Raw genomic sequence first — 53,856 nt, forward strand, 5'->3', positions numbered from 1 at the left:
GCGATGGGACGCCCCGGAGCGGTAGCTACTTGCCCCCGGCGGCGATAGCGCCACCTATGACCACGGAGTGGAAACTGTTCGCCGACCTCGCCGAACACGCGGGAGACAGACACGTGACGGTCGACGCCTCCTCGGGCGACACCGTCGAGGACGCCCTCGAGCAACTCCTCGAGGGCCGGCCGGATCTCGAGGATCGGGTTCTCGAGGACGGAGCGCTCCGCTCACAGATCAACGTGCTTCGCAACGGGACGAACGTCCTGGTCGAGGAGGAGGGCCTCGAGACGGAACTCGACGACGGAGACGAACTGGCCCTGTTCCCGCCGGTCAGCGGAGGGTAGGGCCGACCCCGATGTCCGGTTCGATCAGCGGCCGTCGGCGGTCAGATCGATCTCGAGGACGAACTCCGGTTCGTCGGCGAGGCCGGCACCCGTGGCCGCCGCGTCGGTGACGAACCCGGCCGTCTCCGGAATCGCGACGCGGGTTCGGTCCGCACCGGTCGCCGCGGCGTCCCGTGAAATCGCTGCGAACAACGCTCGAGCCGCGCCGACGTCGTCCCAGGCACCGACGCCGTACTCGGCCCACGTTTCCTCGACACCGTCGTCGTTCCGACGGTCGTACGTTCGCGATCGGTAGGCGACGCCGGAGAGCCCGTCCGGCCCCTCGACGACGATCACCGACGTCTCCCCGGCGAAGCGCTCGAGGTCGGCGGCCGTAAGTTCCCGAAGCGCCCACGACTCCTCGGACGCGAGACCGAGTCCGCGGAGATGATCGCGTGCGTCGCTGTGTGTCCAGTAGCGCCACGCGGCCGTCGGATCGGTCGAGATGGTCCGAGACGCCGGCCCTGTCGCGTCGGGATCGGGGTCGGGGTAGGCGAATCGAAACTCGGTGCTCGGATCGAAGCCGATCGCCCGCGCACTCGCGAGCGACGCGGCGTTCCAGGAGAAGACCATGATCCGGCCGACCGTCGCCCCGCGGTTGCGTGCCCACTCGAAACAAGCCTCGTTCAGCCGGCGGCTCACCCCCTGTCGACGGTAGTCCGAGGCGACTCGCAGGCTCTGAAACCAGGCCTCGTCCGGCGAGAGCATCACCGCCTGAACGATCCCGACCGCGGTCCCGTCGACGGTCGCCAGAAACGTCTTCCGATCAGTTTCGTCCTCGTCCTCGAGCCACTCGTGGTAAATGTCGGGGAGGTAGTCGCCGCCGCGGTCGGCCCAGATGTCGCTCGTGAAGTCGACGACCCCCTCGTAATCGTCGTGGGTCGCTCGGCGAATCTCGAGGGGGCCCTCCGCGTCGCTTTCGTCGTCGGTCGGGGTCTCGGTGTCGTCGGCCGAGATTTCGATGTCGCCACCCATCGGGTTCACTCCCAGGGGACGGACCGTTCCTGAATCTCGCCAGCAAGCGACGTTTCCATCGCCTCGGGGACGTCCTCGGCGTTTGCGATCGCCCACATCAGCTTGACTTTCGCGGTCCCGGGCAGGGTATCGCCGGCCTCGATAACCCCTGCCTCGAGCAGGTCGCGACCGGTGTCGTACACCCGATCGCAGACCCGTCCCTCGAGACACTGGCTGGTCATCACGACCGTCGTCCCGTCCGCGATCAGTTCTTCGATACGCGGGATGAGGTCGGTGTGGACGTGTCCGAGTCCAGTCCCCTCGAGAACAAGTCCCGCCGACCCGTCGACGACCTCGAGGAACGCGGGATCCATCCCCGGCGTGAATTTGAGGAGTTCGACGTCGTCCTCGAGGTCGGGTTCGATCGTCAGGTCGGTGGCGGCACGCGCCCGGTACTCGCGTCGGAACTCGATCGCGTCGGCTCCGTCGTCCTCGAGGGCGTCGTAGTCGACCTCGCCGAGGGGCTCCGCGCCGACGGTTTCGAAGGCGTCCCGTCGGGAGGTGTGGTTCTTCCGGACGCGGGTCCCGCGGTGGAGCGCGCAGACGTCGTCGCTCTCGGAGGCGTGCATACAGACCAGTACCTCCGCGCAGTCGCTTTTGGCCGCTTCGACTGCACAGACGGCGTTCATCACGTTGTCCGACGAGGGTCGGTCGGCCGAACGCTGACTTCCCGTAAAGACGATCGGAACCGGCGTCTCGAGCATGAACGCGAGCGCCGAGGCGGAGTACTGCATCGTGTCGGTGCCGTGCATGACGACGACGCCGTCGGCTCCGGCCTCGATCTCTTCTGTGACCGCCCGGGCCAGGTCCCGCCAGATCGGCGGCTCCATGTTCTCCGAGAGGATGTTTGCGACGACCCGCCCGCGGTAATTCGCCCGGCCGGCGAGATCGGGGACCGCCCGCAGGACGTCTTCCGCGTCGAACTGTGCGGTAACCGCACCCGTCCGGTAGTCGACCGTCGAGGCGATCGTTCCGCCGGTCGAGATCAGCGATATCGTCGGCAGGTCGTCGTCGAACTCGATCGTCGAATCCGTGCCGTCGGCGTCCGCGGCGTCCGCGCCGTCGATTTCGTAGACGTCCTCGGCGAGCACCTCGACGTCGGCCTCTCCGCGGTCGACGCCGACGTTGTATCCGCCCTCGAGTTTCACCACGAGGTGATCGTCCGTACTGGAGGGGAGCAACACGCCTTCGTACGTCCGGTCCGCGCGGTCGACGCGGACGCGATCGCCTGCATTCATGGATGGGCGTTGCGCGTCGGCGGACTTGAAGCCACGCTTTCGACGCGGCGGCTCGAGCGATAGGTCCCGCCGTCGCGGGCGAAGCTACGCGAGAATCCCGACGATGACCAGCCCGATCCCCGTCAGAACGAGTACGCCGACGATCAGCGCGGTCAGCAGCCGAACCGATGCGAGTGCGTCGTCGGTGAGATCGAGCCGGGGATAGAGGTGGCGTGCAGCGTAGAGAAGTCCGAACCCGGCGACGATCGAGAAAGCTCCGAACACGACCAGTTCGACGTTCACTCGTTTCCCTTCCAGCCGACCGGTCAAAAAACGCACTCACTTCTTCACACGGGGCAACCGGACGGCTCGTACGGTCTGCTGTGAATGGGAAAGGTCCATCATACTCGGCCGACAGTAAGAACGTATGGGAGAGCGCTCGGACGAACTGACCGAGAGCCGGGAGACGGACGGCCCCTCCACGGAGGACCTCCTCGCGGAAACCGACCGACTGATCTCCGGTTCGGAAGCCGACGGCGGATCGGCAGGGAGAGTGGATCAGACTGACCGATCCGCGAGGCGTTCAGACTCCGCCGCCGACGAAACGAGCGACGAGTCTGGATCGTGGTGGCCGTTCTCGAGGGGCGACGAGACCGACGCGGACCACACCGCCGAACCCGATTCCGGTCGCCTCGCTCGGCTCCGTCCGAATCGATCGGCTCGCGAATACTTCTCACCGAAGGCGTTTCTCGCGGTACTCGTCCTCGCGGGCACGGGATTGTTCGTCGGCAGTGCGGTCCTCCCGCTCGGCGGTCTTGGTCGGATCGTCGGCCTGCTCGCCGTCACCTTCCTCCTGGGACTCCTGACGTCGAAACGGCGATACCTCGAGACGAGCGTCGCTGGGGCGTCGGCAGGAGCCATCTCTATGGTGTTTTTCAGCTTACCGCTTCTGATCGTCGGCTCCGGGCGGACGGGTCTCGCGGTCGGCGCGGCCCTCGGACTCGTCGTATCGGTCTTCGGGTACTACTTCGGTCGCGACCTTCGGAACGGCCTGGTTCGCGACATCGAATAGCCGGTGGCAGGCATCTGCCGGCGAGGGACACGACCTCGGTAGCGGGCCAACCCGGCGATCGAGTTCGGTGTGGGCTGTCTCGGAACCGACTGCGGTCTGGTTCGATTTCGCTCGGTAGTCGCCGGTTGAAACGGTACTACACGATTATTGTGTGGCACTGCGTAACATGGGCATGGATGCAACCCTCGATGACATCGAGTTCCTCGTCAGTTCGACCCATCGCGTCGGAGTGCTCGACGCACTAACCAGCGGTCCGTGCGATCGGACCGACTTGCGTACCACAACGGGGGCATCCGCTCCGACCATGGGTCGAATCCTCTCGGACTTTCAGGAGCGCCACTGGGTCGAACGAGACGGGAATGTGTACCGGCTGACCGGATTGGGTGAGTTCGTGGCCGCTCAGTTCCAGGAGTTCGTAGCGGCGATGGCGCATCAGCGTCGGCTCCGCGAGGTCTGGCCGTGGCTCCCGACCGAAATCGACGGGTTCAGTATCGAGTTGTTCACCGACGTCGTGGTCTCTCAGCCCGGGCCCGGCTATCCTTACAGACCCGTCGAACGCCTCACGGAACTTCTCACAGCAGCGGATACGATGCGCGGATTCGGCATGGCACTGCTCAAATCGGGGAATCTGGAGCCGTTTTTCGAGCACGTCCGGGAGGACCTGACGTGTGAATACGTCTATCCGCCCGCCGTTTTCGAGGAACTCCTCTCGTGGGACGAAACGACAGTCCTGGAGACGACGAGACACGCCAACTACACCGTCTTGCTCCACGATGACCTTCCGCTCGAGGACCGGTGTGGGATCTGCCTCTTCGATGATCGGGTCTGCATCTGCTGTTACGACCCAGGGACGGGGGCGTTGCAGTCGCTCGTCGATACCGGAAGCGCCGAAATGCGTACGTGGGCGGAGTCGTACTACGAGCAGTTTCGAGACCAGGCCCGACCGCTCACCGACGCCACTGACCTGTCCTCGGTCGAATCGATCCACTGATCGAGAGTATCTGTCGCGGGCCAGCCCCGACCACGGTGCTTTCACGGCGTGAAACTTTTCACTAGACAGTTACACGTCCACTCGCGTCGTACCCGGTTTCGTGGTGAGTGTGTATGGACGATCACGCACGTCAAGCGGCCGGCTGGCAGGTCGAACAGAACGCCTCCGAGGCCTACGAACAGTATCTCGTGCCGTCGATTTTCGAGTCATGGGCCGACCGACTGATCGAGACTGGCGAGGTACACGAGGGCGATCGAGTACTGGACGTCGCCTGCGGGACCGGTATCGTGGCGCGTCGCGTCGCTCCCCGGGTCGGTACGAGTGGGTCCGCCGTGGGGGTCGATATCAACGAGGGAATGCTTGCAGTGGCGGCGGAAACTGCTGGTGACGTCCAGCCCTCGATCGAGTGGCGACGGGGCGATGCGACCGACCTTCCATTCGCGGACGACGGGTTCGACGTCGTCTGCTGTCAACAGGCGCTCCAGTTCTTCGACGATCCCGTCGCTGCACTCGAGGAGATGCGCCGGGTTCGTACACCGGGTGGGCGTGTGACGCTGAGCGTCTGGCGACCGCTCGAGTACCAGCCCGCATACGTCGTGCTGGCCGACGCCTTGGAGCGATACATCGGTGCCGAGGCCGGGGAGATGATGCGTTCTCCGTTCCCCGCATGGGACGGGGAGGATCTCCGAACGCTCCTCCGAGATGCGGGATTCGACGGCGTCACGGTCACGATCGAAATCGGGTCCGTACGCTATCCGTCGGTTCCGGAGTTCGTTCGCCGCGAGGCGGCTAGTTCGCCGCTCGCCGAACCGATTGCGGCCATCGAGCGAGCGGTGCGAGACGAACTGATCCGAGCGCTCGAGGATCGGTTAGAGACGTACATCGACGACGACGGTATCGTCTCCCCGATGGAATCGTACGTCGTCACCGCAGACTGATTGGTGTTTTCACACCCCGAGCGGTCGACACGGCAGGCTTCTGGGATCATCTCCTCATTTGGACTCCGTGTGGATCGTCAGCGGGGTTCTCTTGTGTCCCGTGACGTGGTCGTATTACCGACGGGTTCTCGAGTCACTCCTCTTCGACGGTCACTTCTCCTCGACGTGGCGAATCTCGCACGCGATTCCGCGCGTGCTCTCTTCCATCTCCCGGCCGAACATCTCGGCACGGCCGACGCCGAACGCCCGCGGCCCCTCGACGACGACCTCGTCTCCGATGCGAATCTCGTCGTCGGCGTCGACGATCCCCGGCGCGAGGACGCTGCCGTGGGGGACGAAGCCGTCGATCTGGACTCGCTTCGTCGGTGCGTCGCTCTCGACCCACCGCTTTGCGCCCTCGAGGGTAAACGAGAGGGTGCCGTACTGGGGAACCATCGTCGCGAGCTGGGTTTCCTCGCTGTCGCGGACCTGTATCTTCGGGTAGCGACTCGTCGTCTGCATGTCCTCGAAGAGGTCGTCGCCCGCGCCGTCGCCGAGCAGGTAGTCGGCGAGGGCGCGGACAGTGTTGTGTTCGCGCTCTCGCTTCGAGTACTTGAGTTCGCCCGACAGCGCCTCCGAAAGGTTCGACAGCGACTCCTCGTCGGTCGGATGGCCGCCTTCCGGGACGGTGTAGGTGAGCTCGAGGTCGTCGCCCTCCCACGACTCCTCGACGCGCTCGACGATGTCGCGGTAGCCGTCGTCGGGAACGTGGGCGACGATTTTCGGGTACGCGTTCCGCTCGAGGTACCGCTCCAGTACCTTCGCGACGAACTCTCTCTCGTCCTCGGACCACCGTCCCGTGACGACGGTATCGTAGTGCTGGGCCGGGTAGGTCGTCTCGAGTTCCTGTGGAACGACACCGATCGGACTCGTCATCGAGACGAGGTGGGCCCGCCACTGGACGGCGTCGTGGAACTGGCGGTGGCTCTGTGACTCGCTGTAGGGCTTTGCGGCGGAGCAGGGGACCAGCACGAGCGGGTTCTTGAACCGGTTGCGATAGCGCGTCGTCACCCGGTCGGCGAAGCGCTGGATCTCCACCCGACGGAGGGTGTCCTCGGTCGCCGCCGAAATCTGGGCGTCCCGGAGGATGGGTGTTCGCTCCTCGAGGTAGCCCCACTGCGAATCGAGTTCGCGCATCGCCGCGGTGAGCCACTGGTCCTGGCGGGCTTGCCCCTCGACGTAATCGCGGAGTCGACCGTCGCGGATGCGCCGGCGGACGATCCCGAGTTCGGCCTCGAGGGCGTTGACGTTGTGTTCGGCGCAGTCCTCGCGAGTGAACTCCTGGCGGGGTTTTCCACAGGCGGGACACGAACAGGGCAGTTCCTCGAGGTCCTCGAGGAAGTACGCCTCGTCGGTCGTCAGGTACCGCCCTTCGGTTCCCTTCACGACCGCCGCGGTTTCGTCGAAGAGATCGATCCCGGCGTAGGCCAGCAGGGCGACGTTTCGGGGCGTTGCGACGCCCGAGAAGAGGACGGCGGTGTCCGCCGGAACGGACTCGCGAACGCTCACGACGGCCTCGACGAGCGCCGCGCCGTGGCCCACGATCGACTGCACGTCCGAGACCGCGTAGGCGTCCGTTCCGTGATCGTCGACTCCCACACTCGAGACGACCGCGACGCTCGGATAGTCGACGTCGGGGTACTCGACAGCGAACGACTCCTGGACCTCGTCGGCGGTCCCACCCGGAAACGCCCGGTGGGGCAAAACGGTGAGTTGCGAGTCGTCGCTTTCGGGCACTTCGCGGTCCCCACTCCACAGCGATCCCGCGTCCGTGAGAACGTCGTCGACGAGTGCGGGCGTCGTCCGCGAAGACTCGAGGCGAAGTTCGCCCACTCGCGCGGCCCCGTCGCGCTCGTGGACCTCGAAGTAATCGGTCATACCTGTGACTGCGTCGGGGAGAGCGAAAGAGGCTGTCGGTCGCGGTCGACACGCGAACGGACGACACAGGCGATTTCCACTCCCGTACGGCGGCCGGTGTAGTCGATCGAACCGGAACCGATCGGAAATTGATTGTAGGGTTACCGACACTCTGTAGAGAATTTCCGAGAATATGAGAACATAGTGTTCTGAAATCGACTTTCCTACTTATCATAAAAAAGATAACAACCGAAACGGATTAGTGACGGTCGGCGGAGTTCGAAGAGTATGGGAGACCAGGTCCGGATCCTCTACGTCGATGACGACCCGGAGTTCGCCGACGCGGTTGTGGCTTCCCTCGAACGGGAAGACGACCGATTCGTCGTCATGACCGCGAGGAGTGCGAGCGAGGGTCTGGACGGACTCGCCGTCAATGGCGTCGACTGTATCGTCTCGGAGTACGATCTTCCCGACCGAACCGGAATCGAATTTCTCGAGACGGTTCGGGAGCGTGACCCGGATCTTCCGTTCGTTCTCGTTACGGGAGCGGGAAACGAGACGGTCGCGAGCGAGGCGATTTCGGCCGGCGTCACCGATTATTTGATCAAAAGCCGCGGAACCGACCAGTTCGAACGGCTGGCGAGCCGTGTTTCGACTGCCATCGAACGGTACCGTGAGAAGCGTGTCGAACGTCGACTCCGTGAACTCGCCCGGTTTCGGGAAGAAATCATCGAGAGCGCCAACGTCTGGATCAACGTCCTCGACACCGACGGCAACGTCGTCCTCTGGAACGAGGCTGCCGAACAACTGAGCGGGTACACCGCCGACGAAGTCGTCGGCCACGATGCGATCTGGGAGTGGCTCTATCCCGACGCGGAGTATCGGGCCGACATCGTCGATCACGCCGGCGATATCCTCCAGGGCGAAAAAGCGGTCCAGGAGTTCGAAACGACGATTACGACCAGATCGGGGGACGAACGGACGGTGTCGTGGTACTCGCGTGCGATCGTCTCCGGTGAGGAAGGCGACCTCGGTTCGGTAGCAATCGCTCGAGACGTCACCGACCGCAACCGGCGAATTCGAGAGATCGAAGAGAAGACGGCGGCCCTCGAGCGACAGAACGAGCGACTGGAGGCGTTCGCGAAGATCGTTTCTCACGACCTGCGAAATCCGTTGAACGTCGCCATCGGTCGGCTGGATCTGGCTCGTGAACAGCGGGATAGCAAACACCTCGAGGTGGTCGCGAACGCCCACGAGCGGATGACGCAGTTGATCGAGGATCTCCTGACGCTCGCCACGGCCGACGACGACGTTTGCGAGCGCCGAAGCGTCTCCCTCGAGAACCTGGTCGAAGCCTGCTGGGAGGGTGTCGACAGTCGGGACGCGTCCCTTCGAGTCGAACTCGAGGGGACCATTACGGCCAACGAGAGCCGTCTCCGTCAACTGTTCGAGAACCTCTTTCGAAACGCCGTCGAACACGGCCGCGACGACGTGACGATCATCGTTGGCGACCTCGATGACGGCTTTTACGTCGAGGACGACGGTCCCGGTATCCCCGCGGCCGAACGCGAGCGAATCTTCGAGAGCGGATACACAACGGCAGGGAACGGTTCCGGATTGGGGCTGGCGATCGTCGAAAACGCCGTCGAGGCACACGGGTGGACGATCGACGCGACCGAGGGAGACGCAGGTGGTGCCCGATTCGAGATAAGGGGGGTAGACTCGAAGGAGACGAACCGGCCGTGACCGGACTCTTCTGTCGAACTGCCGACCGATAGTCGGAAGACGAAAATCCTGGCGAAAACGATAGCAGGGGAAGCGAGACGCCGATCGCTGAAGAGGCGAAGGGTACTTACTCGTGGGCGTCGAGATACTGACGATGAGTCAACAGGCCGATCACAGCCGTCAGCAGGAGCCACGAACCGAACGTGTTGAACGGTGTGATCCGCTGAACATCGAAAGCGGGCTGGAGGCGCTTCGATCGAGTTCCGAGTTCCACGGAACGGTCGAACCGCTCGAGGGGCTCGACGACCTCGAAACCTGTGAACACATCGCGCTGTTCTACAGATCTCGTGAGGAGCGGTTCGCGACGGTGGCCCCGTTCGTTCGCCAGGGGATCGAACAGGGCGAACGCGTCATGTACGTCATCGACGACCTCTCTCGCTCCGAAATACTGACCGAACTCCGCGGCGGCGACGTCGACGTCGACGCGGCGCTGGAATCGGGACAGCTGACGTTTCACCCGCTCGAGGAGACGTACCTCCGGTCCGGACGCTTCGATCCCGACGATATGCTCGAGGTGTACAGCGAAGCCATCGACGACGCGGACGGGGAGTATCCGGGGCTTCGCGTGACCGCGAACACGAACTTCGTTCTCGACGAACACGCGACGATCGAAGATTTCATGGCCTACGAGAGTCGGGTGAACGACCTCTTCGAGGGCGAGGATTGCATCGCCCTCTGTCACTACGACTGCGAACGGATTCCGCCGGAGACGCTCGTCGACGTCATTCGAACCCACCCGCACCTCGTTTACGACGACACCGTCTGTCACAACTTCTACTACACGCCCCCGGAGGAATTCTTCGAACCCGACGAGACGTATCGAGACGTAGAGCGGATGCTGAATACGCTCGTGGACCGCTCGAGGGCGCGGGCCGAACTCAACGAAACGGTCGCGGAGCTCGAGGAGTCGAACGAGCGGCTCAGGCGGTTCGCGTACGTCGCCTCCCACGATTTGCAGGAACCGTTGCGGATGATTTCGAGCTATCTCCAACTGCTCGAATCACGGTACGCCGACGAACTCGACGAAGAGGCGCGGGAGTTCATCGACTTCGCCGTGAGCGGCTCCGACCGCATGCGAGAGATGGTCGACGGCCTGCTCGCGTACTCGCGGATCGACATGGACGAGTCGGATTTCGAACCGGTCGACTGCGACGCCGTCATCGACGACGTGCTGGCCAGTCTCCAGGTCCGGATCGAAGAGACCGATGCCACGATCAGCGTCGACGAACTTCCCACGGTCGTCGGAGATCCCCAGCAACTCGAGCAACTCCTCTCGAATCTCGTTTCGAACGCCGTCAAATACAGCGGAGACGAACCACCCCGGGTCGAAATCGCTGCCGATCGGCAGGGGGATCGCTGTGTGTTCTCCGTAAGCGACGACGGGATCGGGATCGACTCGGAGTACGTCGACCAGATCTTCGAAATATTCAATCGGCTCCACTCGAACGACGAATTCCCGGGCACCGGGCTCGGTCTCTCACTGTGTCGAAAGATCGTCGACAACCACGGCGGAGATATCTGGGTCGACTCCGAACCGGGCGACGGAGCGACGTTTTACTTTACCCTTCCGACAGCCACCGGATCCTGAGCGCTCGTTCGGTGTCACTCGAGTCAGATTGGCCGTTCACTGTCACTCGAGTCGATACCCTTCAGTCCCGTCCGGATCGGACGCACACGGCGTTGCGTTTCCGCTCACGAAAACCGCTGGCGGACCGGATCGCGTATCGACGCCGGACCAGTCGTGTGCTTTCATACGGATTGCTGTAACGATTTATCGGCGCAACCGCGAACCGAGCGACGGTTGCGCCGGAAATGACTGACAGTAAACCGTATCAGAGCGATTAACCGCTCTCGAGCGAAACCGGGGATATGCTCGAGGTTTCAGAGGCCGTTCTCGGCGTCGTCCTGGCGACGGTCGGGGCGCTGGCGTTTGCGGCGCAGTTTCTGTGTATTCGGCTCGGTACCGACGGCGGAAACGTCACCGAGGCAGTGTTCGTCGTCCTGCTGTGTAACGTGGCACTCGCCGGTCTCCCGACGCTCGTGCTTTACTCCTCGCCGTACTCGGCGTTGTTCACCCCGGTCTCGTTCGCGGCGTTCGCGGCGGCCGGCGTCGCGGGCATGTTCGTCGCGCGGCTGTTGATGTTCGAGAGCATTCAGGCGATCGGCGCGAACCTGACCTCCCCGGTGATCGCCTCGAACGTCCTCTTCGCGACGGTGTTCGCAATCGTTCTCCTCGAGGAGTCGTTGACCGCGGTTCATTTCGCCGGAATCGTATTGATCATCGGCGGGTTGACCGTCGTCTCCTGGGAGACCGCAGCGACGACCGACCCCGGCCAATCGATCCGAGAGACGGGGACCACGCTTTTCGTACCGCTCGTCGCCGCCGTCTTCATCGGGGCGGAGCCGATTTTCGTCTCGATCGGACTGGCGGAGGGGACTGCGATTCTCCCCGGGTTGACGGTCATGGCGACGACGGCGACGCTCGGATTCGTCGGCTACCTCGTGGTTACCCGATCGCTACATCAGATCGGAATCCGGAGTGGGTCCACAGGCTGGTACGTCGGTGGCGGCATCTCCACGACGGTCGGCTTCCTCTCCTATTTCGCCGCTCTCGAGTTCGCGCCGGTCGTCGTCGTGATACCGCTGTTGCAACTGACGCCGCTGCTCGTCGTCGTCCTCTCCCTGCTGTTTCTTCCGGCACGCCTCGAGCGGGTGAACTGGCGCGTCGGCACGTCGGCTCTCGTCGTCGTCGTCGGTGCGACGGTCGTCTCGCTCTCCGGCTGACCGATCTCCCGGCCAAACCGACTCGACGGCCTCGAGGTGGAACTGATACTGTCGGACAGGGAGAACACCGACTCATACGGTTTGCTGTCAGTCATTGCCGGCGCACCCGCCGCCCGGGTCGCGGGTGCGCCGGTAAACAGGTACAGTAATCCGTATCAGCGAGTGAGACGGACTGCCGTCATCCGGTTTCCTGTCAATCATTTCCGAAGACCGGCTGCCGTGCGGGGTCGCTCCGGAAAACAGGGAGAGTAATCCGAATAAAGGGGCAAGACGTTCTCACAACCGTCCGCGGTACGTCTCACACACGTCCGAGGTACGCCGCAGTCGCGGACGTATGGCCGCGGTTAAACGAGAGGACTTTGAACCGGATCACGTCGGTCGGCTCGAGGTCGGTGGGAACGTCCTCGACGAAGACGACGAACCCCTCGACCTTGCAGACCGCCTGTCGCTCGCCCGAGTGGTGTTCGGTAAACTCGTAGATCGCTGCTTCCCGCTCGTCACCGACGTCGACCGGCGGTTCCCGTCCCTGTGCGTCCCGATGGCGTTCCCAGGATTTGCGCTGGTCGGCCGACCGACTGGCGCCACGAACGCGCCGGAAGAGCCACGACGCGAAGACGACCGTCACGACCGCACCGAGGACGAACGATGCTTCCCCGAGCATACCGAAGCGTTGCGGGCTCGGCCCTTTGGTGTTCTGATATGGTCGGACCACGCCCGTGGGAATTGCCACGCCACTTTTATGCGTTCACCGACTCCTACGAGTAGTGACATCCTCCACAATCGTGTGTTCAGACACCCACTTCGAGGACCGCGTAAGTCTCGCCATCGTCGACGCGGTCGCCGAACGACGGGACGTCGATCCCGTCGACCTCCCGCCGCTTTACGAGTGGATCGAGCCCGACGCACTGAACGGACTTTTCGACCCGGCAACTCGCGGTGGCTGCAACTGCCGACTCGAGTTCACGTACGCCGGCTGTACCGTCGTCGTCGAACGATCACCCACGCTCTCGATAGTCGTCGACGGAGAGGAGACGGTGTCGGTTCTCGAGTTCGCCACCCCCCAGACGGAAGCGTAGCGCACGGGGACCGGACGGCGGGGTGGGTACTCACCGCCACCAGGTGTACTCGCTGCCGCCAACTGCTACTCGTCGCCGACAGTCAGATACTACTCGTCGCCGGCGCTGTCGATATCGATCAGATCGACGCGCTCGGGAACGCACTCGAGAACGTCGCCCGGCCATCCTCGATGAGCCAGCGAGATTTCGGCGTGTGGATTCTCCTCGACGAGTCGGCTGACTCCGTCAGAAGCAGCCTCGAGTGCGGCCCGGTCGGTCCGGTCGGGAACTTCGGCCGTCAGCGGGTAGCTCTTCGAGAGCGCCCGCGGAAACGGGCCGAACGGCGGCTCGACGCGCCAGCACTCGTCGAACTCGTCCGCGCGCGGCGGATCTCCCTCCGTCAGGAGCAACGAGTCGGGAACGGAGAGACGCTCGAGCCGTCGGTGATGGCGGATCACTTCGGGTCGGCGGGCGCTCTCGTGGGAGACGTAGAAAAACGACCCTTTCGAAACGGGATCGGAGCGCTCGAGTTGGTCGGCGTGGTCGAGCAGCGTCCGGTAGCCGTCGAGCATCGTCGGGTGAGCGCGGGCACGCCCTTCGACGAGTTCGAGGAGGTTGCCGGCGCGTATCGCCTGTTTGATTCGTCGAATCTCGGCGAAGGTGACGTGGAGGTTGTGGGCGGCGAGTTCTTCTTCCCTTTGGTCCCCCTCGAGCCTCCGGAGGTCGTCGGGCGAATGTGTGGTACAGACGGGACACGAGCAGGGGAGGTACTCGAGGTCCTCGAGGTGGCGGGTGCCGCGAACGGTCAGGTAGCGATCGTCGCGGGCGTACAGCGCGTACGCCGCGGAGTCGAACAGGTCACAGCCCATCGCGACGCTCAGCGCGAACATCATGGGGTGGCCGGCACCGAAGAGGTGGACCGGTGTGGCGGGTCCGAGCCCGCGCTTTGCGCCCGCGACGACGTCGATCACGTCGTCGTAACGGTAATCGTTCATCAGCGGCACCACCGCGCCGACCGGGAAGACGTCGAGATCGGTTTCGCTCGCGTGACGGCCGGCCGCCTCGCGAAGGTCTGGATAGGTCGATCCCTGAACCGGGGCGTTGACGAGCATCTCGCCCGTCTCTACCCTCTCGGCGACCTCGAGGCGCTCTTGGGTCGTCTCGAGGTCCGCCTCGGCTCGGTCGCGGGAGACGTCCGGCGGCGTCGGGATGTCGACCGGCGTTCCGATGTCCGATCCGATGGCGTGTTGGAACTCGAGGATTTCCTCGGTGGTGACGTCGATCTCGCCGTACTCGGCGAGTTGAAAGGACCCGGAGTCGGTCATGATCGCCCCCGGAAAGTCGAGCACTTCGTGGAGGCCGTCCTCGAGTGCGCGCTCGCGGACGTCGTCGGTGCCGTAGATGATGTACGAGTTCGTGATGAGGATCTCGGCACCGAACTCCTCGGCGAGACGCCGGGGAGCGATCGTATCCAGGTTCGGATTGATCACCGGAAGGAGGGCGGGCGTTTCGACGGTGACGTCGGCGCGTGGGACGGCGAGTTCGCCGATTCGCCCGCCGGCATCGGTATCCCGAATTTCGAAGCACTCTCGCATCGCTGAACCGTTGGGCCGTCGGACGTAAGTCAGTGAAGGTTTCGACCCGGCGAACTGTCGAACGCCAGAACGGACGGCGTTCGATCACTTCCCGGAGTTCCCAGTAAGGAGTTCATTCTCCGAAGGGTTGATACGTCGTGGCGAACGCAAGCACAACATGGAGTGTCGTTCGGTCTGGCGTGACAGTCTGTATCACGCGAAAGTCTGCTCTGTAAATACGTGAACCCGTGATTAGGAGTTTAGTCCGAGTTTCTAACTGTGTCTTTCGCCAGAATAATCTCGTAACAGTCGCTTCGCTTTAGCCGTAGACGGCCGGTAGGACCGTCTGCATGGCAACACGACCGCAGAAGCTTGGCGTCGTTTTCGTCGCGCTGATAGTCGCATTTTCAGCGTTCGGCGGTGCGACATCGGCGGCGAACGACGCCGGAGACATGGGCGCAACACTCGAAGACGTACAGGTCGACTCACTCGAACTCGAGAACGTCACGGTCGAAAACGCGACAATAGAGGAGTTGAACGTCGATGAACTCGACGTCGACGACGAGGAACTCGAGGACGCACTCGATGAAGACGGCGTCGACGACGAGACCGACGCTGCCGACGACAACGGTCTCGACGACGAGGCTGACGATAACGGTCTCGACGACGAGGCTGACGACAACGGTCTCGACGACGAGGCTGACGACAACGGTCTCGATGACGAGGCTGACGACAACGGTCTCGACGACGAAGAAGAAGTGACGATCTCCGACATCGAGATCGAGCAACTCGAACTTCAGAACGTCTCGATCGATGACCTCGAAGTCGGCGAGGACGATGAACTCGACGAGGCCGACGACAACGGTCTCGATGACGACGAGGCTGACGACAATGGTCTCGATGACGACGAGGCTGACGACGAAGACGAACTCGAACTGATCGACGAGGACGCTGACGAGCTCACGATCGAGGAACTCACGATCGAGGAGATGAACGTCGAACAGTTGTCCATCGACGAGCTGACCATCGAAGACGACGAGGCTGATGACGTCGATGCTGACGAGGAGCCGGGCGTCGATGATGACAACGGTCTCGACGACGATGAGGCAGACACTGCCGACGACGACGGCCTCGACGATGAGGTCGACGCGGACGACGATGCGGCCGACGACAACGGTCTCGACGATGACGAGACCGACACTGCCGACGACGGTCTCGACGATGACGAAATTGATGACAACGGTATCGACGACGAGGAAGACGGTGACGTCGCTGACGACGAGACCACGACCGAAGAGATTCAGGAACTAACCATCGAGCAGTTCGACGTCGACGACGTCACGGTCGAATCGATGACGATCGAATCGCTCGAGGAGGCTGACGATAACGGTCTCGACGACGAGGCTGACGATGACGGTCTCGACGACGATGCCGACGATGACGGTCTCGACGACGATGCCGACGATGACGGTCTCGACGACGGGGCTGACGACGGTCTCGACGACGAGGCTGACGATAACGGTCTCGACGACGAGGCTGACGACAACGGTCTCGACGACGATGCCGATGACGATGAAATGACCGATGATAACGGCATCGACGAGGAGGACGACGAGGCTGAAACCGTCTCCCACGTCTCCGCTTCGTCGATTACGATCGACGATGGAACCGCCGAATCGGTGACCGTCGCCGACACCGACGAACTCGAGGAGATAGACGATGGCGAAGACGACCTCGACGATGACGACGACCTCGACGACGATGCGGATGACGACACCGAAAACCAGCCCTCGCTCTCCGTTCTGGGCTAACGAACGCGGGCGATAGTCGAATCGATCCGGTTCGAATCGGGTATTTCGCTTTTTTCGACACGTCCACAGACCACCGATAGCCGTGGGCCGTTCGAACTCGAGTTCCCGGTGTGTGACCGGGAGTTCGGTCCGGTCGATCTGAAGCGAAGACCGGTAACGTGTCCGTTCTTTCGGGAGGAGATAACCCGGTGGCGATCGCAAGCGAAGCTGGAATATTCGGGGCAGTTCCCGCCGAAATCGACGGCTGTGACTCTCATCGAACGCGACAGAATGAATGGGAGATTAGCGAACGTCCCGCAAAACCCAACCGTCCTTTTCTCCGAGATAATCCTGTAACAGTCACTTCGTTTTAGCCCGAAATGTGCTGTAGAGCGGAGCGCAATGTCACGAACGCAGACGATCGGTGTCGTTTTCATCGCACTGATGGTCGCGCTTTCGGGGGGTCCTGCCCTCGCTGGTGCGACAGCAGGTGCCGACGACGCCGGAGACATGAGCGCAACACTCGAAAACGTACAGGTAGGCGAACTCGAACTCGACGACGTTACCGTCGAGAACGCGACGATCGACGAACTCAACGTCGACGAACTCGAACTCGACGCGGAGGCACTCGAGGAAGAACTCGACGAGAACGACGAGGCTGAGGACGACGAAGCAGAAGACAACGGCGTCGACGACGACGAACTCGACGAGGAAGACGATGACGCTGCTGTCGATGAGAACGACGAGAACGCTGACGACCTCGAACAGGCACAGGACGTGACGATCTCGGACATCGAGATCGAGCAACTCGAGTTCCAGAACGTCTCGATCGAGGACCTCGAACTCGACGAGGACGAGATGGACGACGTCGATGACGAGGAACCGGGCGTCGATGACGAGGACAACGGCGTTGACGACGAGGAACCGGGCGTCGATGACGAGGATAACGGCGTTGACGACGAAGACAACGGCCTCGATGACGACAATGGCGTCGATGACGAAGACAACGGCCTCGATGACGACAATGGCGTCGATGACGAAGACAACGGCCTCGATGACGACAATGGCGTCGACGACGAGGTCAACGGACAGGACCTGATCGACGAGGACGCTGACGAACTCACGATCGAGGAACTCACGATCGAAGAGATGAACGTCGAGCAGATGACCATCGACAACCTCGAGGTCGAAGACGATGGAATCCTCGATCAGATCGGCGACTGGTTCGAGGGTCTGTTCGACGATGACGACGAAGACGAGAACGACGAGGCTGACGACGACGCGAACGACGAAGACGACGGCCTCACGGACGACGAAGACGAGAACGACGAGGCTGACGACGACGGTGTCGCGGACGAAGAGGATAACGACGTCGCCGACGACGAAGAAGAGAACGACGAGGTCACCACACAGGAGATCGACGAACTCACCATCGAGCAGTTCGACGTCGAGTCGATCGCCATCGACACGATGACGATCGACGAGTTCGAAGAAGCGGACGAAGAGGATGACGAAGTCGACGACGAAGAGAACGGCGTCGACGACGAAGACGACACTGATGCCGAAGAAGAAAACGATGTCGCTGACGATGAAAACGACGTTGCCGACGACAACGGCCTCGACGACGAGGACGACGAGAACGACGTTGCCGACGACAACGGCCTCGACGACGAGGACGACGAGGTCGATGATGCGACGACCGAAACCGTCTCACAGGCCTCCGCAACCGCAATCTCGATCGACGAGGTGAACGCCGATTCGATGACCGTCGGCGACGCAGAGGACCTCGAGGAGGTTGCTGACGACGACGAGATGGATGACGACGAGATGGATGACGACGAGATGGACGACGATGAAGATAACGGCATCACCGACGACGAAGACGGCAACGACGACGGGCTGTAGCCTGCCACCGACTCGGGCTGATCGGAGCTAACACGACCGAAGCGTACGTCGGCGGCCACGGTCGTCCGTCGACCGAATTTCCAGCCGGCTCTTTTATCGTCGAAGCGTCGAGGTGCCGACGGCGAGTCGAGGCAGTATCACGGATTGGACAACTGGTAGTACGAGACGGCGAGAACCGTCCGTCCGTCGCGAATCTCTCCGTCGACGATCGCCTCGAGAAGGTCCTCGAACGCCACGGTCGTCGTCCGGATGCTCTCGTTGTGATCGAGTTGCTGTGCTGCCGTTTGTCGACAGTCGTAGGCGACGAACACGTGCAACGAGACGTCGGCGATACCGTTTGCCGGTTCGACGGTTACCAGCGGCTCGAGACGCTCGGCCTCGTGACCGGTTTCTTCTGTGAGTTCTCGTCGGGCCGCCGCCTCGAGGTCGTCGTCGTCCGGTTCGATACCGCCGACTGGGAGTCCGCGGCTGATCCGATCGACGGCCTGTCGCCACTCTTCGATGCAGACGACGTCACCGTCGGGAGTAAACGGGAGGATGCAGACGCTGGCTGGCTCGGAGAGGTAATCGAATTCGGTTTCGGTCCCATCAGGAAGCTGAACGCTCTCGTTAATGATATCGAAGCCCGGACAGGTGTACGCTACCCGGCGCTCGAGGGTTTCCCAGGCGAGCGGATCGGCTGTCATACCATCCGCTATGGCGGTGATCGTCAAAAACAGTCCGTCGCGGTCGAACGGCCGACGGCGAACGAGATCTCCGTCGGGAAAGCACCGGTGTACGATCCGCAGCCGGTCGTTTTCGGGCCTTTCCGTTACGTATCTGCTCTATAACAAAGCCACAGATCGGTGAACGTCGGCATTCAGAGGATGATCCATGGATCAGCTAACTGGATTTCAGCGTGACTTGCTGTACGTGATCGCCGGAAAAGACCGCCCGTCGGGCCAGGAGATTCTCGACGATATCAACCACTACATCGACCAGCCGGTTACGCACGGTCGACTGTATCCGAACCTCGATACCCTCGTCGACAAGGAGCTCGTCGAGAAGGGCCAACTCGATCGACGGACGAACTACTACGCCCTGACACCGAAGGGCCAGCGGGTGCTACAGCGTCGCCAGGAGTGGGTCGACCAGTACGTCGACGTCTAGCGTCGTTCCAGACCCGTACTGCTTCTGGAGAGTCGAGTCGACGGCAGTCGGCACTCGGCACACTCTCGCGATGCGAGCCAGAACGAACACTCGTGAGAACGATTTCTACGACGAGCCGGCGACCGGTGGAGTCACTGAGGCGGTCTGCTATGAGTCTTTACCGGTCGATCGCAGAACGGTGGGCGATCGACCGGCAATCAGTCATAGCAAACCGTATGGGACGGGACGCTCGAGACGACGTTGTTCCCGAGTGCTGTCGGAAATCCTAAAGGTTTCCGGTGCTCCCGAGTGTTGTCGGTGCTCCAGAGTGCTGTGTTGGTACAACCCACGCAGTTGCGGCTGTACCGGAGACGACGTACTGCAGACCGTACTACCGGGCAGAAGCCGAGACGACGGCGGTCAGGGACCGATACGGGCGTGTCGTCGCGATGTCAGGACGATTCGGGGGCGTCGACGCCGTCGATCGTGACTGCCACCTCGAACGGTTCCTCCTCCGGTTCGGGCTCGAGGTAGCCGATCGCGTACCCCGTGTACGGCGTCCCCTCCTCTAGTTCGAGTTCGAGTACCGCGACCGGTTCGTCTCTGGCCCCGGCGGGATATATCTCGAGCGTGAGCGGTCCGGGTTCGACGGGGACGTAGCCGGACGGTTCGGAAAACGCGACGTCTTCGAACACCGCCGCACCCGACTCCGCTTCCACGATGTCGACGGCTGGCGCGTCCGGAGACGCGTGGACGACGCGAACCTGGGCCGTCCCCGCTTCGACATCGTCCGGCGTTGCATCGACGAGGACCAGCAACTGGAAGGTTCCGTCGGGTTCGTCCTCGGGCTCGTGATCCGGCTTGTCGTCCGAATACTCGTCTTTGCCGTCCGAATACTCGTCTCCGTCGCCGTCTCCGCCGCCGAGTTCACCGATCGCCGCGGCTGTGTAGTACGCCGCGTCGACGGTTACCTCTTCCTCGAGGGCGACCGTTTCCGGATCACCGGCAGCCGTAATCGTGACCGTGTACGTTCCCGGCGCGACCTCGAGGTACGGCGAGACGTCCCCGTACGCCACGTCCGAGAGGACCTGCTGGTCGTCGACGTAGACGTCCACGTTCGGCGCGTCGGGAGAGAAGTGTGCAACCCGAACGGCACCGAGTTCGTCGTCGACCGGTTTCTTTTTCTCGTGACGCTCGTCGTCCTCGTGTTCGCCGACAGCGAGCACCGTTCCTGGAAGAGCCGCACCTGCGCCGACGACTCCGATCGCTTTCATCGCTGCGCGTCGTGATTGAGTCATTATCCGACTCGATATCTCGAACGTGGAACTGAAATACGGCTTAGTCAGTTGTCGTGAACTATTCAACATTTCTCCGACCCGCTCAGCCGTAGTCCCGGCATAACGGTAAGAAGGGGACGCATACATCGATCCAATTTCGGGGGCGTGAACGGTCGTCTCGCTTCGGGTTCGAATCGACCGGGCGGATAGCTGACCTGACTTCCACCAAAACCACGACTCGTTCCAGTTCTCATTGCACTGACGGACAGCAGACCGCGTCATACGCTTTACTGTAAGTCCTTGCCGGCACACCCGCGACCCGGGCGGCGGATGCGCCGGAAAACAGGTTCAGTACACCGTGTCAGTCGAACGAGACGGTCGAGAGGTCGGCCTCGAGGTCGTCGACGTACTCGTTGAACGCTGCGACGAACGCTCCGACGTCGTCGACCAGGCGGCGCAACTCCGAGGCGGGCGGGGGACCGTACTGCGAGACGAGATAGATGCCGTCCGAACCCCCGACACGGAGATAGGAGGCGGCGTCCCCGTCCCACTTGAGTTCCCAGCGCGTTCCCGAAATCGTCGTCGAGTAGGTGCCGTACTCGCCGTCGTACCGGTGGAGTTCGCCCGCCATCGCGTCGGCGACGTCGCGAATCCGTTCGAGGATCCGATCCCGTTCGGCGGTCAGGGTCGCCGTCGACGTCACGTCCGGAAACTCCGTCGAAACGTCGTCGAACAGTCCTTCGAACGAATCGACGTACTCGTTGTACGACGCGACGAACGCGTCGTAGTCGGCCATCGCCGCCTCGAGTGCCGCCGGTTCCGGCGGCTGTTTGCTCGAGACGACGTACGTCTCCGATCCCGAGCGTGGGTCGAACCGGAGATACTGGACATCCCCCGCTTCGTACTTCAGCGTCCAGCTCCCACCGTCGGTCTCGAACGTCTCCTGGCCGTAGTCCCCGCCCTGCAGGATGGCCAGTTCCCGAGCGATCTCGCCCGCGTGTTCTCGGACGCGAGCGGCGAGTTCGTCCCGGCGGCGTGCAACGTCATCCAGCCGGTCCACGTCGGCCTCGAGTTCGTCCGTCATCGTCCTCGGAGAGGTCGGCCGGGCCGGTAACCGTTGCGTTCCGTGACCGGTCGGTACCCGTCGGGGTGTGTGACCAGTCAGTACCCGTCCGAGTGTGTGACCACCCGGAGTCGATCCGCGACCGAGAATTAGAGGTCGTCCGCGTCGTCTTCCATCTCCTGTCCGTTCCCGGTGCCCTCCTCGGCATCGGGGTCCTCACCAGGGTCTTCTTCACCGGCTGGATCGTCCTCGGGATCCATCCCGTTTCCGTTTTCTTCACCAGGACCGCCACAGCCGGCGAGTGCGACCGCCGATACCGTCGCGGCAGCGGTTCCCAACAATCTTCGACGCGTCTGTCTGGTCTTCGGATCCATACACCGGTGTTGTCTCCCAACCGGATTAAGCCGAGAGCCGACATATGCGTGGTCCACCGGACGACCGGATCGTACTGTAACCCTTCACTGACTTACGTCGGCACCCACAGGGAGAGATATGGAGTACGCAGTGACCCGAGCGGGACGAACGCTGGTGACGCTTCACGGGGGAAGCGATACGACCGCCCGTGACGAGGCGCGCGAGCAGTTCCAGGAGGTGCTCGCACACCTCGAGGACGACGGAGGGATTTCCGAGGGAGAGATCACGGACACCGAGGTGTACGAACAGCCGACCGCACCGTTCGAACCGTACACGGTCGCCCTCGAGTTTACGGCGACGACGGTCGTCGACGCCGCCGACGACGACCGGGCGGCTGAAATCGGTTCCGAGAGGATCGCCGAGACGTTTGCGAGCGTCGACATCGACGGGGTTTCCTTCACGTCCTCGCCTGTGGTTTCGTCCGCCTGATCGTCCGCACATTGGCCGTCCGATCGGCGGGCTTCCGACCGCCCGGACTTATGTCGCGGCGCGACGACGACCACGTATGGAAATCGACCTTCGTTTCTTCGCGACCTTTCGTGACGCGGTGGGCGAAAAAGAACGAACGCGGACGGTCGCCGACGACGCCACGGTCGGCGACGTCCTCGCGTCCCTGGAAGCGGAGTACGACGGTCTCGAGGGGCAGTTGCTCGAGGACGGTGCGGTCCGTGAACAGCTGAACGTGTTGAAAAACGGCCGAAACGTCGTTCATATGGACGGAACTGAAACACCGCTCGAGGGGGGCGACGTCCTGTCGGTGTTCCCGCCGGTTGCCGGCGGATCGAAGTCGTGAGTCTTTATAGTAACAACTGCAACTATTTACACACTTATCGCACAGCCCTCGTTCGATCAGGCGTGAGTGACGTGCGGTGGCTACTATAGTTTCCGGCCGTCGAGTCACTCGCTTCGTCGTGGCCCGCCTCGTCGCTTCCTTCCTGATTCGGGCGCTGATCGACTCGATTCGACGGGTCGAAAGCGGCGCGACCGGGTGGATTACGAGAGCCATTTACGCGTCCTCTTCCTCGAGTCGGGTATGGGAGGTGAAACCGGACCCGCCGGGAGCGACGGCGCTCGCGCTCGTGGTGACGATGCTTCCGATCGCGCCGGCGACGCCGTGGCAATCGATCGCCGGACGGCCGGAAACTCGTCCGACGGCGAGCGCGATTCGGTGGGTGATGAGTCGGATCGGCCACGGGTCACGTTCGATCGTGAGGGGATTCGAACGGGGTTTTACACGACGGTTCCGGTGGCCCTCGGCGTCGGCGGCTACGGAATCGCGTTCGGCGTTCTCGCGAACCAGGCAGGGTTGAGCGTCGCCGAGGCGGCACTGATGAGCGCGACCGTGCTGGCCGGTGCGTCCCAGATCGTCGCCGTCGAACTCTGGGCGGACCCGATTCCGGTGGCCGCGATCGTCGTCACCGTGTTCGCGATCAACCTTCGATACTCGCTGATGGGTGCGGCGTTGCAGCCGTGGTTCCGACACCTCTCGCCCAAAGAGATCTACGGCAGCCTCTTTTTCATGGCCGACGAGAACTGGGCGCTGACGATGCGCGATCTCACGGCCGGGAACGGCCGTGGTGCGTTCTTGCTCGGCAGCGGTATCGCGATATGGGTGTTCTGGGTCGCGGCGACGATCGTCGGAGCGCTCGCCGGCGGTATCGTCGGCGACCCGACCCGATACGGCTTCGATTTCATCCTCGCGGCCGTCTTCGTCGCGCTCGCCGCCGAACTCTGGGAAGGGCGCTCGTCGCTCGCCCCGTGGGTCGTCGCACTCGGCGTGTCCGTCGTCGCAGCGGAACTCGTCCCGGGGCGGTGGTACATCCTGCTCGGCGGCCTCGCCGCCGCCGTCGTCGAGGTGATCCGCTATGGCGAGTGAGCCCCCGCTCCAGTGGTCGATGCTCGCACTCGAGCCACTCGTGGTCGGCGTCGTCCTTGCGATGGCCCTCGTGACCTACCTCACGAAAATCGGGGGAATCTGGCTCGTGCGCCACGTCGAACTGAGCGAGCGTCTCGAGGCGGGGCTGTCGGTGCTGCCCGGGGCGATCGTCGTCGCCGTCCTCGCGCCGGAACTCGCGGCCGGCGGGCCGGCCGAGTGGGGAGCCGCCGGCGTCGTCTTGCTCGTGATGTGGCGCACCGAGAGCATTCTACTCGCGTTAGTGGCCGGCGTCGCCGGCGTGGTGCTGTTTCGAACGCTCCTGTAGTCGATCTCGACGGCTCCTGTAGTCGAGTTTCGATCGCTCCTGTAGTCGAGGGTTTCGGCTCGACCGCCTCGAGTCGACGGTTCGTCCGCCTCGACACACCGAATCGACGCCTCGAGTCCCCGATTGGACGGCCCGATCCCCCGGGTCGGGTGGGGTGCCTCGAGTCCTCGGGGCGCATACCATTATCCGCCCACAGCCCAAACGATGAGTATGGCACCCCGAACGCGAATCGAACGGTCGTTCCGGGGAATATCCGAGCGACTCGCGATCCGATATCTGACGAACCTCGAGGGCGAGCGAGTCGACGAGAACACCGTCGCGGGGGACGGCTGGACGGCGACCGTCTCCTCGGAACAGGTCGGCGTCGGGCCTACGCTGTCGCTGACCGAGGTAACCGTCGTCTTCGACGGCGACGGGGAGCGACTCGAGTCGCTCGTCGAAGAGTTCGCCCAGAAGGCGATGCGCGCGGGTGGGTAAGGATGGCCGCCGATCCGATCGACGGGGGAGTGCTCTTGCTCACCGCCGCGAAGGCGAGCGTCCCACCGGCTCGGTTGCCGGATCTCGTCGAACGGGCACAGACGATTCTCGGAACCGATCTCGAACGGTATCGTCGACACCACGAACGAATGTACGCCGGGGACGACCGCGAGGCGTTTCTGGTCGATGAGGATCACTGGGTGAGACTCGGCGAGCGACTGGGCGTGACCGCCCGAGAACGGTCGGCACTCAGACGGGCACACGAAGAACAGTTCCGACGAATCGGCCGACGTACCGGTCGCGAGGACGAGTTCGAGACCGCCCTCGAGATCCGCGATCCCCTACTCGTCGGGATCGAAGAACCCCAACCGGAGTACGAATGAGTGTGATCACGGGCCGATGGCAACTATAAAGAGCGTGTTGCTCCTTGCCCAAGACATCGAGACGATGGCCATCGACCACGAGACCGAAATGACCGACGCGATGGTAGACGAGTTCCTCGGTCACCACGAGACAGGGGTACTCTCACTGGCACGAACCGACGAGCCCTACGCGATCCCCATCTCTTACGGCTACGCCAGCGACGAACGGGAGTTCTACATGCGGCTTGTATCGACGCCGGACAGCGAGAAGCGTGCGTTTCTCGAATCGACGCCGCGTGCGCGGCTGGTCGTCTACGACGAGCGGGGGTCGACCTATCGAAGCGTCATCGCGACGGGATCCCTCGAGAACATCTCGCCGTCGGAGTTGACTCCGGACCAGATTGCACAGTACGGCGAGGCAAAACGACCGCTGTTCGAGATCTGGGCGGACGGAAAAGCGGAACTCGACATCGAACTGTATCGTCTCGCTCCGGACTCGTTACACGGTCGTCGGACGGAAGTCGATCGCAAAACGGACGAGTAGACGGCCGCCGACGAACCCCCTGCGTTAGTGTCAATTCGTCGATTGCTTGGCGGCGAACGAGACGTCCGTGACGGAACTCCCACAGACGGGACAGCCGTGAGAGAGGATCGCCTCGCGCATCGCCTCGTTGACCTCGATCGCTTGCCCGCAGTCGGGGCAGGTAAATTCGTGTCTGCTCATGAGGTGGTCGATCCAGTGGTCCGTCGATCTGGTTCGTTACTAACTCCGCGGTCACTATATATAGGGTTGCGGTTCGGTTCCACGGTCCAGTAGTTTCCGAAGCGTTCTTGAGTAAGGGGTCACGCCGTCCCGTAATCGAGGATCGCATCGAGGAGTTTCGTCTGCGCTGCGGCGACGTGTTCGGAAAACGTCGCTCCCGAAATCTCGAGTTCCGCCGCGACCTCGCCGGCGTTTGCGCCCTTCGGATGTTCGAAGTAGCCCATCCGGTGGGCGGTCTCGAGTACCTCGCGCTGACGTGCGGTCAGCCGGCTCCGATCGACGAAGACGAGGTGTTGTTCCGTGCCCTCCTGTTGTGACTGGAGCAGCCGCTGGACGTCCAGGTTCGAGTGTCGTTCCTGAAGTTCGCCGATGATCGATTGGAGCTCACCCATACCGGTGGCGTGAAACGCCAGGTACAGCGACGACCCCTGCGTCCGGACGTCGACGACGGGCGAGTCGAACCGTTCGACGGTTTCGCAGGGACAGCCGCGACCGAGTTCGCGCTCGAAGCGGTAGGCTCGCCCGGAGCCGTACTCGAAAATCGCCGAAACCTCGGCGTCGACGTCGATCGAATCGAGAGATTCCTCGGCCTCGAGGACGAACTCCTCGGTGACGCGTTCGGGCGCGGTCGGATTAGTGCTTTTCGACACCGAGTGCGTTCGGCCGTCGACCGCGGCGGACGCCCGCGTCACGATACAGTCCGCCGGATCGTCGATTTTCACCTCCGCACGGATCCCCGAAGACATCTGTTGAACGATGGTGGCTCCGTTCAGGTAAACCCCCCGTCCCGATGTGTTCGGCCAGAGACCGCGAATCGGACGGCTGGCATCTACGCGCTGACGACCTCCCACCTTCCAACCCCCATATAAAGACCCCTGTATTTATTGGGACTCATTTGGAGGGTGCCCTCCCACTACTACGAAGTAACGATGTCTACGATGAATCCCAACGGCGTTCGAAACTGGCCCAGCGACGAGACGACTCTCGATACCGGCGCAATCCTTTCTGCCCTCGAGGACGACGCGTGTCGATCGATCCTCGAGACGGCGAGCCACGAATCGTTGACCGCGACGGAACTCTCCGAGCGCTGTGAGATCCCGACGTCGACCGCCTACCGGAAAGTCGAGAAGCTGACCGAGGCCAACCTCGTCGAGGAACGGGTTCGAATCAACACCTCGGGGAAACACGCCACCGAGTACCGCACGTCGTTCGACGACGTCGTCGTCTCCGTCGCCGACGGTGGCTCGGTCGAGATCGAACTCACGAAGCCGACTGCAGACTCCGAGTCCGCGCCTGCGCTTGCCAGCGACTGATCTGTTCTCCTCCGTCGATAGTGTCCCCTCGAGCCGGTCTACCGCCACACCATCATACGGATTGCTGTAACTGTGTACCGGAGCGACCGCGGGATGGTGCCCGGTCGTCCCGGTAATGACTGACAGCAGACCTATCACTCGACAAATCGTTCCGTGCCCGCCGCGACCGACTTTCGCAGTGCCGCGTAGCCGATCGAAACGACGAGCATTCCGACGACGACCGTTCGGACGAACCCGTCGAAGACCAACAGCGCGGGGAGCGCGAGCATCGACGCAAGCGCGAGGTCGCCCGGCGATCCGTCGTAGCCGATCCACCGACGGGGCTCGAGCCACCGTCCGTGGTAGTGGCTGTAGACGGCTCGAGGCGACTGCCCCTCCCAGGGCCGTAACTCGTGGCCGCCACCGAGTGCGTCCGAAAGGGAGTGGGCCGCCGCGGCGAGCAGGAAGACGGCGATCGCGACGGTCGGTCCGGCCGGCCTCGCGACCGCCAGTACCGTCGCGGGGACGGCGAGCATCGAGTAGTAGACCGGAAAGTGAAGCGTCTTCCGGTGGGCCGCCACCACGTCGAGGTCGGGGAAGAGGCCGCCGACGATCGCCGCGATCCCCGCCTCGAGCGCGAACGCCGGCTCGAGGAGGGCGACGGTCGCGGCGACGACGAGGCCCACGAAGACGTGGGTCGTGGCCATCATGCGCCGCGGTACGGAGAGCGTCGCCATATGTCCGTCGTCTTCGACGTTCCGGCGGGGTGTGATTCGAGAACTCGAGCGGGTGAACACGGGGAGACGAGTGGACGGACTCGAGAATCCAGGAGAAGGGGTCGAGAACTCGATCGGGCGGACGCGAGAAAACGGGGAATCAAACACGGTGGGCAGATCCACCGTTCGAAGGCGGATCGATCAGTCGTCGCCCGGCGCGGCTGCCCCGCCCTCGTCGGCGCTGATGCCGGTTCCGGGGCCGATTTCGATTTCGAGTTCCTCGAGTTTCTCCTCGGGGACGACGCCGTCGACCCAACCGCGGTGGTCGTAGTACTCGTCTTTCATCTCCTCGAGTTCGCAGTACTCGCCCTCGCTTGCCCCCTGGCCGGGGATGCCGTCTTCGAGGAATCGCTCGGGCAGCGAGTCGTCGTCGCCGTCGAAGCCGGCGAGGTTGTTGTAGTACCGTTCGAGGTTGTAGACGCGCTCGCCGGCCTCGAGCAGGTCGTCTTCGCTTACGTCCAGGCCGGTCATACCGTTGTACTGGAGGACGTACTCTTCGATTCCCTCGGCGAAGGCGTTGAACTTGCAGATGTCGAAGCTGTCGGAGATGGCGTGGAGGTCCTGGAAAGCGGCGGTCAGTTCGCCTTTCCCCTCCCACTCGTAGGGATCGACCTTCTCGGGGATGCCGAGAATTTCGGCGGCGGGGGTGTACCCGCGCAGGTGGCAGGCCCCGCGGTTCGACGTGGCGTAGCCGATGCCCATCCCCTTCATACAGCGCGGATCGTACGCGGGGATGGTCTGGCCTTTCACCGCCAGCGAGTTCTCTTCGGCGTCCCGGCGCTCGGCGACACGGCGTGGGCCTTCCGCCAGCAGATCCGCGAGGTCGTCCTCGCGGCGGGCGATGCGCTCGATCATGTCGATCATCGTCTCCGAATCGCCCCAGTCGAGCGAGCCGACGTCCTCGAGTTTGCCCTCCTCGGTCATCTCCATGGCCATCGCCATCATGTTACCCGACTCGATGGTGTCGATGCCCATGTCGTTACAGCGATCGATCATGAGCGCGATGTCGTCGCGCTCGGTGTGACCGGAGTTCGGGCCGAGGGCGAACGCCGACTCGTACTCGTAAGACTCCATCCGGACGTTCATCTCCTCGCCTTTGTGCATCGTCTGCACCTCGACTTCCTTCTTGCACGCGACCGGACAGGAGTGACACGTGGGTTCGTCGACGAGGATGTTCTCGCGGACGTTCTCTCCAGAGACGCGCTCGGAGTCGATGTCCGTCTCCTCCTCCTCGCGCATGCTCCGCGTGGAGGTGTACTTCGCGTTGCGCGTCGGTAAGCCGTCCATCTCCTCGGTGATGTTCATCAGGACGTTCGTCCCGAACTGGGAGAGCCCACCCTCGTTCGGCGCGGTGACGTCCGACTCCTGAATCGCCTGCATGGCCTGCTGGTGACCCTCTTTGAACGTCTCCTGATCCGCAGGCTGGGGCATCCTCGTGTTCGACTTGACGACGATCGCCTTGAGGTTCTTCGATCCCATCACACAGCCCGTGCCGCCTCGTCCGGAGGCCCGGTCGTCCTCGTTGATGATGCAGGCGTACCGAACCTCGTTCTCGCCGCCGGGGCCGATGGCCATCAACGAGAGGTTCTTTCCGTAGGACCCGTCGACCTCCTCCTCTAAGTGGTCGCGAGTCTCGTGGACGCCCGTTCCCCAGAGGTGGGAGGCGTCGCGAAGTTCGACTTCGCCGTCTTCGACGTAGGCGTAGACCGGTTCGTCGGCTTCCCCCTCGAACAACAATCCGTCGAACCCCGCCCACTTCAGGCGGGCACCCGACCAGCCGCCGTGGTGACTGTCGGTGACGGTGTCGGTCAACGGCGACTTGGTACAGACCGCGATCCGGCCACTCATCGTGACCTGTGTGCCCGACAGCGGCCCGTTCATAAATGCGAGCAGGTTATCCGGACCGAGTGGATCGACGTCCGGTCCCTGCTCGAAGACGTACTTTACCCCGAGGCCGCGCGCACCGATGTACTTGCGGGCGTCCTCGTCGTCGATCGGCTCGTAGCCGACTGACTCCTCGGAGAGGTCGATTCGAGCGACCCTGTCTTGAAATCCGCCGAGTTCTGTCATGGTAATCCGCTAGGGTTAGATTGGACGGCCATCGTGTTAGGCGTTCCCAACGTAGTGTAACCATCTGTGGTTACGCCCGAGATCGGCGAATGGGTCCCGTCGATCCTCCATCTATCCGATGTGTGTGACTGTCCGTGAAATCGACGCCTGGTAAAAATTGCAGGTTAGTAACCGGTTGTACACCTGCTTACAGCAACAGTGCCACGATCGCGAGGACGATGAAGATCAACACGAAGATGCGGGCGATCTCCATCGATATCCCCGCGACGCCGCGAGCACCGACGGCCGCCGCGATGATCGCGAGGACGAAAAAGACGATCGCCCAGTACAGAAATCCTCCGCCACCGACCTGAAGTGGAGTTGCGAACTCGAGCATAACCACGGCTATCACGAACTGGTACATAAACGCCGGCGACCGTCAACGACCGTTTGCGGTCCTAACGACGGGCTACAGTTCAACGCCGACGAGAATGAGACTCGCGGACACGAGTCGGCGTGAGATTCGAACGACTCGTCGGGCGCGCTGTTCCGGCGTACCGGTGGACCTGCGAACCCCTGCGGTTGCGCGGAACCGAAACAGCTAAACAGCGCGAAAAGGCCAGGAATACAGGCAGAGGGTTATCGAAAGCCCCGTTACTCGTCGCCAAACACCGCCCGACAGAGTTTCGCTTCGGCCGTTCGCAGGTGTTCGTGAAAGGTCGGTCGCGTGACGTCCATCGACTGGGCGAGTTCCTCGCCGTTGACCGGACGTGGCCAATCGAAGTACCCGCCGTAGTACGCTCGCCGCAAGACGGCCAACTGTCGGTCGGTGAGATCGTCCTCGAGGCGAGCGACGAACTCCTGACGGGTATCCCCTCCTCGATCACGCCGCTGAATGGATCGAACCGTCGTCCCTTCGTAGCGCTCTTCGAGGCCGTCGACTATCGAACGGACGGCCCCCGACTGGGGAATCTCGAGTTCGACCCGGGCGCGTCCGTCCTCGCAGTCGAGCGTCCGAACGCGGACGCCGCGGTCCGAGAGCCGGCGAACGGGATCGTCCCCGCCGGAGAGTTCGACGAGACACTCCGTCTCGCGCTCGACGACGATCCGGCAGTCGACTCCCTCGAGTCCGTCCACGGCCTCCTGGAGACCGGCCGCAGTTACGCCGCTGGCGGTAAACAGGGAGACCGTCCCGTCGTCTCGAGCGGACGATCGGCGGTACTCCAGCCGACAGTCGGCGTCGGCCGAGATCGCGATCGGCGGGATCGACCGGTCGGCGAGTTCCAGTTCGACCGCGACGACCGCATCCGTTTCGATCAGTCGACTGGTTTCCCGCGCGTTGATGCCGCTTGCGACGGCGCGAGCGAGCGCCGAGAGGATCGCCGTCTCGCGGTCGTCGACACCGTCGTCCCGATCCGTTCGAACGACTAACACGCCGTACTCGATAGCGTTGTGAAACAGCGGAAACGCGGCGCGGATCGTCCCCTCGGCTGTGTCGACGGTGGGTTCTTCGTTCTGGATCGTTTCGGTTGCCGGATGACCGGCGTTTCCGGGAACGCGCTCGGACGGGACGCCGTCGCCTGCGCCCGCACGAACGTCGATCGCTCCGGACGCGTGATCCCGTTCGCCGATCCAGACGGCGTCGTAGGCTGATTCGGCGGCGATTCGCTCACAGACTGCCGCCTCGAGTTCCGATCTGCTCGTCGACCCGGCGACGGCTGCGGTGACGTCCTGGACGAGTCCCTCGACTCGCTCGAGGACGTACTCGAGTTCCTCGGTTCGGCGCTCGAGTTCGAGTTCGGCCTCCTTGCGCGCGGTCACGTCGTTCTGGAAGCCGACGTAGTTCGTGAGTTGTCCCTGGTCGTTTCGGACGGGGGCAATCGTCACTTCGTTCCAGAACTCGGTGCCGTCCTTGCGATAGTTTTTCAACTCGACGGTCACGGGGCGACGTTGCTCTATCGCCGTCCGCATTTCGGCGATCGCGTCCTCGTCAGAGTCTTCGCCCTGAAGAAATCGACAGTTCCGGCCGGCGATCTCCTCGAACTCGTAGCCAGTAATGTCTCGATAGGCATCGTTGACGTAGACGAGCGGGTTGTCCTCCAGATCGGGATCGGAGATGGTGATCCCGACCGGTGCTTCGTCGATCGCACGCTCTTTGACGACGCGGTCGCTGTCTCCCGGGTGGGCCCCCGCGGTCGATTCGAACGTGACTGTTACGCCGTCGACGTCTCGATGGATCCGCACACCACCCTGATCGCCTCCGAGATCGACCCGTCTCGCGGTGCCGATCGTCGTCTCGTCGATCTCCGCCGCGAGCCGCTCCCACGACTCGAGCGTCGTGGCCGCCGGTTCGTCGACATCGGGGATTTCGAACGCCTCGAGTGCAGCATCGTTGGCATACGTAATCGTCCCGTCGACGATGGAGACGATCGGATCGACGATACGCTCGAGTGGCGCCACGGAGCCGTCGTCACCCCCATCGATTCCTTCTGCTGGCTGGGCGTCATCCATGATCGGTTCTAGGAGCGGCGCCGTCAAGAACCATGGTGCTGGCGAAACAGTTCGTTTCCCGAACCGGTACCCACACACGTTATGGTCTTTCATGATATACTATTATGTATGTCACTGAGTAACACGCCATTCGAACGGCTCCGGCGGAAGTTCGACGACTCCGGCCTCGAGTGCGGGCAGTGCGGAAATCGAGAGACGAACGGCGGCTGGCGCGTCACGACGACCGGGAGTCGGGTCCACTACCAGTTCGTCTGCCCGGCCTGTCGCGCCGTCGAGACCAAGGAGATGCGCCTGCACTCGAACCGATAATCGGGTCGCCCGGAACCAACTCGCTCCGGACAACCGGGACGGCCGCTCGAGCGAACGGAGAGACTGACGGCCTCCGGGCCCGGTACGACGCGCGACCGTGGTTCCGGGACGACCCGTCGACCACTGATACGGATTACTGTGACTGTTTACCGCCGCACCCGCCGCCCGGGTCGCGGATGCGCCGGCAACGACTCACAGTAAACCGTATGACTCGAGCCCCAACGAAGCCGCTTTACGCTTCGAACCGCTTTTTCCGCTAATGAGTCAACCCACGCCCGAGGTCTACGAGCAGGGCAAGGGCATGGACGCCCACAATCAGGTGATGCGCGAGATTCGGTCGCGCAAGGAGGCCAGTTACGATCCCCACGAGCCCACCCGCGTCTGGCTCGACGAGGACAACACGCCCGACGGCGTCAAGCAAAGCCTGACGATCATCTTGAACACCGGCGGCTGTCGGTGGGCTCGCGCCGGCGGCTGTACGATGTGTGGCTACGTCGCCGAGAGCGTCGACGGCGGGAGCGTCAGCCACGAGGCGCTGATGGATCAGATCGACGTCTGTCTCGCACACGAAGCCGACAACGCCGACGAGCCGGCGGAACTGATCAAGATCTACACGTCGGGATCGTTCCTCGACGAGCGCGAGGTCGGTGCCGAGACGCGGCGGGCGATCGCGGAGACGTTCGCGGATCGGGAGCGAATGGTCGTCGAGTCGCTGCCGGATTTCGTCGACCGGGAGAAGATCGAGGACTTCACCGAACATGGGGTCGACACCGACGTGGCGATCGGCCTCGAGACGGCGACCGACCGCGTGCGCCACGACTGCGTGAACAAGTACTTCGACTTCGCCGACTTCGAGGACGCCTGCGCGGCCGCCGTCGCGGCGGACGAGCGGGCCGACGACGCCGCAGCCGGGATCAAGGCCTACCTCCTGATGAAGCCGCCGTTTCTCACGGAGTCCGAAGCCGTAGCGGACATGATCTCCTCGATCGAGCGCTGTACCGACGTCGACGGCTGTCACACCGTCTCGATGAACCCCTGCAACGTCCAGCGCTACACCATGGTCGACGAACTCTACTTTCAGGACGGGTACCGGCCGCCGTGGCTCTGGTCTGTCGCCCACGTACTCGAGGAGACCGCCGACGTCGACGCCATTGTCGTCTCGGACCCCGTCGGTCACGGCTCAGAGCGCGGCCCCCACAACTGCGGCGAGTGCGACGACCTCGTCCAGAAGGCGATCAAGGACTTCGACCTCCGCCAGGACCCCTCGGTGTTCGAGCAGGTCTCCTGTGAGTGCGAGCTGACGTGGGAAACCGTCCTCGAGCGCGAGCGCAGTTTCAACCAGCCGCTGACGCGCTGAACGCCCCCGGAAGGGCTCTACGGATCCGGACGCGATACCGTCGGCGCGAATCCGCGGTCGGTCCGACGCGACCCCGTGGCCCCCACGGCGGCGGGCTGTTTCAGGAACCCGCTCGTTGCCGGGCAAGTCGCCCCGGAAATACGCTCGTTGCTGCGCGTTGCTGGGCGGGTCGGGCCAGGAATCCGCGCGTTGCTGGTTACACTTTATGCACGCGCCTCCTTACTACGGGACGTGACAGACGACGAACGGCGGTCGGTTCGGGGTCCGGCCGATGAGCGGACGACTGGTTCGCCACGCGACGGCTCGAGTCCGCTCCCATCGGCGTCGTCCGAGCACGAACCGTCGCCGATACTGCGGGGGTTGGTGACCGATCTACCGCCGGGACGAGCACTCGACGTCGCGACCGGACTCGGGCGGAACGCGATCTGCCTCGCGGACGCCGGCTGGACCGTAGACGCCCTCGACGTCTCGAGGGGACAACTCGTTCGGGCGCGCGAGCGCGCCGAGTCGCGGTCGGTCACCGTCGAGTGGATCCTCGCGGACGTCGACAGCTACGCCTTTCTCGAGGGGACATACGACGCAGTCACGATCAGCTTCTTCGATGCGCGGAGTCGCTTCCCGTCCGTGAAGGCCGCGCTCGCACCCGGCGGAATCCTCTTTTACGAACACTACCTCGAGTCGCCGGCCGGTCAGGAAGGCCCTGGCGATCGGTACCGGTTCGCGTCGAACGAACTCCTGACGGCGTGTTCCGACCTGACCGTGCTCTACTACGTCGAACGGCGGATCGACGGGGAGCCGCGGGTTACGTTGGTCGCGCGAAACGGGACGGACGGCGGGGACTCTCGAGCGCTCCTCCCTCTTTGAACCTCCAGGTCGAGAGCGACAGGGGGCGACCACCGGTTCGACGACAGCGGTGATCGGTCGCGGGCCGCGGTCAGTCGGCCGACGGCTCCGATCCCGTCGTCGAGATGCTGGTCGAACGCACCGACGGTGACCTCGAGATCACCGCCGACGGCAAGCGGACGCCCATTCGAATGAGATACCGGATCAGGTCACTGTTACTGCTTTGCCCCGAACGAACGCCCGATGCTCTGGCTCGGGCACACGGTCCATTGCAGTGGTCTCGTGAGATCAGGCGGTTCGAACGCACCGCGGCGGTCGCCGTCATTTATCCCGGTCGTCGTACACGTACCCGCCGATTAGGCTGCCCAGCACGCTTAGACCGACGACGTAGACGAGCGCGAAGGCGGTCGTTCCGGCGACGACGACCGCGGGCGAGAGACCCAATTCCGGGCCGGGAAGCGCGACCGTCGGGGACGAGACGAGATACGTGGCAACCAAGAGGTACGGGACGAAGGCGACGATCCCTGCGATTCCGCCTGCAACACCGCCGATACGGCCGACTCCACGATCCAGATACCCCGCGACCCCGCCGCCGATGACCGTCGACAGCGGCAGGAACGACAGGAAGACGGCCACGACGCCGCCGACGACGCCGTTGCGGAGGGTGACGAGTCGGGGTCCCGGATCCGGTGAACTGGTCGATTCGCTGTGCTCGCTGGATTGGTTTGAAACACTCATGGGTACTACCCACTCGATTCTACGCACTCCGTCCCGGAGTCGCTTGCACCCAGTGAGTTGGATACCTTTATCAAGGCCATCGGATCATCGGAGTGGTCAGTAGAATGGACTGGTTCGAGTGATCCCTCCACGGAGGAAACGTCGTTGCATCCATCCATCGATACCGCCTCGACTGACGGATTTCACGAGTTGGCGAGAAGGATACGTCACCCGTGGGATGACCGGGGCGCAATAACCGACGAGACCGTGACCGGTCACTCGCCGGGTTCGGCCACCGTTGCCGTCGTCAATCGGTACTCGAGTTCGACGGCGTTCTCGCTGTCGTCGAAGTACGGTTCTATCGTCTCGAGCAGTTGCTCTCGAAGTTCTCGAGCGTCGCCCTCGTCGACGTCCTCGAGTATCTCGATGAACATCCCCGAGTTCGCTGCCGTTTGCCCCCAGAAGTGCTCGGGCGACAGCGCCGGATACTGCACCGTCTGAGTTTCGAACGCGATGTCGTCGACGGCGTCTCCGAGTCGTGTACGGACGGTCCCCGAATCCCCCCACAAAAACGGCGGCTCCGAGAAGTTCGGCAGCTCCTCCGGGGAGAGGACCGCCCCAACTACGCCAGCCATCGCGGGATAGAGGCTCGTGGGCGTCCAGGATGTGAATCCGATCCGTCCGCCGGGACGGGTCACTCGACGCAGTTCCTCGGCTGCCGTATCGGGGGGATCACCGTACACGTGGCCAAGGTTCGACAGCGTCACCGTGAATTCGTTCGTCTCGAACGGGAGGGCAGTTGCATCACCCTCTCGCCACGTGACGGCTACGTCTGCAGTGTCGGCGTTCGTTCGTGCGTGTTCTATCATGGCGGGCTGGATGTCGACGCCCGTCACTCGAGCACCGCGCCTGGCGGCGGTGATAGCGACCGTTCCCGTCCCACACCCGACGTCGAGGACTTCGTCGTCGGAATCGACGGCGGTGCGGTCGACGAGGTGGCCACCCATTGAGACGTATTTCGGGGCGATTTTCTCGTACGATCCGGTGGCCCAGACGCGCCTGGACCACCGATCGGATGCCGATTCTCCATCACCGATCGAACAGCTACCGCCGGCTTCGCTCGATCCGTCTCGGTCACTTCGTTCAGGCCTCGGTTCGGACATGTGTTAGCCTCCACTGGAAGACCACGGACGCGACCGCAGAGGCGCTTGTTCCCAGATCGTTGGGCATCTTTATAAGTCGAGAGAGGTCCACGGTCCGCTGACAGTACACGACCACGATGAATTCGGATGGTGGCGGACTTCGGGCTGGTAGCGCACGTTCTCGACCCCTTCCAGACGACGGACGGGCATAGAATCCCCCAGAACGACGGAAACGGATCGATCGAGCGGTACCAGAAGCCAGAGCGCGAGAGTTCCGCTCGAGTCTTACCCGGCGTCGGGAGACACGCTCGAGTCGTAACCTCCGATTTCGCCACTCGAGGAACACTCCGTCCGGAGCGGTGAACGGAACAGCCGCCAGTTCGGTGCAGCGGCCTCATACGGTCTGCTGTGAGCCATTTCCGGTGGGACCGTGACCCGAGCGGTTGTACCGGTAAACCGCCACAGCAAACCGTGTCAGTCCGGACGACGGCAGTGACCTTAGTCCCGTCCGACGAGTTGCTGTGTGAGGAGGTTGCGTTCGGCACGCTGCAGGTGTTCGGAGACCGTCCCGTCGTCGAGTCCGATCTCGTCCGCCACGTCGCCGACCGACGCCTCCCGTGGAACCTCGTAAAACCCCATGTCGTAGGCAGTCTGCAACACCTCGAGCTGCCGATCGGTCAACGCGTCGAGCGCCCGTTGTCCACCCTCGTATTCGCCGAGTCTGTGTAGATCGGGGACGATTCCGGCTTCCTCGAAGTTACGAAGCATCGTTCGAATCGCATCCTGCGAGCCAACCAGCGACAACAACAGTCCGCGATTGCCCACCGTCGGATCACACACCCCGACCAGATCGTCGTGATCGACGGACGCGCTCTCGGGCATCTCGAGCGCGGTGACCTCGAGGAGATAGAGGTACGTGTCTTCCCTCTCGGCGACGAACTCCCAGCTCTCGACGCTATCGATGCGATCGAGTCGGTCCTCGTCGAACCGGGTCTCGACTTCGATCTGGGAGACGCCGCCTCTCCCGTCGTCCTCGAGTAACTCGATGTCGCGGACACCCGCCTCACGGCACACCGAGACCAGCTCCCCGTAACCCATGGCCTCGATCTCCTCGTCGGTGAGGCCGATGATCGCTTCCCGCATACCTCGATACACTCGAGGATTCCATAAAACGGTTCGCCCGAGTTCCAGCGCGTCGTCGCTCTGGTCCGGCTTCCGATGGAGCGTATAGAACACCGCGAGTTCTGTCTGGATACCCCCGGCGAATCTGTCGAATAGACCGGATGAATTCATCGAACGGACCCGTTGTTTCGGTATCGGTATGGCCGGATCCGTACTACCCGTATCGAACTCGGGGACTCGGTTTCACTACCCGCCACACAACGCTCGGACGAAACAGCGAGGTCGGTCGATTTTCCATTATAATAACGCGATTGAAGGCGTCGGCCAACCGCCCATCGGTGTGCGCCTTCCGGTGCAATCTGGCGACGTACCTGTTCACCAGGTTCGTTCCGAACGGTTTCGGCCCCGTCGTCTCTGGAAACTGAAAGTCAGAACCGACCGCGATACTCCACGCATCATCGACAACTCCCGCGGCTCGCTCGAAAAACCGGAGAGCGAGTCCGCCCTGGTCGTCCGTCGCCAGGGTGTGATGGAACTGCAACGCCTCCAGTGCAGCCACGGACATCCCCTGTCCGTAAATCGGATTGAAGCTAGCGACCGCGTCACCGATGACGACCAGCCCGTCAGGGAACCGGTCGAGGTCTTCGTAGCGGTGTCTGACCGAAGACGGGATCGGATAGTAAGAGATGTCCTCGGAAACCCACGCATGCTCCTCGAGGAGACGGCCAATATCGGCGACCGGAAGGCTGGCAGCGTATTCCAGAACCCCCTCCGGATCGGTCGGGGGGTAATCCCCGTGCATGCCGCCGAGCGTCAGCAACCATCGTCCGTTTTCGATTGGAAACGCAGCTGCACCGCGCGTCCGAGGAGCGTGGGGTAGTACGAGAAACGCCCGGCGAGTCTCGGCAGGTCGCTCGAGGAGGACCGTGCTATACGCCAGATCGATCGACACTTCGTCGCGTGGTGGGGCCGGATATCCGTTGTTTTCCAGCCACGCCGGCGTTCGAGAGGTTCGCCCGGTTGCATCGACCACCAACTCCGCATCGAGTTCTCGGTCACCATCGGCAGTTCGCACGCTCACACCCTCGACAGTAGACGCCTGATCGTCGACGAGGTAGTTACTGAAGTGGCATTCATCCAGAATGGTTACCCCGTCGAGTTCCGCAACGCGTCGTCGAGTAACCTGCTCGAATACCGGCCGACTCGCAGTATACTGGGGGATGCGCATCGGTCCACCCGCAAGGAAGTCACCTTCCTGGTAGAGCTTCACGTCGCTTGCAAGATCGAGCACCAGTCCACCTGCTTCGATTACGTCGTCACTGTAGCCCGGAAAGAGATTCTCCACCGTTACCAGCCCAGCCTTCTGCATCACGTGGATGTGACGTGCCTGTGGGATACCCGGGCGGAGGGCGGGCTCGTCAGGCAGTGAATCTTTCTCGATGAGCGTGACCCTCTCGAATCGATCGATTAAGACCCGGGTTGCCAAGAGTCCCGCCATACTTGCTCCGACGACCACTGCGTGGCCACTCCTCTCGGTGATTTGATCAGGATCGTACGGAGAAACGGTCGCTAAGGTCATTGGCTGGCTCCCGCTCTTGTTCTATCGTCGTGCGAGTTATCGCATTATCCGGATTTCCGGAGTGTTCACAAAACGTCATCTTTGTGGTTCGCGCACCATGGGGATCAGCGGCGGTATCTCGTTCTCCTGTATCGAGCCCAGTATCTCGAACCCATGTCGGGCATAGAGCGGGATGTTCTCGGGATTGCTGGATTCGAGATAGACCACTTCTCCCTCCTGATCACACGTAGTAAGCATATTCCCCAATAGCGCCGTTCCGTATCCCTTGCGTTGGTGTACCGGTTCGACGCCGAGAACCGTCAGGTGCCAGAACGGTTCGTCGGGGTAATAGCTGGCGAGCTGTTCGAGTACGTTCCACGCTTGCTCCTGTCGCTCCTCGGAGAGCGACTCCTGAAACAGTTCGACCAGCGCGTCTTCGTCCGGCCGTACCCCTGGTGGAAGCCAGAGTGAGCCCCCAGCGAACCCTTCCACGTAGTGGGCGGTGCCGTGGTCGAACGCTTTTCCGCCGTAGATTCTAACGAACTCGGGGAAATACTCGAGGTAGTCGTCTGTATCGGGGTAGTTCCAGCGCCAGGTCGGATCCGTGGTGAACGCCAGTACGAGGCTGTCGATAACGTGCTGTTTGTCGGGCTCCGTCGCAGTTTTGATCGTTTTGGATTGTTGTTCGGACTTCATACCATTACCTTGTGACACTGGTCTACGGCTTCCGAGCCGTGACGACTCCGTGTTCGTTCAACTATTCGCACGTATAGCGACGATAGGCACGATAATGTGACTATCTAGTGAAATATTGCACGGCGTGCAAACGGCTATGATGACCAGCCCACTATGGGACCGTAAACCGCTCAGGGACCGGAATATTCAGTACGGATTCGTCGATCGGTCTCGCTTCCCGTCGATATCGCTCGAAGAGCGAGAGCGCCCACTCTCGAGCCTCGGGTGCCTCGGTGTCGACCCATGCACGCAGTGCTCTGGTTTCGGTGTCGTGACAACAGATGCTGACACGGTCGTCGAAGATGTCGATCCCACACCGCGTCCTGTCGGGAAGGTCGTCGTGGACGAGGACAGTACAGTGGTCCCGGGCGGCCGCCTTCTCGAACAGTTCGGGATCCCACTTGACGGTCGCGGCCAGAACCGCCTGCGAGTACACGTACTCGATTTCCATGCCGTCGAGAGCAGCTCGACAGAACGTCTCGTTGGCGACCGCTTTGAATATCGTCGCGCCAAACCCATACATCGACTCGCTCTCCTCGACCAGTTGGATTACGCGGTCGATCGGTTCGTACGGATATCCCGGGCCGGGATAGGCGACGACGGCGTCTGCGAACAGGTCCACGGAGAACCCTTCCATTTCCCGCGGAAGCCACTGCCAGACGTCGCAGTTTCCCCTCGGTCTCCATCGCATCGCGTAGCTCGCCGAACCGTTCGGCAACGAATTCGCCGAGCGGTGTGAGTTCGTACGTCGGCCCGCTGCGTTCGATCCATCGTCGCTCCTCGAAGTCGCCGAGCACGCGTCCGATGGTCGAGGCGTGGGCACCGGTCTCGGACTGCAGGTCGGCCCTGTCACAGCCCCCCTCAGTGAGTGCGTCGAGCACTCCGACGCGGTGGTCAGAACTGGCGAGGAATGCAATGTCGTCGAGTGTTGAATCCGTGGTGATATTATGTGTTAGCACACATCAATCGTACGAAGGGCATTCCCGACAAGCAACTTGGCGGTCCGAACCTGAACTGACGAGCGAGCTCGTTCGGTGTGGTCCGATTGCGTTCACCAGTCGACGGTTGGAACGGTAAACTGCTCTGTGCAGGCCACCTCGGTACCGACAGGGAGAGAACCAATTGCGTCTCGACAGAGATTCTGCCGCAGTTATCCTCTGGCCCTCGCACGCCCTTCCGGATAGATAATCGATCGTTCGATACACTGTAAGGTAGAAGGCCCGGAGCGTTCACCGATTCCCCGTCGCTCAAAACTCTTCGATCACCTCGTGCAGATGCTTTCACGGGGCAACTCTATGTGAATGTGCACCATAGTAGAGTGGGAGTTACGTGAGAACGTCACCACCGCGATGATGATCGAATTGGGAGACATCACCGACATCACCCGCGACAACCCGCAAGTCGAACGAGCGCTCAAAGAGGGCCGTAGCCTCGATGAGATACGCGAAGTGGCTGGCGGCGAAGAGTTCACTACTGCGTTCGAGAACTTCCTCGACGAGTACGGGTTCAGGGCCCCCGCCGAAATCGAGTTCTCTCACCCGCGGTATCACGAGGATCCGTCACCGCTGTTGGGCACTGTTCGAGCGAAACTCGAAACTGGCGAACCGGGAGACCACAGAACCCACGTCGAACGCCTGGAGACTGAAGCCGAGCGAGCGATCACTCGTCTCGAACGACAGGCGAGCCGAGAGCGGTTTGGCTCAATTCGACGACGCCTCGTTCGTCCGTTCGCGCTGCGGTACCGGAGCTATCTCTCGATGCGGGAGGTCACCAAGTACGCTCTCTCGCAACTGCTGGATGAAACTCGGCGACAGGTACTCGCAGCTGGTGAGAAACTGGAACGTGACGGCCGTCTCGAAGACGTGAACGACGTCTGGCTCTACGACTTCGACGAATTGCTGTCCGAACTCTCGAATCCCGACACGCCGACCGATATTGATCTCGATACACGGCGGGCCGAACAGTTCCATCATCAGCAACTTCGTGCACCGCGTGTCATCACGAGTGACGGGGAGATCCCCCGAGGCGGTATTGCTTCGGACGTCGATACTGACGGACTCGTTGGCATTCCCACGGCCAGTGGTGTCGCAGAAGGACAGGCTCGGGTCATCGAAGAGCCGAGCGACGCGACCCTCGAAACCGGGGAGATACTCGTCGCACCCCACACCGACCCCGGGTGGACGCCGCTATTCCTCAACGCAGCCGGTCTGGTGACCAATAACGGCGGGAAGATGACCCACGGGTCAATCGTCGCTCGAGAGTACGGAATCCCATCGGTAGTCGTCGCTGGAGCGACGAAGCAGATAGAAACAGGACAGCGAATTCGAGTCGATGGTAACCGGGGCGTCGTCGAAATGCTCAAAGACTGATTTGACCAGCAAACCAGTCTAACGGGGATCGAACAATTATACGGTCTCACCGCATCTGTCGCGGTATGCGCAGACTCTCGCTCACGTTATTGACGCTCGCACTGACAGGGTGGATGGTCGCCGGTGTTGCACACGTACGGAGTCTCCGAGCGGATAACGAAGACGAGAGATCGAGGTGGACGATGAGACGGAACCAGTGTCTACTGCTGTCGAGTATTTCCATGAACTCGTTCGTCGTGATCGCTCTGTATCGATACGCGAGAAAATTCGCGTATCGAAGGGGCTGATACTGAGCGGAACGACCGGTTTCTCACCGTTCGACTCCCAGATTGTCCCCGGTTGGTGGTCGAGAATTGGTGTGAAGATACCCTCCGAGATAGCCGCCTGCGGTGCTCAGTCCCACGAACCAGAGTGCGAGCATCGGCAACATGATCAGGAAGATTATCGCCAGTTCCAGACCGCCAGGAGCGCCTGGGCTGGCCGCGGGGATTCCGGCGTACAGCAGCAGTCCTATACACATTACGAGGACGAGCGGGATGGTGGCAATCGCGCCGGAGATTGCTCCGGCCTTGGCTCCGCGCTTGGGTGTTTCTCTCTGAAGATATCCCGCAATACCCCCACCGAGCAGTGGCGAGAATCCCGTGAACGAGAGTGCGATCGTGGTGACGGCTCCAATAGCTGCATTGATCCACGTACTTCTGTTAGTCATGGTGAATATATGGCCCCACATCTGCATAGCCACCGTGTTAGATTCTCGGAAAGCAGGAAACGGACGAATTCGGATGAGAGGAATCGATAGTAAGCGGGAGGTTTGCAGATTTGACGCGCCACATGCTTCGAGATTTAAACGACTCCCTGTGGTACTGTCGGTGATGGCCACTGTCTTCGAGACAGGGACTCGTGTCGAGCGACGTGATGGCGTGGAGTGGCGGGAACTGGCGCTTACGATCGCATTTTGCGAACTCGTCGGTATCATCCCGGGAATCCTGACAGCAGAGGAGCTCGAAATCTGGTACCGAACGTTAGAGAAACCATCGGCATCCCCGCCAGATTGGGTCTTCGGTCCCGTCTGGGGGCTGTTGTTTGCACTGATGGGTGTATCGCTCTACCTGGTTCGTCGAGAACGGGTAGATTCACGGTCGAAAACGCGAGCGATCGGGCTCTTCGTGACGCAACTCGCGCTGAATGCGACGTGGAGTTTCGTCTTTTTCGGCCGCCGATCGACCCGTGGTGGCTTCGCCATCATCCTCTTGCTCGGTCCAGCGATCGCGGTCACCATCGGTTCGTTCGCTCGAATTGATCGCCGAGCAGCATTGTTGCTCGTTCCGTACTTGTTGTGGGTCGGGTTCGCAACATACCTCAACTACGAAATCTGGCAACTCAATCGGTGATCTGGCCCTGATCCAATAGCAGTCAATCGCGGATTTCGATGTCCCCGAGGAATGCGACTCCTGAGACGATCAGATCCGGATCTGTATCTGCGCCACGATCTCCGGAGTGGCGTGGTCGGCGGTCGGTAATATCGCCCAGGACAGAGATCGTCTCGAAGCGAACCTCCCACTCGGTCGGGACGCGCAGTTCTGCATCACCGAACACGGAAACGACCTCGACGATCGCGGGACGCGTTTTAACACTCGCATCACGAAGGTCGAGTTCGCCATCACCGAACACAGCGACGAGTTCCGCTCCCGTGAAGCGATCCGTGGTGATACGTCGTTCGTCACCCCCGAAGACACTCATAACGGACACCTCGCCGATTGCATCGATGCCCTCCAATCGAATACGTTGACGTCGCCGCGAGCGGCTGATCATGAGCAGAACGCCAAATAAGATGACGAACAGCGGCCACCAAGTTCCGATCGCATCGTCCGGGAGGACACCCACGTTTCGAAGGAAGAACGTCCCTGCGATGGCGATGATCATGACTGGGCCGACGAGGTTGCGAAACTCGCTCCGAATCAACGCCCACACGCCCACCAGAACGAACAGCGCTGCGATCCAGCCCCACACCGAACGCATCTCGACGAGTCCCGTCGTCGAGAGTAACAGTACGAGTCCGATGAGTACGATTACGCTCCCCGTCGTGAGACGTCCCGACAAGTTCCGCGTCATGGCTGGAGATCACGATTAGGATACACAAGAGAATTATTCAGATACGGAATAATAACGAGAAGCATACCGAATACCTCGCTACTGGACGAGTAATACGTGCTGGCTACCCATGCGACCGCTCCCGTCATGGTTCACGGTTCTCTCAATGACTATAGCATCCATTCAAATCCGTCGAGTACAGCCTGTTTACCTCCGGATTCGATTATGTCTCCGTGGCCAGGGATTACCCGGTCGAAATCCCATGCGAGAACGTCCTGAAGAGACCTGCGAAACGATGTGTTGTTGGCGATCGTGAGTCGAAAGTCGAGCGGCGGACCGACCTGTTTGTAGACGCCTGCGACGTGGGCCATTATGCGAGTTTTCAGCGGGCTTCCATCCCCGATGTGATACCCGACGTCGCCGAGAATGACCGTTCGACTCGGCCGGTGAAAGTACGCGATTTCGGAGATCCACCGATTTCCCAGAATCGCAACTTGATCGATATCCGGGGCCCATCGCGGATCTGGCGTATCACCCAACAACTGGTCGAATTGCAAATCAGGTCGGCGCACGTCGAGCCCTGGGGCAGCTAAGAGTTCTGCGGTGGGGTATGCGGCCTCGTACTGCTCCATATAGAGGTGGCCGTGGAGCTTGCTCGCCGGTGCGACGAACCGAACCTCCCCGAGGGCGTCAAGGGCTGATTTGAGTTCGGCTGTCAACTCGCTCGGTGATTGGATGAAGAGCCCACCGCTCGAAAGCCGAATCACGGTCATAATTCGTCCAATCTCGAAGCCGAGAAACCGAAGCGGTTCCTCGTACGTCCACAGTCGTTCCGACCATTGATTGAGCATGTGCGCCTACAATTCAGATACAACCGGTCGTGTAATCAAAGGTGGCACAGTAAATACCCATAGTACGAATCGTGCAACCTGATCGGGTGTCACTAACCGCTTCTGGATCGCCCCAACTAGATGTGCTCAGGATCGTCCTTGGGTTGCTCTATGCAGTAGGTGCGCTGGTTCACGGCTACTTCGCTTTGGTAACGCCGGATCTGTACCTGGTGTTCGCCGACATGGCACTCGTGACGACGTACCGGGAGCTGTGGCTAGCGGTCGTCGTTCCCAACCTCGGAGTATTACTCCCGGCGGTGATCCTCTTGGAAGCGGGGATCGCGGTGGCCATTCTGTGGCGCGGTCGCACCGTGACAGTCGCCAACCTCGTCGGCGGCTGTTTCCAACTTGGACTCGTCCTCTCCGGCCCATGGGGTGTGATCAACCTCGGGTTGGCCGCCGTTCATTTTTATCTCGCCCGACTCGAATTTCCCCGACCGGCAATACCTCTGAATACAAGAATATAGTTGCACCGTCCGGCCTCTCGTACGTGGTCTCATCAACGACTGATGACGTCGAGTACCTGTCTGTATTTCCCTGTAGTGGGTGTAACATACCCCTCTGGTGTGAATCACAGTGATCGAACCCGAATTCTGGCGGCTGCTGGCCACGATCTCGGCGACCATGATCGGTCTGGTCTTCCTCGGAACGATGTACTACCTGGAATCGGGGTGGAAAGAGTACGAGTTCTATAGCCGTGAAATGGAGGCACTAACCATTCGTGGTGCACAGATCATCGTCGCGTATTTCTCCACCGTACTCGTCCTGTCACTCCTTCAGGAACCGTTTCTTCCTCGAATTATCTCCACCATCGCCTTCAGTATGCTCGCTGTGACCGTGATCGTTGTCACTCGTTCGCTCAACGAAGCGCTTCGTGCCTTCGAGAACGGCCCTGCCGACCGGGATTCGATGACGTTCAAATCTTCCCGAGTGGGGAACTGGATCGCCTTCATCATCGTTTTCGTTGGGCCACCAACGGTCTTTCGCACTACGCAGTTAGCGGACTCTGCAGGTAGTCCCCTCTACGTTGCAGAATTGAGCCTCGCCTGGATCGCCATACTGGCCCTGCTCTTCGGATACTGGAATCTCATCCAGTTCCTACTACTCCCGTACGAGGTACGCAGATGGGAACGTGATCTGGAATGAAAATCCACCTCCGATTCGAGAGCGGCCAGCCTGGCCACACAAGCAGCGAGGTCGGGAGGCCAATTGTGGCGAATCACGGTAGTGCCGCTGGCTCTTCGATCAGCTCCTTCAACCGTTGAACGAACCGAGTTGCCGGTGCGCCGTCAACGACGTCGTGGTCGAACGTCGCCGTGAGTGACAGATACTCGCGGGGTTCGATCTCGCCGTTTACGACTCCCGGCTTCTGGCCGATCCCGCCAACCGTGAGTTGAAGCGTGTAGTTCGTCGGCGTGATTCCCCACCCACTTCCGGTTCCGAACATCCCGACTGAACTCACCGCGACAGTGCCTGCGATTCGTTTCCAGCGTCGAGGAAACCACTGCGGGAGCCGAAAGAACAGCCGCCGGACAGGCCCGGGGAGGCGAAAGGCCAATGAGGCAAACCCGGACTGCTGTCGTTCGCCTGGATCCGTCTGGACTGTCCGAATCTCGTCGTGAATAGACTGCAGTGACTGGCGATTCGCCGCTCTGATGACGTGCGGAATGCCGATTCGGTTGCCACCGATACCAACCTCGATGAGAACCATCACATCCACATCGTCGAACTGGATAATCCGTCCCCGCCAGTCACGGTAGGCGTTGATGTGGCGATGATCGTCGAGGGCTCGAGCCAGACAATGCACGAGAAACGCGGTGAACGAGAGTTTTTCGCCCGTTCTCTCCTCTCGCTCGTGAATACGCCGGCGGGCTTCGGTGACGTCGAACTCGACGAGTCCGTGAATGACGCTTCGTCGGCCAGCCATGCGCATCGCGTCAACAGTTCCTCGCCGCAGTATCGGGAACGGTTCGATCGTGTCACGTTGCTCGGTCATTCGAGTCCTGCGTGGTCGTCAGCAGCAGGAGGTGTGATACCGAGACGGCCTTCGGCAAACGCGGCAACGTCGGCGGCAAACGCCTCGACCTCGTCCTAATCCGTGAATTCGATGTCCCCCGCCGAGTCTGCGTCGGGCATCTCGGTCACGTTCCGCCTGGCGATCTGTTTCATGACCAATCGCTTCAAGAAACCGTATTGCGTATAGCGCAACGCGCCACCGAACAGGCCGATTCGATCGGGATGCCAGTCAGTGGTCTCGATGAACTCCTCGACGTAGCCAGCCGCCTGGGATTCCCCGCCCTCGTCGGCGGACGACAGCGATACCTGGAAGAAGGCGGTTGGTTTCGTCGCCAGTGAGTCGCGGGTAGCTGTGACGAACTCACGGACAGACGATTGGTGCTTGCCGGCGTGAATGGACGCGCCGACGAGGACCGCGTCGAAGTCGTCGATGGTGAAATCCGGAGAGACCTCGTTCGCGTCCACTGTCGTGGCTTCATGCCCGCGGTCGACGAGTACGTCACCGATTCGAGTTGCAACTTTCTCCGTCTGTCCCTCACCAGTTCCATAGACCACGAGGAATGTTGCCATGGGGAATCTCAGGTTACTACCCTCGCAACGACAATAAAGGGATGGCGGATATCGAGAGCTGCATCCCTTATCACTTCCCTTCGCCGTTCACCAGGTGTCTTAGGAGGTGAACCGGTTCCGGTATCTTCGTGTCCAATCACATGGTGACCCGAGGTGAACGCCTACGGATCTGGTTCATCAGTCGCCTGTATTCCGCCGGTCGGTTGAGGTGATATCTTTCCACCAAACGCCAGCAGGTAGCTGATTGCCAGCGCCGCCGCGATGACGAGCGGAAGCATCGTGAACACGATTACCCACACCGAGACGGTGATCTCGCCCTCTAGGACCAGCACAACGGTCATTCCCGTGATCGACGGGGTGAGCAGCGCGCCGAGCAGGAGAACGACGCCACCGACGACGTATCCCCACGGACGTCGCTGCCAGAGCCAGTAGCCGGCGATCGCCAGTGCCGGGACCACGACAGCGAGATCGATCGCGTGGCTGACCGTCGCCTGTTCACCGAGCTCGTCAACGATCGTGGGTGAAGTCCCTTCTATCAATGGTGGCACCAGATCCCCTAACCACAACAGCGCGAGGCCGAATGCGATCACCCAGAGGAACCCGCTGTAGACGACGGGCGAGACGCGACCGTGGACCTCGCGGTAGACTCGATCTTCGTCGATACCGGCGAAGCCGCTGATGAGCGCGAACAGCGAGAGTCCGAACAGGACGACGTAGCCGAGGAAGAACTCGTTCCACGCGACCGAAAACGCGAACGTTGCCCACATGTAAGTCATGTAGGCGAGCGCTCCGAGCCAGATCACGTATCCGCGAAGCGAGCCGCGGGCTGCCAACCAGAGTCCGAGCGCCAGCACCGGCACGCCGACGGCCAGGATCGTGAGATCCTGCATGTACAGTGCCGTGAGGAAATCCGGGTGATCCCTGTAGTGGCCCGAGCGGAAGAGGCCGAGGAGCGTCGAAACGATCGACAGGACGAGGATTGCAATCGTCGTCCCGATCTGCCAGCGCGAAAGTGAAGTAGTCATCCCTCTGTCACTGGTAACATACACGACTCGCAGCGCGATAACCTGCTACAGTGATTCTCTCCGTGGAGGAACACAGCGTTATGTCGGTCTCGTCATCAGCCGTTTCACGGTCGGCTCCGGATCACTCCGGCGATGACCGATTTCTGATTGAGCAGGTTTATCCCACTCACGCCGCTGTCGTACCGAAGCCGCTGAAATCCGTATCAGGAGGGATCGTCACCGCCTTTCCCATTACCTGCCGACGCTGATTCGTGCGTCGAAAACCAGTCGATCGAACTCGTCGAATATTCGGATATCGACCCAGTATTCGGTATCGGGTTCACGATTTTCGATTTCGATGACGAGCGGAGTATCCGACGAGAGGCTCTCCGTACGGTTCTCGACGGTTTCGATCGAGGGTCCGGGCTTCGATTGGACGTGATAGGAAACCCGATATTCCAGAAGCTGGTCCACTTTCGGAGTGAACGTGTGAACGATACGTTCGTCGTAGAGCGACGACTCTGCGGTAAAGGCAGTGGGCTCAGGTGACACCTCCGGCTCTTCAGGAGCGGAAACGTATCCCCCGAGAACAAACCCGATAAGGAGGCTGAATACGGCAACGGCACCGAACATGAGTAATGTCCGGTGGGATTGCCTGAGAGTCATACGGTAGACGCGATCTCACCCCACTTATACGAAGTGTCAAACTCTCGGGAATGAAGAATAGGCAGCTATGTTATCCGTTTTCTCGTTCAATTATACTCATGAAGAGTGTCGTTAACTCTCTCGGAAAGATCGCCCCTCGATCGATACGCGCATCTCTTCAGCTCGGGATCGCAGCAGTCGGAACGATCGTGATCCTCGGGAGTGTCGCCTGGTTTGCCACAATTTTCTTTGCTATGCCCCAAAGCGACAGCGGTTTTGCGGAAGGGTTAGCAATCGTGGTGTTTGGACTGTACGTGTTAGCGGGCTTCGTCGTGTTAGCGGTTGGACTGTTGATCCCACAACGTGGTAACGACGGAATCCGGTTCGCTCCGAGACAACGAAAACTCCTCGCGTATGGAGCAATCGCTCCGGTCGTCAGTGTTCTCCTCATCCCGATAGGAGCCACAATCGCGCCACCATTCGCGGAAGAAGTGAATTTTGTGCTGGTAGCTGTCTTGGTAGGACTGATCCTCAGCGGGCCGCTCGCCACGCTGAGTGTCGTGATAGGAAAACTGAAAGGGTGATCCTATATTAGCGTCGTCGTATGGTTGGCATTTCTGGAAAATACTGGATTCCTCGTCAGAGTTCTTCTTCAGTACGCGCACGCAGGAAACTCCCAGGTGGCGGGTGTACTCAGCTGCACACAGCAAATGAATATGCCAAATCTCACTAACAATCGCTCTGTCTGTTAGAGGGAGATCCGACGGCCCAGTCGGTGCTTGTGGTTGGAGCTATCAACAAAATGATAAGAGCCTAGGCCGGGATTTGAACCCGGGCTCTCGTCCTTACCAAGACAACAACATATCACGTATCCTGACAACCGGTTTTTCGACCGGTTCAATCCAACACGTTTCTCGAGGCTTTAATGGAACTTGGCTCCGTACCTTGTTTCCTGTTGTTGGCGTCTGTCTCCGTCACTTGTAGTGTTACCGCACACCACAATAAAACACCGGGCAAGCATGCTTCCGGCCTGCGTGGTAATACTAACAGGATTTGGCACGGTTGTAGTACTGTAGTCATATAGATTTAATTTCAGACCATTATTTCATTGCACAATGGAATGGACGGCCGTTGAGAACCCAGAATATCCGGATACATCTTTGGACGCTTACTCTGGTCTGGTAAATGGTGTTCTAAATCTGGAGACCAAGTCTGTTACCGGTCTCGCGTTAAACGATGAACCGTTGAGATCTCAAGATCTGTATGATCGGGTTAGGAAAATGATTGGAACTGATGACTTCGGGGAGAGTACACCTCGCGATTACTGTAGGAACAGTTTCGAAGATATAGGGCTTGTCACAAAGGCTGTGATCACCGACACAGGAAGTCTCGGTACAAAAAATCCTGTAGCTTACTCTGCCTCGGATTTTGGTAAGGATGTCCAACCGGTTTTATCATACCATCTCAAATATGTTACAGAATCAGAGAACATTGAGTCAATGAGACATATCTTAGGATCCACATCGAGCGGTACAGACAATAGATCTCCTTTGAACAGGTCGAAAGTTTTGTACCAGATCGGTGTTGATGATTTCCCTAGGGTAACATCTATAGCAGAAGAACAGGATCTAGATCCCGCCCATGTTCCTCAGATAGTATCAAGACTAGAAGAGAGCTCCGCTATAAAATGGAGGAAATCATATTATCCGGGAGGAACCAACGACTACCGTGTTTTAGAGCCTGATCCGGAAGACTACTCTCATACCGGTACCGTACATACACTCACAGACCAGATTGTTGATCTGCTTGAAGAGGATTCCGTTGTAAACGTAGATATCTTTGAACAGCTCGATGGTCATAGAACTGATGTCTCAAGGGTTCTTGCAGATTTAGCAAGACAGGATGTTCTAGAGCCTTTTCAGAGGTTAGAGCTTACCGAGACCGGGAAAGAAGCTATAGAGTTTCTGGATACTACCGCTAGATACACTGAATCTCTTTATGATAAAAACCGAGATCCGCCACAGGAAGTCAGAAAGGCCTGGGAACTTTACAGTTCGAATACTTCTAAATTCAACTCACTGTATACCTCGAGTGCTTGGAGAGCCTGTTGGAAACAGTCTTCATTTGTCGATAAGGTATCGAAGAATGATGGAATCAGACGTGTTGAAGAGATTTTACAGGAACTTTCTGAGCAGGGAAAAGCCCCAACCACTTCTACAATACATAAATATTATAACGAAAAGTTTGATGACCGAACTAGACATCATATAGCCAAAAGACTTAGAGAGGCAGAGAGTATCGAAGGAGAAAAATGGGAGAAAAATAGAAGAGAGAAGATCTGGTGGGTGGAAGAAAATGAAGAATAACTCGTCAATCCCTATGTTTTAGATCCGGTAACTTATCCAGTACCCCTTTCTCTTCAAGCTTCCTAAGACGTTCTAGAATCCTCTGTTTTTCTTTCTGCTCTGCCTCCTGTTTCAACGAGAGTATTCTTCCACAGTTCCGACACTCGGTGTGACCTGGTTTGTTCTCGGCGTTGCAGAAACCACACTTGATATTCTTTTCTTCGTCTTCGCCATTGTTGAGGCCGTACTCTTCTCGGATCGCCTTGTTCACATCGTCGTTGTTCAGATGCACATAGACTTTCGCACGATCGCTTCCAGGTTTCCATCCGGCGAACTTGTTGAGTTGTTCGTAGCCCATGAACGTTGCAACCTCGGTTAAACGAGTATGACGTAGGTTGTAGGGTTTGGTCTTGTTTTTCGGTAGCCCGGCTTTCTCACACGCCGCTTTGAAACGTCTGTAGTAGCTCGAGTAGTTCATCCGGTCCCTTAGATCAGGTTCGTACTCATGGCTCTCCGAATGGTTTTGCGGAAGTTCTCTGCAGTGAAGACATTCTTGTTGTTCGGTTTTAACGAAGAGAGGAGCACTTGGATCATCTATACTTCCGAGTTCTCCGCCGAGTGGATGTTGCATAAGGTATTCTCGAAGAGTTCTCCCTGAACGTACTAACTGGTTGGTTCGGTCCGGAGTTCCTTTCAAGCCTTGTAGTGAGATGAAGTCGCCTTTCCCATTACTCATGAAATCTCCTATATTGGTTTGAAGTAGTTCGCCGGGACGTGCCCCGGATTCGTAGAGCATCAAGGTAAACGCCCGGTCACGGACGTTCGAAAAAGATCGGAACAAACGTTTCAACTCTTTTTCGGTAAACAGGTCTTCTCGAGTGACCGAGGAACTCTCCTTTCCAACGTTGAAAAACCGGGTTTTATCGGGCTGTTCGTGTCCGCCGTTTTCGATTCTATAGTATTTTTGACAGCGGTCTTGAACTTTACTTTGGTAGAGTCAGCGTAGTCACTTCTGTTGACTCGGGCCATCAAAGTCTTTAAATCGGTTTCAGACGCGTTTCTGACCTGGAAGTGCTTGGGAGCATATTTGACCAGCATTGTCTTCCAGGACCAAGCTAAACGATCCTGTTGGACCTCACTGATTCCTTCCGCGGCACAGTGATCAACAAAGCTTTTTACGGCTTCAAAGTTCTCCGAGTCGACTTCATGTTTCAGGTTTTCCAGTGTTCTGTCTACGTTGACGTACTTGGTTGAGGACATAGCTCTGTTTCATGTTTCAGTTTAGAAGGAGAAGGCCGTGGTGAATCGCTATACGGCGCTTGATTTTACTACTTGACGGCACGCTTGATGTTGTAGACGACACACATCAGGACAATTTCACGGAACTCTCGATACCAGCTTCGCGCACGCACGGCGTCGCCGAGCGTGCGCT

59 protein-coding genes and 3 pseudogenes are annotated in these 53,856 nt (G+C 60.9%); 28 read left to right on the forward strand and 34 right to left on the reverse strand.

Going from position 1 to position 53,856, the window contains the following annotated elements; translation table 11 throughout:
* Positions 1–56 precede the first annotated feature (56 nt).
* A complete protein-coding gene (locus tag EA473_RS16835) occupies positions 57–338 on the forward strand; it encodes a ubiquitin-like small modifier protein 1 (protein ID WP_124196811.1) in 282 nt (93 codons plus the stop codon).
* A 24-nt stretch (positions 339–362) separates the two neighbouring features.
* Here the strand turns inward: EA473_RS16835 and EA473_RS16840 are convergent, their stop codons facing one another.
* The 3 genes from EA473_RS16840 to EA473_RS16850 form a co-directional block, all read right to left on the reverse strand.
* Positions 363–1,352 carry a GNAT family N-acetyltransferase gene (locus tag EA473_RS16840; protein ID WP_124196812.1) on the reverse strand — a complete coding sequence of 330 codons (990 nt, stop codon included), beginning with the start codon at positions 1,350–1,352 and terminating at the stop codon, positions 363–365.
* Between the two features lie 5 nt (positions 1,353–1,357).
* On the reverse strand, positions 1,358–2,629 hold the full coding sequence (gene gatD, locus EA473_RS16845) for a Glu-tRNA(Gln) amidotransferase subunit GatD (protein ID WP_124196813.1): 1,272 nt from the start codon (positions 2,627–2,629) through the stop codon (positions 1,358–1,360).
* An 84-nt stretch (positions 2,630–2,713) separates the two neighbouring features.
* A complete protein-coding gene (locus EA473_RS16850; RefSeq protein ID WP_207890207.1) occupies positions 2,714–2,911 on the reverse strand; it encodes a hypothetical protein in 198 nt (65 codons plus the stop codon).
* Between the two features lie 124 nt (positions 2,912–3,035).
* Here EA473_RS16850 and EA473_RS16855 point away from each other — a divergent pair, with 124 nt between their 5' ends.
* The 3 genes from EA473_RS16855 (at position 3,036) to EA473_RS16865 (ending at position 5,609) form a co-directional block, all read left to right on the forward strand.
* The gene (locus EA473_RS16855; RefSeq protein WP_124196815.1) at positions 3,036–3,680 is read left to right on the forward strand and encodes a DUF456 domain-containing protein; all 645 of its coding nucleotides are present in this window, start codon (positions 3,036–3,038) and stop codon (positions 3,678–3,680) included.
* 172 nt (positions 3,681–3,852) lie between these two features.
* Complete coding sequence (locus EA473_RS16860) at positions 3,853–4,671, forward strand: helix-turn-helix transcriptional regulator (RefSeq protein ID WP_124196866.1); 819 nt, start codon at positions 3,853–3,855, stop codon at positions 4,669–4,671.
* A 113-nt stretch (positions 4,672–4,784) separates the two neighbouring features.
* The gene (locus tag EA473_RS16865) at positions 4,785–5,609 is read left to right on the forward strand and encodes a methyltransferase domain-containing protein (RefSeq protein WP_124196816.1); all 825 of its coding nucleotides are present in this window, start codon (positions 4,785–4,787) and stop codon (positions 5,607–5,609) included.
* Between the two features lie 150 nt (positions 5,610–5,759).
* On the opposite strand, the gene arcS is transcribed toward EA473_RS16865, so the two are convergent.
* Positions 5,760–7,526 carry an archaeosine synthase subunit alpha gene (gene arcS / locus EA473_RS16870; protein ID WP_124196817.1) on the reverse strand — a complete coding sequence of 589 codons (1,767 nt, stop codon included), beginning with the start codon at positions 7,524–7,526 and terminating at the stop codon, positions 5,760–5,762.
* A gap of 267 nt (positions 7,527–7,793) precedes the next feature.
* Between arcS and EA473_RS16875 the strand changes: the two genes are divergently transcribed.
* Both EA473_RS16875 and EA473_RS16880 read left to right on the forward strand, forming a co-directional pair.
* Complete coding sequence (locus tag EA473_RS16875) at positions 7,794–9,251, forward strand: hybrid sensor histidine kinase/response regulator (RefSeq protein WP_124196818.1); 1,458 nt, start codon at positions 7,794–7,796, stop codon at positions 9,249–9,251.
* Positions 9,252–9,384: 133 nt separating this feature from the next.
* Positions 9,385–10,878, forward strand: a complete 1,494-nt coding sequence (locus EA473_RS16880; protein WP_124196819.1) for a sensor histidine kinase — start codon at positions 9,385–9,387, stop codon at positions 10,876–10,878.
* 42 nt (positions 10,879–10,920) lie between these two features.
* Here the strand turns inward: EA473_RS16880 and EA473_RS23100 are convergent, their stop codons facing one another.
* Entirely contained in the window at positions 10,921–11,043 is a 123-nt protein-coding gene (locus EA473_RS23100) for a hypothetical protein (RefSeq protein WP_279387669.1), read from the reverse strand.
* A gap of 116 nt (positions 11,044–11,159) precedes the next feature.
* Between EA473_RS23100 and EA473_RS16885 the strand changes: the two genes are divergently transcribed.
* Positions 11,160–12,074 (forward strand): EamA family transporter, encoded by a 915-nt coding sequence (locus tag EA473_RS16885; protein ID WP_124196820.1) that lies wholly within the window; start codon positions 11,160–11,162, stop codon positions 12,072–12,074.
* Between the two features lie 298 nt (positions 12,075–12,372).
* On the opposite strand, the gene EA473_RS16890 is transcribed toward EA473_RS16885, so the two are convergent.
* On the reverse strand, positions 12,373–12,735 hold the full coding sequence (locus tag EA473_RS16890; protein ID WP_124196821.1) for a TRAM domain-containing protein: 363 nt from the start codon (positions 12,733–12,735) through the stop codon (positions 12,373–12,375).
* 103 nt (positions 12,736–12,838) lie between these two features.
* On the opposite strand from EA473_RS16890, the gene EA473_RS16895 reads away from it, so the two are divergent.
* Positions 12,839–13,150: a HalOD1 output domain-containing protein gene (locus tag EA473_RS16895; RefSeq protein ID WP_124196822.1), complete on the forward strand. Its 312-nt coding sequence runs from the start codon at positions 12,839–12,841 to the stop codon at positions 13,148–13,150.
* A gap of 89 nt (positions 13,151–13,239) precedes the next feature.
* On the opposite strand, the gene tgtA is transcribed toward EA473_RS16895, so the two are convergent.
* Positions 13,240–14,724, reverse strand: coding sequence for a tRNA guanosine(15) transglycosylase TgtA (tgtA, locus tag EA473_RS16900; RefSeq protein ID WP_124196823.1), 1,485 nt, complete (start codon positions 14,722–14,724; stop codon positions 13,240–13,242).
* A gap of 329 nt (positions 14,725–15,053) precedes the next feature.
* Between tgtA and EA473_RS16905 the strand changes: the two genes are divergently transcribed.
* Both EA473_RS16905 and EA473_RS16910 read left to right on the forward strand, forming a co-directional pair.
* A complete protein-coding gene (locus EA473_RS16905) occupies positions 15,054–16,514 on the forward strand; it encodes a hypothetical protein (RefSeq protein WP_124196824.1) in 1,461 nt (486 codons plus the stop codon).
* Positions 16,515–16,895: 381 nt separating this feature from the next.
* Positions 16,896–18,398: a hypothetical protein gene (locus tag EA473_RS16910; RefSeq protein ID WP_124196825.1), complete on the forward strand. Its 1,503-nt coding sequence runs from the start codon at positions 16,896–16,898 to the stop codon at positions 18,396–18,398.
* 137 nt (positions 18,399–18,535) lie between these two features.
* On the opposite strand, the gene EA473_RS16915 is transcribed toward EA473_RS16910, so the two are convergent.
* A complete protein-coding gene (locus tag EA473_RS16915; protein WP_124196826.1) occupies positions 18,536–19,084 on the reverse strand; it encodes an NUDIX hydrolase in 549 nt (182 codons plus the stop codon).
* 187 nt (positions 19,085–19,271) lie between these two features.
* Here EA473_RS16915 and EA473_RS16920 point away from each other — a divergent pair, with 187 nt between their 5' ends.
* Positions 19,272–19,547, forward strand: a complete 276-nt coding sequence (locus tag EA473_RS16920) for a PadR family transcriptional regulator (protein ID WP_124196827.1) — start codon at positions 19,272–19,274, stop codon at positions 19,545–19,547.
* A gap of 431 nt (positions 19,548–19,978) precedes the next feature.
* Here the strand turns inward: EA473_RS16920 and EA473_RS16925 are convergent, their stop codons facing one another.
* The 3 genes from EA473_RS16925 to EA473_RS16935 form a co-directional block, all read right to left on the reverse strand.
* Positions 19,979–20,824 carry a DUF4397 domain-containing protein gene (locus EA473_RS16925; protein ID WP_124196828.1) on the reverse strand — a complete coding sequence of 282 codons (846 nt, stop codon included), beginning with the start codon at positions 20,822–20,824 and terminating at the stop codon, positions 19,979–19,981.
* 340 nt (positions 20,825–21,164) lie between these two features.
* Entirely contained in the window at positions 21,165–21,887 is a 723-nt protein-coding gene (locus EA473_RS16930) for a hypothetical protein (protein ID WP_124196829.1), read from the reverse strand.
* Between the two features lie 128 nt (positions 21,888–22,015).
* Positions 22,016–22,240 (reverse strand): twin-arginine translocation signal domain-containing protein, encoded by a 225-nt coding sequence (locus tag EA473_RS16935; protein WP_124196830.1) that lies wholly within the window; start codon positions 22,238–22,240, stop codon positions 22,016–22,018.
* Between the two features lie 118 nt (positions 22,241–22,358).
* On the opposite strand from EA473_RS16935, the gene EA473_RS16940 reads away from it, so the two are divergent.
* The 7 genes from EA473_RS16940 to EA473_RS16970 all read left to right on the forward strand — a co-directional run bounded on the left by EA473_RS16940 (position 22,359) and on the right by EA473_RS16970 (position 25,864).
* Complete coding sequence (locus EA473_RS16940) at positions 22,359–22,709, forward strand: hypothetical protein (RefSeq protein ID WP_124196831.1); 351 nt, start codon at positions 22,359–22,361, stop codon at positions 22,707–22,709.
* 76 nt (positions 22,710–22,785) lie between these two features.
* Positions 22,786–23,073 (forward strand): ubiquitin-like small modifier protein 1, encoded by a 288-nt coding sequence (locus tag EA473_RS16945; protein WP_124196832.1) that lies wholly within the window; start codon positions 22,786–22,788, stop codon positions 23,071–23,073.
* 240 nt (positions 23,074–23,313) lie between these two features.
* Entirely contained in the window at positions 23,314–24,156 is an 843-nt protein-coding gene (locus tag EA473_RS16950) for an AzlC family ABC transporter permease (protein WP_124196833.1), read from the forward strand.
* The gene (locus EA473_RS16955; protein WP_243645286.1) at positions 24,146–24,481 is read left to right on the forward strand and encodes an AzlD family protein; all 336 of its coding nucleotides are present in this window, start codon (positions 24,146–24,148) and stop codon (positions 24,479–24,481) included. The genes EA473_RS16950 and EA473_RS16955 overlap by 11 nt, the downstream gene beginning before the upstream one ends.
* Positions 24,482–24,691: 210 nt before the next feature.
* Positions 24,692–24,958, forward strand: coding sequence for a hypothetical protein (locus EA473_RS16960; RefSeq protein WP_124196834.1), 267 nt, complete (start codon positions 24,692–24,694; stop codon positions 24,956–24,958).
* Positions 24,959–24,960: 2 nt separating this feature from the next.
* Positions 24,961–25,341, forward strand: a complete 381-nt coding sequence (locus EA473_RS16965) for a hypothetical protein (RefSeq protein WP_124196835.1) — start codon at positions 24,961–24,963, stop codon at positions 25,339–25,341.
* A 64-nt stretch (positions 25,342–25,405) separates the two neighbouring features.
* Positions 25,406–25,864, forward strand: a complete 459-nt coding sequence (locus EA473_RS16970; protein WP_124196868.1) for a pyridoxamine 5'-phosphate oxidase family protein — start codon at positions 25,406–25,408, stop codon at positions 25,862–25,864.
* 30 nt (positions 25,865–25,894) lie between these two features.
* Here EA473_RS16970 and EA473_RS16975 read toward each other — a convergent pair whose 3' ends face one another.
* Together EA473_RS16975 and EA473_RS16980 are read right to left on the reverse strand one after the other, a co-directional pair.
* Positions 25,895–26,044 carry a DUF7560 family zinc ribbon protein gene (locus tag EA473_RS16975; protein WP_124196836.1) on the reverse strand — a complete coding sequence of 50 codons (150 nt, stop codon included), beginning with the start codon at positions 26,042–26,044 and terminating at the stop codon, positions 25,895–25,897.
* Between the two features lie 119 nt (positions 26,045–26,163).
* A complete protein-coding gene (locus tag EA473_RS16980) occupies positions 26,164–26,829 on the reverse strand; it encodes a helix-turn-helix domain-containing protein (protein ID WP_124196837.1) in 666 nt (221 codons plus the stop codon).
* 183 nt (positions 26,830–27,012) lie between these two features.
* Here EA473_RS16980 and EA473_RS16985 point away from each other — a divergent pair, with 183 nt between their 5' ends.
* Complete coding sequence (locus tag EA473_RS16985) at positions 27,013–27,396, forward strand: winged helix-turn-helix domain-containing protein (protein WP_124196838.1); 384 nt, start codon at positions 27,013–27,015, stop codon at positions 27,394–27,396.
* Between the two features lie 134 nt (positions 27,397–27,530).
* Here the strand turns inward: EA473_RS16985 and EA473_RS16990 are convergent, their stop codons facing one another.
* The 4 genes from EA473_RS16990 to EA473_RS17005 form a co-directional block, all read right to left on the reverse strand.
* Positions 27,531–28,112 (reverse strand): metal-dependent hydrolase, encoded by a 582-nt coding sequence (locus tag EA473_RS16990; RefSeq protein ID WP_394341314.1) that lies wholly within the window; start codon positions 28,110–28,112, stop codon positions 27,531–27,533.
* A gap of 180 nt (positions 28,113–28,292) precedes the next feature.
* Positions 28,293–30,221 (reverse strand): aldehyde ferredoxin oxidoreductase family protein, encoded by a 1,929-nt coding sequence (locus tag EA473_RS16995; RefSeq protein WP_124196839.1) that lies wholly within the window; start codon positions 30,219–30,221, stop codon positions 28,293–28,295.
* A gap of 187 nt (positions 30,222–30,408) precedes the next feature.
* Positions 30,409–30,597: a DUF1328 family protein gene (locus EA473_RS17000; RefSeq protein ID WP_124196840.1), complete on the reverse strand. Its 189-nt coding sequence runs from the start codon at positions 30,595–30,597 to the stop codon at positions 30,409–30,411.
* A 257-nt stretch (positions 30,598–30,854) separates the two neighbouring features.
* Entirely contained in the window at positions 30,855–32,711 is a 1,857-nt protein-coding gene (locus tag EA473_RS17005; RefSeq protein ID WP_124196841.1) for a bacterio-opsin activator domain-containing protein, read from the reverse strand.
* A 108-nt stretch (positions 32,712–32,819) separates the two neighbouring features.
* Here EA473_RS17005 and EA473_RS17010 point away from each other — a divergent pair, with 108 nt between their 5' ends.
* The 3 genes from EA473_RS17010 to EA473_RS17020 all read left to right on the forward strand — a co-directional run bounded on the left by EA473_RS17010 (position 32,820) and on the right by EA473_RS17020 (position 35,241).
* On the forward strand, positions 32,820–33,020 hold the full coding sequence (locus EA473_RS17010) for an HVO_0649 family zinc finger protein (RefSeq protein WP_124196842.1): 201 nt from the start codon (positions 32,820–32,822) through the stop codon (positions 33,018–33,020).
* Between the two features lie 259 nt (positions 33,021–33,279).
* Complete coding sequence (locus tag EA473_RS17015; protein WP_124196843.1) at positions 33,280–34,377, forward strand: archaeosine biosynthesis radical SAM protein RaSEA; 1,098 nt, start codon at positions 33,280–33,282, stop codon at positions 34,375–34,377.
* 231 nt (positions 34,378–34,608) lie between these two features.
* Positions 34,609–35,241: a class I SAM-dependent methyltransferase gene (locus EA473_RS17020; RefSeq protein ID WP_124196844.1), complete on the forward strand. Its 633-nt coding sequence runs from the start codon at positions 34,609–34,611 to the stop codon at positions 35,239–35,241.
* A gap of 300 nt (positions 35,242–35,541) precedes the next feature.
* Here EA473_RS17020 and EA473_RS17025 read toward each other — a convergent pair whose 3' ends face one another.
* The 7 genes and pseudogenes from EA473_RS17025 to EA473_RS23405 all read right to left on the reverse strand — a co-directional run.
* Positions 35,542–35,958 carry a DUF5518 domain-containing protein gene (locus EA473_RS17025; protein ID WP_124196845.1) on the reverse strand — a complete coding sequence of 139 codons (417 nt, stop codon included), beginning with the start codon at positions 35,956–35,958 and terminating at the stop codon, positions 35,542–35,544.
* 254 nt (positions 35,959–36,212) lie between these two features.
* The gene (locus tag EA473_RS17030; protein ID WP_124196846.1) at positions 36,213–37,100 is read right to left on the reverse strand and encodes a class I SAM-dependent methyltransferase; all 888 of its coding nucleotides are present in this window, start codon (positions 37,098–37,100) and stop codon (positions 36,213–36,215) included.
* A gap of 477 nt (positions 37,101–37,577) precedes the next feature.
* Positions 37,578–38,222 (reverse strand): helix-turn-helix domain-containing protein, encoded by a 645-nt coding sequence (locus EA473_RS17035; RefSeq protein ID WP_124196847.1) that lies wholly within the window; start codon positions 38,220–38,222, stop codon positions 37,578–37,580.
* A 193-nt stretch (positions 38,223–38,415) separates the two neighbouring features.
* The gene (locus tag EA473_RS17040) at positions 38,416–39,780 is read right to left on the reverse strand and encodes an FAD-dependent oxidoreductase (protein WP_124196848.1); all 1,365 of its coding nucleotides are present in this window, start codon (positions 39,778–39,780) and stop codon (positions 38,416–38,418) included.
* Positions 39,781–39,855: 75 nt separating this feature from the next.
* Positions 39,856–40,455, reverse strand: coding sequence for a GNAT family N-acetyltransferase (locus EA473_RS17045; RefSeq protein WP_124196849.1), 600 nt, complete (start codon positions 40,453–40,455; stop codon positions 39,856–39,858).
* A 151-nt stretch (positions 40,456–40,606) separates the two neighbouring features.
* On the reverse strand, positions 40,607–41,185 hold the full coding sequence (locus EA473_RS17050) for a helix-turn-helix transcriptional regulator (RefSeq protein ID WP_341538998.1): 579 nt from the start codon (positions 41,183–41,185) through the stop codon (positions 40,607–40,609).
* A gap of 43 nt (positions 41,186–41,228) precedes the next feature.
* Positions 41,229–41,453 (reverse strand): annotated as a pseudogene (locus tag EA473_RS23405) (helix-turn-helix transcriptional regulator); the annotation flags it as partial.
* A 342-nt stretch (positions 41,454–41,795) separates the two neighbouring features.
* On the opposite strand from EA473_RS23405, the gene EA473_RS17055 reads away from it, so the two are divergent.
* On the forward strand, positions 41,796–42,863 hold the full coding sequence (locus tag EA473_RS17055) for a PEP-utilizing enzyme (RefSeq protein ID WP_243645288.1): 1,068 nt from the start codon (positions 41,796–41,798) through the stop codon (positions 42,861–42,863).
* Positions 42,864–43,173: 310 nt separating this feature from the next.
* Here the strand turns inward: EA473_RS17055 and EA473_RS17060 are convergent, their stop codons facing one another.
* A complete protein-coding gene (locus tag EA473_RS17060) occupies positions 43,174–43,572 on the reverse strand; it encodes a DUF5518 domain-containing protein (protein WP_124196850.1) in 399 nt (132 codons plus the stop codon).
* A 163-nt stretch (positions 43,573–43,735) separates the two neighbouring features.
* Between EA473_RS17060 and EA473_RS17065 the strand changes: the two genes are divergently transcribed.
* On the forward strand, positions 43,736–44,254 hold the full coding sequence (locus EA473_RS17065; RefSeq protein ID WP_124196851.1) for a TspO/MBR family protein: 519 nt from the start codon (positions 43,736–43,738) through the stop codon (positions 44,252–44,254).
* 22 nt (positions 44,255–44,276) lie between these two features.
* On the opposite strand, the gene EA473_RS17070 is transcribed toward EA473_RS17065, so the two are convergent.
* Positions 44,277–44,975 carry a LiaF transmembrane domain-containing protein gene (locus EA473_RS17070; RefSeq protein WP_124196852.1) on the reverse strand — a complete coding sequence of 233 codons (699 nt, stop codon included), beginning with the start codon at positions 44,973–44,975 and terminating at the stop codon, positions 44,277–44,279.
* A 149-nt stretch (positions 44,976–45,124) separates the two neighbouring features.
* A complete protein-coding gene (locus EA473_RS17075) occupies positions 45,125–45,805 on the reverse strand; it encodes a DUF4336 domain-containing protein (protein ID WP_124196853.1) in 681 nt (226 codons plus the stop codon).
* Between the two features lie 122 nt (positions 45,806–45,927).
* On the opposite strand from EA473_RS17075, the gene EA473_RS17080 reads away from it, so the two are divergent.
* Together EA473_RS17080 and EA473_RS17085 are read left to right on the forward strand one after the other, a co-directional pair.
* The gene (locus EA473_RS17080) at positions 45,928–46,311 is read left to right on the forward strand and encodes a hypothetical protein (protein ID WP_124196854.1); all 384 of its coding nucleotides are present in this window, start codon (positions 45,928–45,930) and stop codon (positions 46,309–46,311) included.
* 109 nt (positions 46,312–46,420) lie between these two features.
* On the forward strand, positions 46,421–46,990 hold the full coding sequence (locus EA473_RS17085) for a hypothetical protein (RefSeq protein WP_124196855.1): 570 nt from the start codon (positions 46,421–46,423) through the stop codon (positions 46,988–46,990).
* 73 nt (positions 46,991–47,063) lie between these two features.
* On the opposite strand, the gene EA473_RS17090 is transcribed toward EA473_RS17085, so the two are convergent.
* The 4 genes and pseudogenes from EA473_RS17090 to EA473_RS17105 form a co-directional block, all read right to left on the reverse strand.
* Positions 47,064–47,840, reverse strand: coding sequence for a 2-oxo acid dehydrogenase subunit E2 (locus EA473_RS17090; protein WP_124196856.1), 777 nt, complete (start codon positions 47,838–47,840; stop codon positions 47,064–47,066).
* Positions 47,837–48,430, reverse strand: a pseudogene (locus EA473_RS17095) (flavodoxin domain-containing protein). Before EA473_RS17095 ends, EA473_RS17090 begins: the two are co-directional and overlap by 4 nt.
* 161 nt (positions 48,431–48,591) lie before the next feature.
* The gene (locus tag EA473_RS17100; protein WP_124196857.1) at positions 48,592–49,455 is read right to left on the reverse strand and encodes a hypothetical protein; all 864 of its coding nucleotides are present in this window, start codon (positions 49,453–49,455) and stop codon (positions 48,592–48,594) included.
* Between the two features lie 231 nt (positions 49,456–49,686).
* On the reverse strand, positions 49,687–50,067 hold the full coding sequence (locus tag EA473_RS17105; RefSeq protein WP_124196858.1) for a hypothetical protein: 381 nt from the start codon (positions 50,065–50,067) through the stop codon (positions 49,687–49,689).
* A gap of 131 nt (positions 50,068–50,198) precedes the next feature.
* Here EA473_RS17105 and EA473_RS17110 point away from each other — a divergent pair, with 131 nt between their 5' ends.
* Both EA473_RS17110 and EA473_RS17115 read left to right on the forward strand, forming a co-directional pair.
* A complete protein-coding gene (locus EA473_RS17110) occupies positions 50,199–50,663 on the forward strand; it encodes a hypothetical protein (RefSeq protein ID WP_124196859.1) in 465 nt (154 codons plus the stop codon).
* A 531-nt stretch (positions 50,664–51,194) separates the two neighbouring features.
* Entirely contained in the window at positions 51,195–52,445 is a 1,251-nt protein-coding gene (locus EA473_RS17115; protein ID WP_124196860.1) for a hypothetical protein, read from the forward strand.
* Between the two features lie 4 nt (positions 52,446–52,449).
* Here the strand turns inward: EA473_RS17115 and EA473_RS17120 are convergent, their stop codons facing one another.
* The 3 genes and pseudogenes from EA473_RS17120 to EA473_RS17125 form a co-directional block, all read right to left on the reverse strand.
* A complete protein-coding gene (locus tag EA473_RS17120) occupies positions 52,450–53,274 on the reverse strand; it encodes a tyrosine-type recombinase/integrase (protein WP_341538999.1) in 825 nt (274 codons plus the stop codon).
* Entirely contained in the window at positions 53,271–53,684 is a 414-nt protein-coding gene (locus EA473_RS22605) for a hypothetical protein (protein ID WP_207890209.1), read from the reverse strand. Before EA473_RS22605 ends, EA473_RS17120 begins: the two co-directional genes overlap by 4 nt.
* A 68-nt stretch (positions 53,685–53,752) precedes the next feature.
* A pseudogene (locus EA473_RS17125) lies at positions 53,753–53,856 on the reverse strand (IS5/IS1182 family transposase); the annotation flags it as partial.

It is taken from the genome of Natrarchaeobius chitinivorans (assembly GCF_003841505.1).
Taxonomy (GTDB): domain Archaea; phylum Halobacteriota; class Halobacteria; order Halobacteriales; family Natrialbaceae; genus Natrarchaeobius; species Natrarchaeobius chitinivorans.

Coding starts and splice junctions, on each gene's coding strand:
- EA473_RS16835 (WP_124196811.1), top strand. CDS start 57: ATGACCACGGAGTGGAAACTGTTCGCCGACCTCGCCGAACACGCGGGA.
- EA473_RS16915 (WP_124196826.1), bottom strand. CDS start 19,084: ATGACAGCCGATCCGCTCGCCTGGGAAACCCTCGAGCGCCGGGTAGCG.
- EA473_RS17105 (WP_124196858.1), bottom strand. CDS start 50,067: ATGTTCGGTGCCGTTGCCGTATTCAGCCTCCTTATCGGGTTTGTTCTC.
- EA473_RS17030 (WP_124196846.1), bottom strand. CDS start 37,100: ATGTCCGAACCGAGGCCTGAACGAAGTGACCGAGACGGATCGAGCGAA.
- EA473_RS16910 (WP_124196825.1), top strand. CDS start 16,896: ATGTCACGAACGCAGACGATCGGTGTCGTTTTCATCGCACTGATGGTC.
- EA473_RS17060 (WP_124196850.1), bottom strand. CDS start 43,572: ATGACTAACAGAAGTACGTGGATCAATGCAGCTATTGGAGCCGTCACC.
- EA473_RS16875 (WP_124196818.1), top strand. CDS start 7,794: ATGGGAGACCAGGTCCGGATCCTCTACGTCGATGACGACCCGGAGTTC.
- EA473_RS16925 (WP_124196828.1), bottom strand. CDS start 20,824: ATGACTCAATCACGACGCGCAGCGATGAAAGCGATCGGAGTCGTCGGC.
- EA473_RS16905 (WP_124196824.1), top strand. CDS start 15,054: ATGGCAACACGACCGCAGAAGCTTGGCGTCGTTTTCGTCGCGCTGATA.
- EA473_RS17070 (WP_124196852.1), bottom strand. CDS start 44,975: ATGACGCGGAACTTGTCGGGACGTCTCACGACGGGGAGCGTAATCGTA.
- EA473_RS16945 (WP_124196832.1), top strand. CDS start 22,786: ATGGAAATCGACCTTCGTTTCTTCGCGACCTTTCGTGACGCGGTGGGC.
- EA473_RS17025 (WP_124196845.1), bottom strand. CDS start 35,958: ATGAGTGTTTCAAACCAATCCAGCGAGCACAGCGAATCGACCAGTTCA.
- EA473_RS16935 (WP_124196830.1), bottom strand. CDS start 22,240: ATGGATCCGAAGACCAGACAGACGCGTCGAAGATTGTTGGGAACCGCT.
- EA473_RS23100 (WP_279387669.1), bottom strand. CDS start 11,043: ATGAAAGCACACGACTGGTCCGGCGTCGATACGCGATCCGGTCCGCCA.
- EA473_RS16920 (WP_124196827.1), top strand. CDS start 19,272: ATGGATCAGCTAACTGGATTTCAGCGTGACTTGCTGTACGTGATCGCC.
- EA473_RS17090 (WP_124196856.1), bottom strand. CDS start 47,840: ATGACCGAGCAACGTGACACGATCGAACCGTTCCCGATACTGCGGCGA.
- EA473_RS17055 (WP_243645288.1), top strand. CDS start 41,796: ATGTGCACCATAGTAGAGTGGGAGTTACGTGAGAACGTCACCACCGCG.
- EA473_RS16950 (WP_124196833.1), top strand. CDS start 23,314: ATGGGAGGTGAAACCGGACCCGCCGGGAGCGACGGCGCTCGCGCTCGT.
- EA473_RS17035 (WP_124196847.1), bottom strand. CDS start 38,222: ATGCGGGAAGCGATCATCGGCCTCACCGACGAGGAGATCGAGGCCATG.
- EA473_RS17045 (WP_124196849.1), bottom strand. CDS start 40,455: ATGAAGTCCGAACAACAATCCAAAACGATCAAAACTGCGACGGAGCCC.
- EA473_RS17115 (WP_124196860.1), top strand. CDS start 51,195: ATGGAATGGACGGCCGTTGAGAACCCAGAATATCCGGATACATCTTTG.
- EA473_RS17010 (WP_124196842.1), top strand. CDS start 32,820: ATGTCACTGAGTAACACGCCATTCGAACGGCTCCGGCGGAAGTTCGAC.
- EA473_RS16975 (WP_124196836.1), bottom strand. CDS start 26,044: ATGAGCAGACACGAATTTACCTGCCCCGACTGCGGGCAAGCGATCGAG.
- EA473_RS16885 (WP_124196820.1), top strand. CDS start 11,160: ATGCTCGAGGTTTCAGAGGCCGTTCTCGGCGTCGTCCTGGCGACGGTC.
- EA473_RS17050 (WP_341538998.1), bottom strand. CDS start 41,185: ATGCGATGGAGACCGAGGGGAAACTGCGACGTCTGGCAGTGGCTTCCG.
- EA473_RS16970 (WP_124196868.1), top strand. CDS start 25,406: ATGGCCATCGACCACGAGACCGAAATGACCGACGCGATGGTAGACGAG.
- EA473_RS16960 (WP_124196834.1), top strand. CDS start 24,692: ATGGCACCCCGAACGCGAATCGAACGGTCGTTCCGGGGAATATCCGAG.
- EA473_RS16930 (WP_124196829.1), bottom strand. CDS start 21,887: ATGACGGACGAACTCGAGGCCGACGTGGACCGGCTGGATGACGTTGCA.
- EA473_RS17015 (WP_124196843.1), top strand. CDS start 33,280: ATGAGTCAACCCACGCCCGAGGTCTACGAGCAGGGCAAGGGCATGGAC.
- EA473_RS17040 (WP_124196848.1), bottom strand. CDS start 39,780: ATGACCTTAGCGACCGTTTCTCCGTACGATCCTGATCAAATCACCGAG.
- EA473_RS16985 (WP_124196838.1), top strand. CDS start 27,013: ATGTCTACGATGAATCCCAACGGCGTTCGAAACTGGCCCAGCGACGAG.
- tgtA (WP_124196823.1), bottom strand. CDS start 14,724: ATGCGAGAGTGCTTCGAAATTCGGGATACCGATGCCGGCGGGCGAATC.
- EA473_RS22605 (WP_207890209.1), bottom strand. CDS start 53,684: ATGTCCTCAACCAAGTACGTCAACGTAGACAGAACACTGGAAAACCTG.
- gatD (WP_124196813.1), bottom strand. CDS start 2,629: ATGAATGCAGGCGATCGCGTCCGCGTCGACCGCGCGGACCGGACGTAC.
- EA473_RS16855 (WP_124196815.1), top strand. CDS start 3,036: ATGGGAGAGCGCTCGGACGAACTGACCGAGAGCCGGGAGACGGACGGC.
- EA473_RS16890 (WP_124196821.1), bottom strand. CDS start 12,735: ATGCTCGGGGAAGCATCGTTCGTCCTCGGTGCGGTCGTGACGGTCGTC.
- EA473_RS16980 (WP_124196837.1), bottom strand. CDS start 26,829: ATGTCTTCGGGGATCCGTGCGGAGGTGAAAATCGACGATCCGGCGGAC.
- EA473_RS16880 (WP_124196819.1), top strand. CDS start 9,385: ATGAGTCAACAGGCCGATCACAGCCGTCAGCAGGAGCCACGAACCGAA.
- EA473_RS16940 (WP_124196831.1), top strand. CDS start 22,359: ATGGAGTACGCAGTGACCCGAGCGGGACGAACGCTGGTGACGCTTCAC.
- EA473_RS17065 (WP_124196851.1), top strand. CDS start 43,736: ATGGCCACTGTCTTCGAGACAGGGACTCGTGTCGAGCGACGTGATGGC.
- EA473_RS16865 (WP_124196816.1), top strand. CDS start 4,785: ATGGACGATCACGCACGTCAAGCGGCCGGCTGGCAGGTCGAACAGAAC.
- EA473_RS17100 (WP_124196857.1), bottom strand. CDS start 49,455: ATGACTACTTCACTTTCGCGCTGGCAGATCGGGACGACGATTGCAATC.
- EA473_RS17110 (WP_124196859.1), top strand. CDS start 50,199: ATGAAGAGTGTCGTTAACTCTCTCGGAAAGATCGCCCCTCGATCGATA.
- EA473_RS17075 (WP_124196853.1), bottom strand. CDS start 45,805: ATGCTCAATCAATGGTCGGAACGACTGTGGACGTACGAGGAACCGCTT.
- EA473_RS16860 (WP_124196866.1), top strand. CDS start 3,853: ATGGATGCAACCCTCGATGACATCGAGTTCCTCGTCAGTTCGACCCAT.
- EA473_RS17000 (WP_124196840.1), bottom strand. CDS start 30,597: ATGCTCGAGTTCGCAACTCCACTTCAGGTCGGTGGCGGAGGATTTCTG.
- EA473_RS16990 (WP_394341314.1), bottom strand. CDS start 28,112: ATGGCGACGCTCTCCGTACCGCGGCGCATGATGGCCACGACCCACGTC.
- EA473_RS16965 (WP_124196835.1), top strand. CDS start 24,961: ATGGCCGCCGATCCGATCGACGGGGGAGTGCTCTTGCTCACCGCCGCG.
- EA473_RS17005 (WP_124196841.1), bottom strand. CDS start 32,711: ATGGATGACGCCCAGCCAGCAGAAGGAATCGATGGGGGTGACGACGGC.
- EA473_RS16840 (WP_124196812.1), bottom strand. CDS start 1,352: ATGGGTGGCGACATCGAAATCTCGGCCGACGACACCGAGACCCCGACC.
- EA473_RS16995 (WP_124196839.1), bottom strand. CDS start 30,221: ATGACAGAACTCGGCGGATTTCAAGACAGGGTCGCTCGAATCGACCTC.
- arcS (WP_124196817.1), bottom strand. CDS start 7,526: ATGACCGATTACTTCGAGGTCCACGAGCGCGACGGGGCCGCGCGAGTG.
- EA473_RS16955 (WP_243645286.1), top strand. CDS start 24,146: ATGGCGAGTGAGCCCCCGCTCCAGTGGTCGATGCTCGCACTCGAGCCA.